The sequence below is a fragment of the Streptomyces sp. NPDC097595 genome, assembly GCF_044761525.1.
GTDB classification, from domain to species: domain Bacteria; phylum Actinomycetota; class Actinomycetes; order Streptomycetales; family Streptomycetaceae; genus Streptomyces; species Streptomyces drozdowiczii_A.
On the sequence record NZ_JBIWCN010000010.1, the window covers coordinates 215873 to 272552 of the forward strand.

A 56680-nucleotide genomic window follows, 5' to 3' on the forward strand; every position below is an offset into this window, starting at 1 on the left:
GCCGCGGCGGCGATGATCAGGGTCGTACGCCCGCGCGGGCGCCGCTTCACGACGGCGGCGGGCTCTGCCGCGGGCTCGGGACGCTCCCCCACCTCGGCCGCATCGACGGGCGGCTCGGGCTGCCCGTCGGAAATGCTGTCTTTCGGATGCAAAATGGGTCCCCCCACGAGACCTTGAAGCACGGATTCCGTTATCCGCGCACACAACTGACCCACAGGTTCCGGGTGGGGTTGTGCGGCCGAGGATTACAGTTCCGTATATGCCGAAGAAGCTCGTGATCAAGGTGACCGCAGGTGCCGACTCCGCCGAGCGCTGCTCGCAGGCGTTCACGGTGGCGGCGGTGGCCGTCGCCAGCGGGGTCGAGGTTTCGCTCTGGCTGACCGGGGAATCGGCGTGGTTCGCCCTGCCGGGCCGCGCCGCCGAGTTCGAACTGCCGCACGCCGCACCGCTGCCGGACCTGATCGAGTCCATCCAGGCCGGCGGCCGGATCACCCTGTGCACGCAGTGCGCGGCCCGGCGCGACATCACCGAGGAGGACGTCCTGGAGGGCGTGCGGATCGCCGGGGCGCAGGTCTTCGTCAGCGAGATCATGGCCGACGGCGTACAGGCGCTCGTCTACTGAGCGGCCCGCTCAGCCGCGCCGCTTCCGGCCGTCCAGCTCGTCCCACCACGCGTCCGACTCCGGGTCGCCGGTGGCGCCACCGCCTTTGCGTGGCCGAGTGTCACCGGGCGGCGGCTGCGGCGGCGGCTGCTGCTCCTGCCCGCCGGGCTCGTCCCACCAGCGGTCCTCCGGCCCCTTGCGGTTGCCGACCATCGCCGCGACGGGCGGGATCACCATCGCGACCACACACATCGCGATGGCGGCGGGCATCGACCAGAGCCTCACGAAGGCCCAGGCCGAGACGAAGAGGACGAGGCATACGCCCATCAGTACGAAGTAGGCGCGCCGGCGTCGGCGGTACATGAGTCCAGCGTAGGCCCGATCGGCCCGCTCGGCCGGTCCGGAGCAAACCCGCACTTCGCGCGGGCAGCACGAAGGGCCGTACCCGTGCCAGGCAAGCGTCCAAACCCCCTGGGGTACGGCCCTTCGGCCGGTCATCGGCTGTCGCCGACGGTCGTGCTAGACGGCGATGGCCACCTCGGCCAGGCCACCGGTCTGCGCGACCACCGTGCGGTCGGCGGTGCCGCCGGGGACGAGGGCGCGAACGGTCCAGGTGCCCTCGGCCGCGTAGAAGCGGAACTGGCCGGTCGCCGAGGTCGGGACCTCGGCGGTGAACTCGCCGGTCGAGTCCAGCAGGCGGACGTAGCCGGTGACGGGCTCGCCGTCGCGGGTCACGCTGCCCTGGATGGTGGTCTCACCGGGCTTGATGGTCGAAGCGTCGGGGCCGCCGGCCTTTGCTCCACACATGGTTCAGTCCTTCTGCTCGGGGGAACGTGCTGATCCGGGTCGTACGGATTACTTGTTGGCGCCGAGCTCGATCGGCACGCCGACGAGGGAGCCGTACTCGGTCCACGAACCGTCGTAGTTCTTGACGTTCTCCTGGCCGAGCAGCTGGTGCAGCACGAACCAGGTGAGCGCGGAGCGCTCGCCGATGCGGCAGTACGCGATGGTGTCCTTCGACAGGTCGACCTGCTCGCCCTCGTAGAGCGCCTTGAGCTCTTCGTCGGACTTGAAGGTGCCGTCGTCGTTGGCGTTCTTCGACCACGGGATGTTGCGGGCGCTCGGCACGTGGCCGGGGCGCTGCGACTGCTCCTGCGGGAGGTGCGCCGGGGCGAGCAGCTTGCCGCTGAACTCGTCGGGCGACCGCACGTCGACCAGGTTCTGGGTGCCGATGGCCTTCACGACGTCGTCGCGGTAGGCGCGGATCGACTCGTCCTGCGGCTGGGCCTGGTACTGCGTGGCCGGGCGGGACGGCACCTGGTCGCCGTCCACGAGGTCGCGGGAGTCGAGCTCCCACTTCTTGCGGCCGCCGTCGAGCAGGCGGACGTCCTGGTGGCCGTAGAGCTTGAAGTACCAGAAGGCGTAGGACGCGAACCAGTTGTTGTTGCCGCCGTAGAGGACGACCGTGGTGTCGTTGGCGATGCCCTTCGCGGACAGCAGCGCCTCAAAACCGGCCTGGTCGATGAAGTCGCGGCGGACCGGGTCCTGGAGGTCCTTGGTCCAGTCGATCCGGATCGCGTTCTTGATGTGGTTCTTCTCGTACGCGGAGGTGTCCTCGTCGACCTCGACGATGGCGACCTGCGGGTCGTCGATGTGGGCCTCGACCCAGTCGGCGTCTACCAGGACGTCACTGCGGCTCATTGTGTTTCTCCTCCGGGGCAGTCTGCGGCGAGATGGTGCACGGGTCGTGCGTGATGCGGATGTGCGGGGCGCGGGCCCGTATCCACGGGCGGCATGCGCGAGGGCCCCGACGTGCGGTCGAAGGGCCTGGGAATGCGGGAAACCGGGCGTCCCGCTCAGACAGTGCGACAGAGCATGGCGGCGACGCGGCACAGGTCCACTGCCCGCCGCTTCGTGAGATCCGCCTGGCCACCCTGAGGGAGGCCGCCCATAGAGCACTGCATGGGACCGATCGTAGGGAGGTACGGGCGGACATGTCACCGCCGTGTCGCATAGTGAGACAGGATCGTCCGCAATGCGGAACGCCCGCCGCTACGACACAGGTCCGGCACCGCCGCGCGAGGCGTCGGAGTGCTCGGCCATCTGCGGACCGGACCGGTCCGTCTCACTATGTGGCTGGGGCGGCCATCCCTACCCGCTCGCGGGCCCGGTCATCCCGCCAGGCGCACATCGGTGCCGGTCACCGAGATCTCCAGACCGTCCTCGGTCGGCTGGATCTTCTCCAGCTTCAGGCCGTTCGGCAGCCCGCCGACCTCGCGCTCGAAGTCGGTCTTCTCGCGGACCAGCTTCTCCAGGCCGGGAATGCCTTCACCCGGCACCTTGTCCGCGTGGACGCGGACGGTGCGGCCGTCGAGCAGCGTGACGGTGGACAGGACGCTGCGCGAGATCGGGCGCCCCAGCACGTTGACCGTCCCGGTCACCTTCACCTTGTTCTTGCCGCCGTACTCGACCTTGACGCCGTCGCTGGCGGCCTTGGTGAGGTCCTCGTACGAGATGACGGCCGCCCCGGTGGCGCGGTCGGCGACGGCGCCGGAGAAGCCGTCGGTCAGCCGCACGTCGTCCAGTTCGGCGTTCATGGTGGAGATCCGCAGCGTGCGTCCCCCGGCGCGGGTCTCGATGCCGGTGATCTTCACGTCGACCTCGTCCAGCTCCGAGCCGGCGAGCTGGGTGAGGAACGGGAAGCCCTTGACGGAGATGTCGGTGGAGTCGATCCGCGCGCCCGGGATCTCCACCCGGTCCTCGGCCTGCGATTCGGCGATGTTCACCGCCACCCGGTCCACGGCCACGAACAACGCCGCCAGGATCACCAGGGCGATGACCCATATTCGCAGTGCACGCATGCCTGTCCTTCCCCCCACCCCTGCCGTCCGTACGGCGTGATCGACGTGCGAAAGCCCCCCAACGGTTCCCCGTGGAGGGCTTCGCCATGCGGAGCGAGCGGTACGGATTCGAGCGGTACGGGACTACGTCAGTACGCGGCCCAGCACATAGACGGCCGGCGCCGCCGCGGTCAGCGGCAGGGCCACACCCGCCGTCATGTGCACGAAGCGTGACGGGTAGTCATAGCTCGCGACCCGCAGTCCGACCAGCGCGCAGACCCCGGCGGCGAGGCCGAGCAGCGCACCCTTCGCACCCAGGTCCGTGACGGCCCCCGCCACCGCTCCCGCCCCCGCCGCGACGGCCAGCGCGGCCACCACGGACACCGGCGCGGGCAGCGGCAGCGCCCGTACGAGCACGGCGGCGGCGACCGCGACCGCGCCCACCGTCACGGCGTCCGGTACGGCCGCGAGATGGCCGGCCGCCAGCACCGCGAGGGCGGCCGAGGCGACGGTGGCCATGAGGCCCTGCATCCGCTCGTCCGCGCCCGCCCGGCTGCGCAGCTGGAGGACCACGGTGAGCAGCACCCAGACGCCCAGCGTGCCGATGATCGCGGCCGGACCGTTCTCCCGGCCCGCCGCGAGGAGCGCCACATCGGCGACCAGGCCGCCGGCGAAGGCCAGCGCGATGCCCTGCCGGGCCGGCCACATGCCGTTCAGCCGGAACCAGCCCGCCGCCGTCACCGCCTGGAGCAGCACCAGCGGGACGGCCAGCGCGTACGAGCCGACCGCCGCGCCGAGCGCGAGGAGCAGCCCGAGCACCGCGGTGATCGCGGCCGGCTGGATTCCCGGCGCGATGATCGGGGAGCGCCCCTCGGCCCGGGCGCGCTGCGCGTCGGTGATCCGGGCGTTCCCGAGGGTGGTGGGCGCGCTGTACCCGTCGTCGCCGGGGCCGGCGGGAGCGGCGGGGACCGGGGCGGGCGCGGGCGGCGCGGGCTCGGCGTGGACCTCGGGCGGCAGCGGGTAGGAGCCGGTGCCGACGGGGGCGGCGTGCGCCCCGTGCTGCGCGGGCCCGTCCGTGCGCTGCACCGTCGGCTGGTACTGCGTGTCCCAGGTCTGCCCCTGCCAGGTCTGGGCGGCGCCCTGGTCCTGCTGCCCGGCCGAGGGGTCCGGGTACGCCTGCTGCGGATACCCCTGCTGCTGCGGGTAGCCGTAATGCTGCTGGTCCTGGCCGTACGCGTACTGCTGCTGCGGGTCCTGCCCGTACCCGTACTGCGGCTGCTGTTCCGGGCCCTGGTCGCCCTGGTAGTACGGATGCTGCTGATCGTTGCTCATGTGCTGGGGTTCACCCTCCTGCGAACGGCGGGAGCACCTCGACCGTGCCGCCCTCGGCAAGGCGTACGGTCTCATGGCTCCGGGTACCGACGGGATCGCCGTCGATGAGGAACGAGCACCTTCGCAGCACGCTGCTCAGCTCGCCGGGGTGCCGCTCGCGCACCGCGTCGAGCGCCTCCTTGAGGGTCGCGGCGGCGTACGGCTCCTCCGCGGTCCCGGCCGCGGCCTTGGCGGCCGCCCAGTAACGGATCGTTCCCGCGGGCATGGCGGCGCTCCTTTCGTTCCGTTCCTCCGGTGCCGGTTCGGGGGACACCGGCCCCCCATCATCGTTCACCGTCGCGCCACCCAGTCGGCGATGCGGGTGAGCAGGCTCTCGTCGGCCGCGTTCTCCGCGTGCCCCATGCCGCGCTCCAGCCACAGCTCCGCCGCGTCGCCCGCGGCGGCGGCGAGCATACGGGGGTGGTCGAGCGGGAAGTACGGGTCCCGGTCGCCGTGCACGATCAGCAGCGGGGCCGGGGCGATGAGGGCGGCGGCCTCCACCGGGGAGAGCGGGACCGGGTCCCACGCCTCGCGGTGGATGCGCGTGCGGAAGCCGTAGCGCCCGACGAGCCGTCCGGCGGGCCGGGTCACCATCCAGTGCAGGCGGCGCATCGGAGCCGTCCCCCGGTAGTACCAGCGCGCGGGGGCGCTCACGGACACCACCGCGTCCGCGTGCGCCCCCTTGCGCGCCCCTATGCGCCCCACGCGCTCCGCAACGTCCCGGTCCGCGCCGCCGTCCCCACCGGACGCCCCTGGGGACGCGTACAGCGCGCCGTGCCGCAGCACCACCGAGCCGCCCATCGAGAAGCCGACGGTCACCACACGCCGGTGTCCCAGCGAGCGCGCCCAGGCGACCGCCGCCGCCAGGTCCAGCACCTCGCGGTCGCCGACCGTGGAGAACCCGCCGGACCTGCCGTGACCCCGGAAGGAGAACGTCACCACCGCCGCGTACCGGGAGAACGCGCGCACCGCCCTCCGCACCGCCGGGCGGTCCGCCGAACCGGTGAATCCGTGCGCGACGACGATCGCCGTCTCCCCGCCGTCATCCCCCGTACACGGGTCGTACACCGCCTCGATCCAGGTCCCGTCATCCGCCCGCAACGCGGCCCGCAGGGGCACCCGCGTGACCGAGCGAACAGCGAAATCCGGAATTCTCCCCTCTGACACAGAACTCATGTGGGTTATTCTCCTGTGAAGAGGATCCGGGCAGAGCAGCCCCCGGATCCTTTTGTGCTTTCCGGACGTTGTTACGGCGACGTTTCGACAAGCTCAGCGAACCGTACGAAGCAGAGCCGCATACTCCCCCGGGCACCGCCCGGGAGTGCCCCTCTCGCAGGGAACGAGGAGGACCGATCTTCATGGGCGAGCCGACCACGCACCATCAACGACCGACGAACCGGGCAGGTGGGCGGCGATGAGCTCTCTGCTGCTCCTGACCAATGCCCTCCAGCCGTCGACGGAGGTGCTTCCCGCCCTCGGTCTCCTGCTCCACAGCGTGCGCGTCGCACCCGCCGAGGGCCCCGCGCTCGTGGACACCCCGGGGGCCGACGTCATCCTCGTGGACGGGCGCCGCGACCTCCCCCAGGTCCGCTCGCTCTGCCAGCTGCTGCGGTCCACCGGGCCCGGCTGTCCGCTGATCCTCGTCGTCACGGAGGGCGGCCTCGCGGCCGTCACCGCCGACTGGGGCATCGACGACGTCCTGCTGGACACCGCGGGCCCCGCCGAGGTCGAGGCGCGGCTGCGGCTGGCGACCGGCCGGCAGCAGATCACCGCGGACGACTCCCCGATGGAGATCCGCAACGGCGACCTCTCGGTCGACGAGGCGACGTACAGCGCGAAACTGAAGGGCCGGGTCCTCGACCTGACCTTCAAGGAATTCGAACTGCTCAAATATCTGGCGCAGCACCCGGGCCGGGTCTTCACCCGCGCCCAGCTGCTCCAGGAGGTCTGGGGCTACGACTACTTCGGCGGTACGCGCACGGTCGACGTGCACGTACGGCGGCTGCGCGCCAAGCTCGGCCCGGAGCACGAGTCACTGATCGGGACCGTACGGAACGTGGGCTACCGCTTCGTCGCGCCCGAGAAGGTCGAGCGGGCGGCCGAGGAGGCCAAGGCGGCCCAGCGGGGTGTCACCCGTTCGGAGCAGCCGGCCGTTGCCGAGGTCACGGAAGAAGCCCCGGTCCGGCCTGCCAAGAGGTAGTTCCATCCGCGTAGACTGCCGCGCGTGGCCAAGGTGACGCGGGACGATGTGGCGAGACTGGCGGGGACGTCGACCGCGGTGGTCAGTTACGTCATCAACAACGGACCCCGGCCGGTCGCCCCGGCCACGCGCGAGCGGGTGCTCGCCGCGATCAAGGAGCTGGGCTACCGGCCCGACCGGGTCGCCCAGGCCATGGCCTCGCGGCGGACCGATCTCATAGGGATGATCGTGCCGGACGCCCGGCAGCCGTTCTTCGCGGAGATGGCGCACGCGGTCGAACAGGCTGCCGCCGAGCGCGGGAAAATGGTCCTCGTCGGCAACTCCGACTACCGCGACGAGCGCGAGGTCCACTATCTGCGGGCCTTCCTCGGTATGCGGGTCTCCGGTCTCATCCTGGTCAGCCAGGGCCCCAGCGAGCGCGCGGCGGCGGAGATAGAGGCGTGGGACGCCCGGGTCGTGCTGCTCCACGAGCGGCCCGAGGCCATCGACGACGTCGCGGTCGTCACGGACGACATCGGCGGCGCCCAGCTCGCCACCCGCCACCTCCTCGAACACGGCAACGCCTACGTGGCCTGCCTCGGCGGCACGGAGGAGACCCCCTCGGTCGGCGACCCGGTCGCGGACCACGTCGAGGGGTGGCGGCGCGCGATGCACGAGTCGGGCCGCTCGACGGAGGGCCGGCTCTTCCAGGCCCCGTACAACCGCTACGACGCCTATCAGGTGGCGCTCGGCCTGCTCTCCGGGCCGGACAGGCCGCCGGCCATCTTCTGCGCGACGGACGACCAGGCGATCGGCGTGCTGCGGGCCGCCCGCGAACTGCGCATCGATGTGCCGGGCGAGCTGGCCGTCGCCGGCTTCGACGACGTCAAGGAGGCCGGGCTGACCGATCCGCCGCTCACCACGGTCTCCTCGGACCGCCCGGCGATGGCGCGGGCGGCGGTGGACCTGGTCCTCGACGACTCGCTGCGGGTGTCGGGGTCGCGGCGGGAGCGGCTGAAGCAGTTCCCCTCGGCGCTGGTGGTCCGCCGCTCGTGCGGCTGCGGAGAGCCGCCGGCGTCCGCCTGAGCCCCGGGCTCCCTCTCACGGGCCCGGGCTTTATATCGGGCATACGCGGTTCTGCCGGGCTTCTCAGGGCGCCCTCACGCTCCTCTCATCTTGGCCGGACAGGCTCATAGACATGACAGAGAGCCAGCGCCCGAGCGGCGAGTACCCGATGTACCCCTCGTACGGCAACGGCGAAGCGGCCTACCCGCCGCCGCCGTCATACCAGCCCGCCCAGCCGGTCTTCCCGGACCCGATGGGCCCCGGAGTCTCCGAGCCGCCCGCCCCCCGCCGCCGGGTCCGCAGGCCGGTCGCGCTCCTCGCCGCCGTGGCCATCGCGGCGGCGGTCATCGGCGGCGGCACCGCCACGGTGATCGGCAGGCTCGCCGACGACCCCGCCACCACGGCCGCCGGGGGCGGCGTCGTCCCGGGCACCACCGTTTCGCAGAGCGACAAGGGCACGGTGTCCGGGGTGGCCAAGGCCCTCTCGCCGACCATCGTGGAGATCGGCGCGACCTCGACGGCCGGCCAGTCAACCGGTTCGGGCGTGGTCATCACCTCGGACGGCGAGATCGTCACCAACAACCACGTCATCGCGGACGCGTCGCAGATCAAGGTCACCCTCAGCACCGGCAAGACGTACACCGCCGACGTCGTCGGCACCGACCCCGACAAGGACCTCGCGCTGATCAAGCTCCAGGGCGCGAGCGGCCTGAAGACGGCCACGCTCGGCGACTCCTCCCAGGTCGCCGTCGGCGACGAGGTCGTCGCGATCGGCTCGCCCGAGGGCCTGACCGGCACCGTCACCAGCGGCATCGTCTCCGCCCTCGACCGCGACGTCACGGTCGCCAAGGAGGGCGACAACGGCCAGAGCCAGGGTCAGGGTCAGGGTCAGGGCCAGGACCAGCAGGGCGGCGGGCGCCAGTGGCCCTTCGAGTTCGGCGGACAACAGTTCAACGGCGACACCGGCGAGTCCACCACCACGTACAAGGCCCTCCAGACCGACGCCTCGCTCAACCCGGGCAACTCCGGCGGTGCGCTGATCAACATGAACGGCGAGATCATCGGCATCAACTCCGCGATGTACTCGGCGAGCTCCGCAGCCGGACAGGGCAGCTCCAGTGCGGGCAGCGTCGGCCTCGGCTTCGCCATCCCGGTGAACACCCTGAAGGCCGACCTCGACACCCTGCGGGCCGGGAACGGCTCCTGACCGTACGGGGCTGAGAAACTGGGGCCGCCCGCGCGCTCCGGCCCGTACGACCGAGAAGAGGATTAGACAGCGATGAGCCCCGCCGAAGACGATCCGCAGCGCATCCTGATCGTCGACGACGAGCCCGCCGTGCGCGAGGCCCTGCAACGCAGCCTCGCCTTCGAGGGATACGGCACCGAGGTCGCCGTCGACGGCCTCGACGCCCTCGCCAAGGCGGAGTCGTACGCCCCCGACCTCATCGTCCTGGACATCCAGATGCCCCGCATGGACGGCCTGACCGCAGCCCGCCGCATCCGCGCCACGGGCACCACCACGCCGATCCTGATGCTCACGGCCCGGGACACCGTCGGCGACCGCGTCACCGGACTCGACGCGGGCGCCGACGACTACCTGGTCAAGCCGTTCGAGCTGGACGAGCTTTTCGCCCGCATCCGCGCGCTGCTGCGCCGCAGCTCGTACGCGACGGCCTCGGGCGGTCCGGTCCCCGACGACAACGTGCTCTCCTTCGCCGATCTGCGCATGGACCTCTCGACCCGCGAGGTCATGCGCGGCAACCGGCGCGTGGAGCTGACCCGTACCGAATTCACGCTCCTGGAGATGTTCCTCGCGCACCCGCGCCAGGTGCTGACCCGCGAGCAGATCCTCAAGGCCGTGTGGGGCTTCGACTTCGAGCCGAGCTCCAACTCCCTGGACGTGTACGTGATGTACCTCCGCCGCAAGACGGAGGCCGGCGGCGAACCGCGCCTCGTCCACACCGTGCGCGGTGTGGGGTACGCGCTCCGCTCCGGCGGGGGCGACGGATGACGGGCCCGCTCCGACGCGTCCGCGCGCTGCCGCTCCGCTCCCGGCTGGCCCTGCTGGTCGCGACGGCGGTCGCGGTGGCGGTGGCGGCGGTGGCGGTGGCGTGCTGGTTCGTGACGCGGGAGCAGTTGGAGGACCGGCAGGACGAGGCGTTGCGGGGCACCACGGTCGACGAGCGCTATCTGAATCAGCTGTACGACTACTGCCAGGGCACCGGCCAGATTCAGCCCCGTCCCTACTCCGGCCTCACGGTCCAGCTGGTCGGTCCCCAGGGCACGGTCTGTCTCGCCCCCGATTCATCGAGACTGCCGGTGAGTGTGGACGACCTCGCGGTGGTGAACCGCCAGGAGCCCAGCGCACTGCACACGGTGACCGACGCGGACGGCGTGAAGATGCGCGTCTACACCGCACCCGTGAAGGGGCCCACGGCCCTCGCCGTCTCGATCGCCCGTCCCCTCAGCGAGATCGACGACCCCCTGTCCACCCTCGCCTGGGTCCTCCTCCTCGTCGGCGGCATCGGCGTCATCGGCGCAGGCGCCGCCGGCCTCTGGGTCGCCCGGTCCGGCCTGCGCCCCGTCGACGAGCTCACCGAGGCCGTCGAGCACGTGGCCAGGACCGAGGACCTGACCGTCCGTATCCCCGTCGAGGGCGAGGACGAGATCGCCCGGCTGTCCCGGTCGTTCAACTCGATGACCGCGTCCCTGGCGACCTCCCGCGACCGGCAGGCCCAGCTCATCGCGGACGCGGGCCACGAGCTGCGTACCCCGCTCACCTCGCTGCGAACCAACATCGAGCTGCTGGCCCGCAGCGACGACACCGGGCGGGCGATCCCGCCGGACGACCGCAGGGCCCTGATGTCCTCGGTGAAGGCGCAGATGACGGAGCTGGCCGCGCTCATCGGCGACCTCCAGGAGCTGGCCCGCCCGGACGCCGCCCAGCCGGGCCCGCTCCAGGTGGTGGCCCTGCACGACATCGCCCGGGCCGCCCTCCGCCGGGCCCGGCTGCGCGGTCCGGAGCTGACGATCACGGAGGACCTGGCCCCCTGGTACGTACGCGCCGAACCCGCCGCCCTCGAACGGGCGATCGTCAACGTCCTGGACAACGCGGTGAAGTTCAGCCCGGCGCACGGCACGATCGACGTGGTGCTGCACCGGGGCCGGCTCACGGTCCGGGACCACGGCCCCGGCATCCCCGCCGACGAACTCCCCCACGTCTTCGAACGCTTCTGGCGCTCCCCGTCCGCCCGCCAGCTCCCGGGCTCGGGCCTCGGCCTGTCGATCGTGGCCCGTACGGTCCAGCAGTCGGGCGGCACCATCTCGCTCACCCCGGCCGAGGGCGGCGGCACGGAGGCCGTGATCAACCTTCCGGGGGCCCCGCAGCCGCCGCCGGAGTAGCCACGCACATCCCCCAGGGCGCCTGCCGGTTCGTGACCGCTCACGAACCGGCAGGCGCCTTTCGCTGTCCGCCGCGCTTCCCGTACGAGCCCTGCGCACAGGGTTGACCGCTCCTGGGCGCGCGCCTACAGTCCCGAATGCGATCTACGGATGCGTACATCGTCTACATATGAAGATTGACCATGGAGGGGAGCCCCGAGTTGTCGACGTTCGACGGCGTGCTGTTCTTTCCGGTGACACCGTTCACCTCTTCCGGCGAGGTCGATCCGCAGGCACTCGCGGAACACGTCCGCGCCGGACTCGACGCGGGTCCGGGCGGCGTCTTCGTCGCGTGCGGCACCGGCGAGTTCCACGCCCTGGAACCCGAGGAGTACGCGCAGGTGGTGCGTACCGCCGTCGAGACCGTCGACGGCCGGGTGCCGGTCTACGCGGGGACCGGCGGGGCCCTCCCGCTGGCCCGGCGGTTCGCCAGGGCCGCGAAGGAGGCCGGCGCGGACGGGCTGCTGCTGCTTCCGCCGTACCTGGTCCAGGGGCCGCCCGCCGGGCTCGTCGCGTACACCAGGGCGGTCGCGGAGGAGACGGACCTGCCGCTGATCGTCTACAACCGTGGAACCGCCCGCTTCGACACCGCGTCCGCCGTCGAAGTGGCGCTGCTGCCCCAGGTGGTGGGCTTCAAGGACGGCCACGGCGATCTGGAGCAGCTCGCCCGCAGCGTCGTCGCGGTCCGCTCGGCCCTGCGGGACGAGGGCGGAACGAAGCCCTTCCAGTTCTTCAACGGCATGCCGACCGCCGAGGCCACCGTGCCCGTGTACCGGGGCATCGGCGTCGAGCTGTACTCCTCCGCGGTGTTCTGCTTCGCCCCGGAGATCTCCCTCGCGTACTACCGGGCCGTGACCAAGGGCGACGACGCGCTGGTCGAGCGGTTCCAGACGGTGTTCTTCCACCCGCTGATCGCGCTGCGCGACCGGGTCCCCGGCTATGCCGTCTCCCTCGTCAAGGCGGCCGTGCGACAGCGCGGGCTCGACGTCGGCGGGGTCAGGCCGCCGCTCACCGACCCGGCCCCCGAGCACCTGGAGGAGCTGCGGCGCATCACCGAGGCCGGGCTCGCGCTGTGCGCGGAGGTGGCCGCCCGATGAGCGACCGCGTCCTCATCACCTCGGTGACCGTGACCCCGGTCGCCTTCCACGACCAGGCGCTGCTCAACGCCGTGGGCGTGCACGAGCCGTACGCGCTGCGCGCCGTCATCGAGATCGCCACCGACCAGGGCATCTCCGGGCTCGGCGAGACATACGCGGACGAGGGGCACCTGCGGCGCCTCGCCGCCGCCGCTCAGGCGGTGACCGGCATGGACGTGTACGCGCTCCACGCGATGCACGCCGAGGTGGCCCGGGTGCTCGGCGGCGACACCGGCAGCGACGGCCACGGGCTGACCGGCATGATCACCACCAGCTCCACGGTGGACCGGGTGTTCTCGCCCCTGGAGGTCGCCTGCCTGGACATCCAGGGCAAGGCCGCCGGGCGCCCGGTCTCCGACCTGCTCGGGGGCGCGGTGCGCGACTCCGTACCGTTCAGCGCCTACCTGTTCTACAAGTGGGACGGGCACCCCGGCGCGGCGCCGGACGATTACCCCGAGGCCCTCGACAGCTCCGGGATCGTCGCCCAGGCGCAGCGCATGGTCGGCGAGTACGGCTTCTCGGCCATCAAGCTCAAGGGCGGGGTGCTGCCCCCCGGGCAGGAGGTCGAGTCGGTCCTCGCCCTGCGCGAGGCGTTCCCGGACACCCCGCTCCGGCTCGACCCCAACGCCGCGTGGACCGTGGACACATCGATCGAGGTCGCGCGCCGGCTCGACGGCGTACTGGAGTATCTGGAGGACCCCACGCCCGGGCTCGACGGGATGGCCCGTGTCGCCCGCGAGGCGAGCATGCCCCTCGCGACGAACATGTGCGTCGTCGCCTTCGACGAGCTCGCCCCTTCGGTCGCCCGGGACTCGGTCCAGGTCGTGCTCTCCGACCATCACTACTGGGGCGGGCTGCACCGCTCGAAGCTCCTGTCGGGCATCTGCGACACCTTCGGCATGGGGCTTTCCATGCACTCCAACTCCCACCTGGGCATCAGCCTCGCCGCGATGACCCACCTGGCCGCCGCCACCCCGAACCTCACGTACGCCTGCGACACGCACTGGCCCTGGAAGTCCGAGGAGGTCGTGCAGGACGGGGCGCTCTCGTTCGCCGACGGCGCGGTGCGGGTGCCGACGGGCCCGGGGCTGGGCGTCGAACTGGACCGGGACGCGCTCGCCCGGCTGCACGAGCAGTACCTGCGGTGCGGTCTGCGCAACCGGGACGACACCGGCTACATGCGGCGCGTCGACCCGGACTACCGGGCCGTGTCGCCCCGCTGGTAGACGCACTCCTCACCTCGTCACCGCCATCGATGAGAACGCCGAAGGAGATTTCCACGATGAATGACCGGAACGCGCGCGGCACCACCGGGCGCAGGCTCACCAGGACCGCGCTGGCCGCCGTCCTGGTGGCGGGCGCGGGCCTGCCCGCCGGGCACGCCTTCGCCCAGGACGGCGGGAGCGCTCCCGCCACCACCCCCTTCGCCCTGAACGCCACGGCGCACGGCCCGGGCGCCGGGGCCAGGCTCACCGGCGACCACCAGGGCTTCTCCGTGGAGTCCGCGGACTTCGCCCACGGCTACCTGACGAAGGAGCGGATGGCGGACCGGCTGCGGACCCTGGGCGACGACGGGGTGATCCGGCTGGGCGGCTACTCGATGGACCTGGTGTGGCCGGCGTTCGGCAAGTGGAGCGGATCGGCGGCGCCGAAGGAGGCGATCGGTGGCACGGTCGACCAGTCGGACCTGGACGCGCTCAAGAAGCTGGTGCGCGCCTCCGGCTGGAAGGTCACGCTGGGCGTCCCGCTGAAGGCGGTCATCGACCAGTCCCTGCTCAAGGACCCGTCGAAGGACCCGGCCCCGCAGGTCACCCTCGACCAGGTCGTCGCCGAGGTGAAGGCGGCGCACGAGACGCTCGGGGACGACCTGCTGTCCGTGGAGATCGGCAACGAGTTCGACAACGTCACCACCATGACCGGCGGCGACATGTGGGAGACGGTCAAGCGGTACGAGGCGGCCATCCACACCGCCCTGCCGCACGCGGGCATCAAGGTGCTGGGCCCGTCGGCCAACACGGCGGCGACCAACACGAGGCTGGACGAGTTCACCGCGGCCGCGGCGGCGGACACCACCGTGAAACCGGAGAAGATCCTCTCCGAGCTCTCCTCCCACCTGTATCCGGGAAGCCACTGCGGCTCGTCGAGCATGCCGCTCGCGCAGGTGCTCGCCCCGGAGACGTACACGAAGACGCAGGCCAAGCTGGACGGCATCAAGGCGATCGGGGCCCGGTTCGGCGACCGGATACCGATGACGCTCAACGAGTCCAACAGCGCCTCGTGCAGCGGGCAGCCGGGGGTCAGCAACGCGTACGCGACCGCGCTGTGGTCGCTCGACTACCTGATGCAGACCGCCCGGAGCGGTGTCAACCGGGTCGAGTTCCACACCAACACCGGCGGGATCTGCGGGGACTTCAAGCCGCGTGACTCGGCCGACTACCCGATCTCGTACCGCTATTACGGGGCGTTCTGCGCGAAGGACCAGGCGGAGTTGGACGCCGGCGGGCTCTCCGCGAACCCGCTGTACTACGGCCTGTGGGCGTTCCGCCAGGTGCCGGAGGGCAGGTTCGTGGACCTCGGACTCACCGACGCGGACCTGGGCGGGCTGCGGGCGTACGGCGTCCAGGGGCGTGACGGGAAGCTCACGCTGGTCCTGATCAACGTCCAGGACCCGGCGGCGGCCGGCAGTACCGCGGACGAGGTCACGGTCGCCCTCCCGTCCTCGTACCGCACGGGCCGCGCGACGACGCTGCGCACCTCCGCGCCGGACGGGCTCGCCTCGGTGGACGCCTCCGCCGTGCGCCTCGGGGACCGTACGGTCTCGCCGGCCGGCAAGCCCTCCGGGCACCTTCGGACGGCCTCCGTGGAGGTCGGCCACCGGAGCACCACGGTCGAGGTGGCGCCGGGCACGGCCCGGATCGTGACGCTCTCGCGGTAGCCGCTAGCGGATTCCCTGCCGCCGCAGCACCCGGGCCAGCTCCTCCGCATGCCGCAGGACGGTCTCGCCGACCCGGGCCAGCTCCTCATCGGTCGCCCGCGCCACCGGGATCGAGCAGCTGATGGCGTCGGTGGCGGGGATCCGGTACGGGACGGAGGCCGCGACACAGCACAGGCCCGGGGTGTTCTGCTCGCGCTCGACGGACCACCCGCGCTCCCGGGCCTCCTCCAGCTCGGCCAGCAGTTCGGCCCGCCCGGTCACGGTGTTCTCGGTCAGCGGGTCCTGCTCGACGTCCGCCATCAGTGCCTCGACCTCGGGGCCGGTCAGCTCGGCGAGCAGGGCCTTGCCCAGCGCCGTCGCGTGGGCCGGGAGCTGGCGCCCCACCCGGGAGGTGAGCCGGTGCGAGTCGGTGGCCTCCCGGCTGGCCAGGTAGATGACGTGCGGGAGGTCGAGCCGGGCGTAGTGGGTCGTGTAGCCCACCTCCTCGCGCACCCGCTCGATCTGACGGATCGCCGGCGGCAGCGCCGGGTCCCGGTCCAGATAGGCGGTGCCGCACAGCAGGGCGCGCGGTCCGATGCCGAAGGACAGATCGCCCTCGGGGCTCTCCACCCACTTCAGGGCGCTGAGGGTGCGGAGCAGGGCGTACAGGCTGGAGCGGGGGTATCCCGTGGCCTCCTGCAACTGCCCCAGGCTGAGCCGGCCGGGCGAGGCCGCCAGCGCTTCCATGATCAGGACCGCGCGCTCGGCCGACTTGACCAGGCCGCGTCCGGACTCGTCGGTCTCGCTCGCGGACGGGGTGGCCTTTTGTCCAACCAATGAAAACCCTCCCAAGTCATTGACCGCCATCATACGGCGGGCTAGCCTCCCGCCTGATCAAAGTCCACGAATGAAATCACTGTCTACATATGCAGACATGAGTTTCGGCGAACAATCCCTCTCTTCCGCTCACCGCCCACCGCCGGCCGGCACGAGCCGATCGGGCAACTAGGAGTTCACATGGCTGCGTTGGACTGGGTCGCACTCGGCGGCTATTTCGTCGTGATGCTGCTGATCGGCTTGTGGTCGCACAAGCGCATCAGCAACGTCAGCGACTACTTCACCGGCGGAGGCCGGATGCCCTGGTGGCTCTCCGGCATCTCGCACCACATGTCCGGGTACAGCGCCGCCGTGTTCGTCGCCTACGCCGCGGTGGCCTACAGCTACGGCATCACCGTCTACGTCTGGGCGTTCATCCCGCTGGCGGTGGGCACCGGCCTCGGCGCCGTCGTCTTCGCCCCCCGCTGGAACCGGCTCCGCAAGCGGTACGGGGTCGCCTCACCCCTGGAGTACCTCGCCACCCGGTACAACGTCCCCACCCAGCAGGCCCTCGCCTGGAGCGGCACCCTGCTCAAGGTCTTCGACGTGGCGGCCAAGTGGGCCTCGGTGGCGATCCTGCTCAATGTGTTCACCGGCATGAACATGAACACCGGCATCGTGCTGACCGGCGTCGTCACCCTGCTGTACTGCACCGTGGGCGGCCTCTGGGCCGACGCCCTCACCGACTTCGGGCAGTTCATCATCCAGGGCATCGCCGCCATCGCCATGGTCGTGGTCGTCCTCGGCAAGCTGGGCGGGATCTCCGGCCTGGGGACGCTCTGGGACGACCTCCCCGCGCACCACACCGAGCCGCTGGTCGGCCCGTACACCGCGACCTTCCTCACCGCCTACATCATCATCAAGATCTTCGAGTACAACGGCGGCATGTGGAACCTGGCCCAGCGCTACATGGCCACCGAGAACGCCAGGGACGCCCGCCGCTCCGCCGGCCTCTCCGCGGTGCTCTACCTGATCTGGCCGGCCTTCCTGCTCTTCCCGTCCGTCGCCGCGCCCGTCCTGCTCCCGCACGTCGCGGACCCCCAGCAGGTCTACGCGCTCATGAGCGAGAAGTTCCTGCCGGCGGGACTGGTCGGGCTCACGCTCGCCGGGATGTTCTCGCACACCATGGCCATGGCCTCCTCGGACGCCAACGCGATCTCCGCGGTCGTGACCCGCGACATGATGCCCGCCCTCTCCCGCAGGGCGCGCGGGATGAGCGAGCGGTCCGCGCTGCTGGCCGCCCGGATCGTCACGGTCGCCTTCATCACGCTCAGCATGCTCGTGGCCATCGAGGCCGACCACTTCGGCGGTGTGCTCGGCATCATCGTGGCCCTCGTCGCGGCGGTCATGGGACCGATCTCCATCCCGCTGCTGCTCGGACTGCTCACCCCCTTCCGGAAGTTCGGACCCCGCGCCGCGCTGATCTCCTGGGCCGGCGGGCTCATCGGGTACTGGATCGTCAAGTACGGCATCGACAGCACCGACCAGACCACGGTCGTCCTCACCCCCCTGGTCACCTCGCTGGTCCTCTTCCTCGCCATCGGCCTCCTCAGCCCCGAGCCCAATCCGGAGGCCGACGCGCTCGTCGAGGCGGTGTCCACCGACGGCGACGACGACAGCGGCACCGGGGCTCTGCTCGGGGCCGTCCCGGCGCCCGCGTCGGAGCCGCAGCCCGCGGCCCGGGCCGAGGACTGAGGCTCCCGGCCGGCCGCACCCCACTCCCCCGTACGAGAGAGGCAGGGCCATGACGCATCCCCCCGCTCCACCGCGCGACGGCAACCACCGCGCCCGTCACCGGGTCCGTGCCGCCGCCTGCGCCCTGGCCCTCGCCGCGGTCGCGCTGGGCACGGGCCCGGGGGTCGGGCACGCCGGTACGCCGCCCGCCTCCGCACCGGCCGTCCCGGGCGCCCGGAACGGCCGTGTGCCCGGCCACTACGTCGGGCTCAGCATCGAGTGGTCCCTGATCGAGCGGTACATGGGGGAGAAGAGCCGCCCGGCGTTCGTCGCGCTGCTGCGCAACCTCGGCACCGGCATCCTGCGCATCGGCGGCTCCTCCCAGGACATCACGCCATTCGACGCCACCGCGCCGAACACCGACCGGGTGATCACACCGGAGGACCTGCGCGACATCCGCGACACCCTGGAAGCCGCCGACGCCGGCCGCCCGCACGGCTCCCGGCCCGCCTGGGGCGTCGTCCTCGGCACGGCCATGGCACCGCCCGGCGAGACGCGGCCCTTCGTGAGCCCGGACCACACCCGCGCGTTCCTCAATCAAGGTGTCGCGCCGGTGTTCGCGGGGAAGGCCGCCCGGTTCGTCGCCGGCATCGAGCTCGGCAACGAGCCCGACCTCTCGTACGGCTCGCACCTCGACCGCTACCTCGCGGACCTCACCACCTACACCGACCCCTCCGTCACCGGCCGCTTCCCGCTCGTCGCGCCGAACACCAGCGAGGACATCCTCCCGTGGACGGACGTCGCCCAGCAGACCGTACCCACCCGGTACTTCTGGAACTGGCCGCAGATCCTGGACACCACGGCGGACCGGGCCAAGGACAACGCCGGCCCGTTCGGCGCGTGGGCGAGCGACCACTTCTATCCGCTGGCCCGCACCTGTGTGAACAAGCCCTACCGCTGCCCGAGCGCGGACGCCCTGCTCTCCGACACCCACATGGACTCCCTGGACCACCAGGTCTACGTACACGCCCGCGAGGCAACGGCACACGGGCTCGGCTACCGGCTGGAGGAGACGAACACCGCGGCGAACCGGGGCGCCGACGGCGTCAGCAACACCGCCGCCGCTGCCGCCTACGCCCTGGACCTGATGTTCCACACGGCCTGCCCGCAACCGCCGGACGCACCGGGGGCCAACACCGGCTGTGCCGCAGGTACGGGCGCCACGGGCGTCAACTTCCACAATGCCGAGGTACGCGCCTTCTACGCCCCCGAGGAGGGCAACGCGTACTACAACGCCGTGAACTACGACCCCACCCCGGCCGCCGGCTCCCCCACGGCGGCGCCCCTCTACTACGCCATGCTGCTGTTCGGCCGCTTCGCCCAGGGCGGCCGCGACCTGCACCCCGTACAGCCGGTCGTTCAGGGCGCCGAGCCCTCACGGCTCAAGGCGTGGCAGCTGACCGGCCGCGACGGTGAGCGCCGGATCTTCCTGATCAACAAGAGCGCCCATCCCGCCACGGCCACGCTCGACGCGTCCACGCCCCGGGCCCGGATCGACCGGATGACCCCGTACGACCCGACCGGCGCCGGACGCGGCCTCGACGCGCCGGAGGTGCGCATCGACGGACGGGCGGTGTCGGCCGACGGTTCATGGGCAGGATTCCGCCCGTCATACGCGAAGGCCGTCGGGCACCACCTCACCACCACCCTGCGCCCGGGCGAGGCGGCGGTGATCACACTGCGGCGATGAGACCGCGATCCCGGCCGAGGAACAGCGCGCCCCCCCACACACGCTCCCCCCACCACCAGCAGGAGGACATCCATGGTGCGACGCACCCACGCACTGCTGCTCGGCCTCGCCACCGCCGCCGCGGTCGCCGTGGTCCCCGGCACCGCCGTACAGCAGACGACGGCCCAGGCGGCCGTACGCAAGCAGATCGACACCGACTACACCCTGCTGCGCCGCAGCCCCGCCTCGTACGTCATCGGCACCGCCTACCGGGGCTGGACCGTCGACGTGCACGGCGAGGCGGACGGCGGCTACCGGTGGGGGCGGGTCTTCGGGACCATCAACACCTGTCTGTGGACGTACGCCGGTGCCGTCTCGGGCGACGGCGCGACCACCGACAGCTGCGGCGCCGCCACCACCCTGCCGACCTCGGCGTTCACCAACGGCCAGATCGGCGGCGGCACGTCGGACGGCGCCTCGGTGGCCACCGTGGCGGGCGCCGGCTGCGCGACATGGGACGGCACGCACATCACCGCGTACGGCAACGTCAGCCCCTGGGACGTGCCGGCGAAGCCGAGCACAGCGGTCAACAGCCAGGTGGCGATGGGCCAGACGGTGCTGTGGCGCTATGTGTCGCGGGACGGCAACTACGTCATGGTCCGCGATCCGCGCGGCGGCTCCACGGACGGGGTCGGACTGCAGAGCTGGTTCTTCGTCCCGCGCGGCTGCCTGCCGACCACGCTTCCCTGACGGTCCCCGTACGAAACGACGGAGGCGCGGTTCCGGGCTGCTGCCCGGGACCGCGCCTCCGTCGTCACAGGGCGCCTACTGCACGACCGTGATCCGGTCCGTCGCCGGCGGGGCCAGCGGGGAGGAGGACGTGGAGTGCGCGGCCAGGTAGGCGTTGAACAGGTCCAGGTCGGAGGCGCCGACCAGCTTGTTGGTGCCCTCGCCGAGCGCCGCGAAGCCGTCGCCGCCGCCCGCCAGGAACTCGTTCATCGCGACGCGGTACGTCTTGCCCGGGTCGATCGCCTCACCATTCAGCTTGATCGTGTCCGTGACGACGCGGTCCGCGCCCGACTTGGTCATGTCCAGCGTGTAGGTGAGGCCCTTGGAGACCTGGAGGATCTTCGGGCTGGCCTCGTTGGAGCCGCTGACCTGCTGCTGGAGCGCGGAGACGAGCTGCGCGCCGGTCAGGTCCACGACGTTCATCATGTTGGTGAACGGCTGCACGGTGAACGCCTCGCCGTACGTGACGACGCCGTCGCCCTCGCTGCCGGACGCCTTGTACACCAGGTCCGCGCGGATGCCGCCCGGGTTCATGAAGGCGACGACCGCCCCGCCCTTGTCCGCCGGGGCCAGGCCCTCCAGCTGCGCGTCGGCGATCAGATTGCCGAGCGGCTTCTCCGGGGCGGTGGAGCCGCGCCCGTTGATGTCGGCGGAGATGTAGCCCTGCGGCCGGTTCGAGATCGGGGCCGCGAGCGTGTTCCAGCGGGCGATCAGGTCCGTCATGTCCTTGGCGGGCTTCTGGTCGCGGCTGACGAGGTGGTTCGCGGAGACCGGGTTCGACGGCGTGGAACCGTGGTGCTTCGAGCCGTGCTTGCCGCTGCCCTTCACCGCCGTGCGCACGATGTCGCCGGTGCGGCGGTCGTACGTCAGCGTCGTGTCCGTGTACAGCCGGCCGAAGGAGGCCGCCGACGTGACCAGGCGCGGGTTGCCCGCGGGGTCCGGGATGGTGCAGACGTACGCCTGGTGGGTGTGGCCCGTGACCAGGGCGTCCACCTTCGGCGTGATGCCCTTGGCGATGTCCGTGATCGGCCCGGAGATGCCGTCACCGGCGCCCGGGCTGTCGCAGTCGTAGTTGTACGAGGCGGAGGCGGGCAGGCCGCCCTCGTGGATGAGCGCGACGATCGACTTCACGCCCTGGCGGTCCAGCTCCTTGGCGTACTTGTTGATCGTCTCGACCTCGTCGTGGAACTTGAGCCCCTTGACGCCGTTGGCCGTCACGATGTTCGGCGTGCCCTCCAGGGTCACCCCGATGAACCCGATCTTGACGCCGTTCTTTTTCCATACGGTGTACGGCTTGAGGATGGGCTTCCCGGTCTTCTCACTCGTCACATTGGCCGCGAGGTACGGGAAGTCGGCGCCCGGGAACTTCTTGCCCTTCTCGTAGCACCCCTCGACCGGGTGGCAGCCGCCGTTCTGAAGGCGCGCCAGCTCGGTCGCGCCCTCGTCGAACTCGTGGTTGCCGACGCTCGTCACATCGAGGTCGATCTTGTTCAGCGCCTCGATGGTCGGCTCGTCGTGGAAGAGCCCCGACAGCAGCGGGCTCGCGCCGACCATGTCGCCGCCGGCCGCGGTGATCGAGTACGGGTGGCCCTTGCGGGCGGTACGCAGCGAGGAGGCGAGGTACTCCACGCCGCCGGCCGGAATCGCCTTCGTCGTACCGTCGGCCTGCGTCTCGGTGACCGTGCCGGCCGAACCGGCCGGCGGCTCCAGGTTGCCGTGCAGGTCGTTGAAGGACAGCAGCTGTACGTCGACGGTCCGGGCCGGAGTGTGGTGCCCGTGGCCGTGGTCGCCGCCGTGGCCGCGCCCGTGCGCGTCGGCCGGCATGGCCGCGACGAGCGCGCCCACGGTGGCGAGACCGGCCGCGGCGGCGAGCACCCGCCGTGACGCCCGGTTCTTCTGCGGTGTCGCTGACATCGGTCCCCTTGTGAGTTCAGCGGGTGAAGTACGAGCCGCAGCCTAGAGTCAACGCGCGTAGCGCGACAGGTGTACGGGGTTACGAAGTGGTTGCCAACCGGTGCGCGCCCGCGGCGCTTACGCTCGTACGCATGACGACTGACGCACCCCTCCCCGCCCCCGGACGCGAGATCCAGACGCTCGACACCCTCTCCCCCGACCAGGCCGCGGCCGTGCTCGACCTGCTCGCCGAGGCCGCGCGGGCCGACGGCCGGCAGGCCGTGTCGGAGCAGGGCCGTCTGCAGCTGCGGGGCGGACAGCGGGCAGGCGTACGGCACTTCCTGCTGTCCGCCGGAGGGGTGCTCGCCGGATACGCCCAACTGGAGGACACCGACCCCGTGGAGGCACCGGCCGCCGAGCTGGTCGTGCACCCCGCGCAGCGGGGCCACGGTCACGGCCGCGCGCTCGGGGCCGCCCTGCTCGCCGCCACCGGGAAGCGGCTGCGGGTCTGGGCGCACGGCGGGAAGGCGGCGGCGCGCCATCTCGCCCAGGTCCTCGGCCTCTCCCTGTTCCGGGAACTGCGCCAGCTGCGCCGCCCGTTGAACCCGCTCAACCTCGCCGAGCCGGTCCTCCCGCCGGGCGTCACCGTGCGCACCTTCGTCCCGGGCGAGGACGACGCCGCCTGGCTCGCGGTGAACAGCGCGGCCTTCGCCCACCACCCGGAGCAGGGCTCCCTGACCCAGCGCGACCTGGACGACCGCAAGGCCGAGCCCTGGTTCGACCCGAAGGGCTTCTTCCTGGCCGAGCGCGAGGACGGCGCGGGCGCCACGGAGCTGATCGGCTTCCACTGGACGAAGGTGCACGCCGAGGAGCAGCTCGGCGAGGTGTACGTGGTCGGCATCCGGCCCGACGCGCAGGGCGGCGGCCTCGGCAAGGCGCTCACCGCGATCGGGCTGCGCCACCTGGCGGCGGAGGGCCTGCCGACCGCGATGCTCTACGTCGACGCGGACAACCCGGCGGCGCTCGCCGTGTACGAGCGGATGGGCTTCACGACGCACGAGGTGGACCTGATGTACCGCACGGAGTCCTGACTGCCCCTCAACTCGCCCGGGGGCGGCGCCGCTTGACGCCGCCCCTTCTTTGCGGCACCCTTTCACTACTCAATTAGTGAAAGGGTGAAGATGGCAGAGTCCGCGGCAGTCGAGTTCCGCATCGACCGGCGCAGCGGCGTCGCCACCTACCTCCAGATCGTCCAGCAGACGAAACAGGCCCTGCGCCTGGGCCTGCTGGAGCCGGGCGACCGGCTGCCCACCGCCCGGGAGGTGGTCGAGGCGACCGCGATCAACCCGAACACCGTGCTCAAGGCGTACCGCGAGCTGGAACGCGAAGGGCTCGTCGAGGGCCGCCGCGGCCTCGGCACCTTCGTCACCGGAACGCTCGGGGGCGCGGCGGCCGCCGACGACTCCCCGCTGCGCGCCGAACTCGCCGCCTGGGCGGGCAGGGCGCGGGCGGCCGGACTCGAACGCGACGACGTGAGCGCGCTCTTCACCGCCGTACTGGACAGCACATTCGAGGGGGACCAGGACCGATGACAGGCACCGCGCTGGAGGCCGAGGGGCTCGGCATGAGGTACAGGGGCCGCGGGGGCGGCTGGGCGCTGCGGGACTGCACGTTCCGGCTGCCGGCCGGCGCCGTCTGCGCGCTCGTCGGGCCCAACGGCGCCGGCAAGTCGACCCTGCTCGCCCTGGCGGCGGGTTTCCTGCGGCCGGCCGAGGGAACGCTGCGAGTCCTGGGCTCGACGCCCGGCGAGACGCGTGCCCGGATGGCCTACGTGGCCCAGGACAAGCCGCTCTACCCGCAGTTGACGGTCTCCGAAACCCTGCGGGCGGGCGCGGAGCTGAACCCGGACGGCTGGGACGGGGACGCGGCGGCGCGCATCGCCGAACCGCTGCCGCCGGACGCGAAGGTCCGCTCCCTCTCCGGCGGCGGGCGCACCCGGCTCGCCCTCGCCCTCGCCCTGGGCAAGCGGGCCGAACTCCTGCTCCTGGACGAGCCGATGGCCGACCTCGACCCCCTCGCCCGCCACCAGCTGATGGGCGTCCTGATGGCCGAGGCCGCCGAGCGCCGGACGACCATCGTGATGTCCTCGCACATCCTCACCGAGCTGGAGGGCGCCTGCGACCACCTCCTCCTGATCGACGGCGGCCACGTCCGCCTCGGCGGCGAGACGGACGACCTCATCGCCGCCCACGCCGTACTCACGGGCCCGGTCCGCGACCTGGCCCCGCACACGGTGGTCGAATCCCGCACCACGGGCCGCACCCGGACCGCCCTGGTCCGCCCGGAGGGCCCGGTCGACCCGACCTGGGACCGCTCCGCCCCGTCCCTGGAGGAACTGTTGCTCGCGCACCTGCGCTCACCGGAAGCCCCCTCGCTGCTCACCCCGAGCGCGTCGGTCCCCGAGGCGGTGGTGGCATGAGCGCGCTCACCCTGCGGGGCCCGGAACGGGTAGTCACGCGGATGCAGCGCCGAACCCTGTGGGCGGGCGGCGTGCTCATGGTCCTGGGCATCGCCGCAGTGGTCGGGCTCCGGATCTGGGTCTCCTCCTCGCCCGAGAACTGCGCCGACCACGACACCACGCGCTGCGGCGACAGCACCTACCTGCCCACCTACGCCCGCTCCGCGACCCAGGTCTACCTGTCGGGCGGGGGCTCCGTCCTCCTGGCGCTCTCCCTGCTCACCGGGGTCTTCGTCGCGGGCCCGCTGATCGCCCGCGAACTGGAGAGCGGCACGTTCCGCTTCGCCTGGGCCCAGACGGTGTCGCCCGCTCGCTGGCTCGCGGCCCGGCTCGCCGTCCCCGCCCTCCTGGCGACCGCCGGCACGACCGTGCTGGTACTCGTCTACCGATGGGGCCGGTCCGGCGTCCTCGGTAACGCGCCGACCGAGCTCGTCTGGTCCGCGAACGGCGTCTACCCCGCCCTCGGCCCGGTCGCCCTCGCCTACGCCCTGCTCGCCGTGGCCGTCGGGGCCCTGTGCGCCGTCCTCGTACGCCGCACACTCCCGGCGATGGCCCTTACGGCCATCGTCCTGGGCACGGTCATGTACGGCTTCGGCAAGCGCCGCTACGAGCTCTGGCCCACGACCCGCGGCATCGGGAACACCCCCTGGCCCGGCAACAGCGCCTGGCCCATCGAATCGGGCATGCTCACCTCCTCCGGCAAGGAGCTGTACTGGAAGGACTGCTTCAAGCGGACCGACCCGGGCCCGGACTGCCTGCGGGACCAGGGCGGCGTCACCGGCTTCGTCGACTACCACCCCGTCTCCCATTTCTGGCCCCTCCAGCTCGTGGAGACCGGCATCCTCCTGGCCCTCGCCGCAGTCGCCACCGTCCTCGCCTTCCGGGTGCTGCGGCGCTACCACGCCTGAGCCGATCCCAAACCCGCCCGGGGCCCCGGCCCCGGGCGGGAGCCCCCACACACGGCCACCCACCGCTTCCCGCACGTCATGTCGTCGTAACCACGCATTCAGACGGCCTTGCGACCCTCGCAGGATGCAGCCAGCTGTGCCGTCCCCCCGCAACGGGCGAAATACCGGCAGAACGCGCCCCGACCGCGCCGTTCTCGCGATCTCGTCCGCCTCCGACGCGCCCCCGGAGCACTCCGGGCGGAACAATGGATCCATGAGCCAGCAGCCCAGCTCCGAGGTCCCGGTCCAGCCCGCCGCCCAGCCGTCCGTCGGCGCCCTCGCCGCACACCGGCCGCACGCCGTCGCCCCCTCCGGGGCGAGCACGGCCCTGTCCACCGCAGCCGATTTCGACCCCGACATCGACGCCGACGCCGACGCCTACGAACCCGAGGTGGACGGCGACGAGCTGCCGCAGGGCCGCTTCCTGGACCGCGAACGCAGCTGGCTCGCGTTCAACGAACGCGTCCTCGAACTGGCCGAGGACCCCACCACGCCCCTCCTGGAGCGCGCCAACTTCCTGGCGATCTTCGCGTCGAACCTGGACGAGTTCTTCATGGTCCGGGTCGCCGGCCTGAAGCGCCGCATCGCGACCGGGGTCGCCACCCGGTCCGCGTCCGGCCTCCAGCCCCGCGAGGTGCTGGACCTGATCTGGACCCGCTCGCGCGAGCTCATGGCCCGGCACGCCGCCTGCTACCAGCAGGACGTCGCCCCGGCACTCTCCGACGAGGGCATCCAGCTGATCCGCTGGCCGGAGCTGACCGACAAGGAGCAGGCCCGCCTGTTCACCTTCTTCCGGCAGCGCGTCTTCCCCGTCCTCACCCCCCTCGCCGTGGACCCGGCCCACCCCTTCCCGTACATCTCCGGCCTGTCGCTGAACCTCGCCGTCGTCGTACGCAATCCCGTCAGCGGCCACCGCCACTTCGCCCGGGTCAAGGTGCCCCCGCTGCTGACCCGCTTCCTGGAGGCGTCGCCGCAGCGCTACGTCCCCATAGAGGACGTCATCGCGGCCCACCTGGAGGAGCTGTTCCCGGGGATGGAGGTGCTGGCGCACCACATGTTCCGGGTCACCAGGAACGAGGACCTGGAGGTCGAGGAGGACGACGCCGAGAACCTTCTCAAGGCCCTGGAGAAGGAGCTCATGCGGCGCCGCTTCGGCCCGCCCGTCCGCCTGGAGGTCGAGGAGTCCATCGACCCGTACGTACTGGACCTGCTGGTCCGCGAGCTGAAGGTGTCCGACGCCGAGGTCTACCCGCTGCCGGGCCCCCTCGACCTCACCGGCCTCTTCGGCATAGCGTCGCTGGACCGGCCCGAGCTGAAGTACCCCAAGTTCATCGCCGGCACCCACCGCGACCTCGCCGAGGTCGAGTCCGCGTCCGCGCCGGACATCTTCGCCGCCGTACGCGAGCGGGACGTGCTGCTGCACCACCCGTACGACTCCTTCTCCACCTCCGTCCAGGCGTTCCTGGAACAGGCGGCCGGCGACCCGGACGTCCTCGCGATCAAGCAGACGCTGTACCGGACGTCGGGCGACTCACCGATAGTGGACGCCCTCATCGACGCCGCCGAATCCGGCAAACAGGTCCTCGTCCTGGTCGAGATCAAGGCCCGCTTCGACGAGCAGGCCAACATCAAGTGGGCGCGCAAGCTGGAGGAGGCGGGCTGCCACGTCGTCTACGGGCTCGTCGGCCTGAAGACCCACTGCAAGCTCTCCCTCGTCGTCCGCCAGGAGGGCGACACCCTGCGCCGCTACTCGCACGTCGGCACCGGCAACTACCACCCGAAGACGGCCCGGCTCTACGAGGACCTCGGCCTGCTCACCGCGGACCCGCAGGTCGGCGCCGACCTGTCCGACCTCTTCAACCGGCTCTCCGGCTACTCCCGCCGCGAGACCTACCGCCGCCTCCTCGTCGCCCCCAAGTCGCTGCGCGACGGCCTGGTCGCCCGCATCACCAAGGAAGTCACGCACCACCGCGCGGGCCGCCCCGCCTACGTACGGATCAAGGTCAACTCGATGGTGGACGAGGCGGTCATCGACGCCTGCTACCGGGCCGCCCAGGCCGGCGTCCCCGTCGACATCTGGGTACGCGGCATCTGCGCGATCCGCCCCGGCGTCACCGGCCTCTCCGAGAACATACGGGTCCGCTCGGTCCTCGGCCGCTTCCTCGAACACTCCCGGGTCTTCGCCTTCGGCAACGGCGGCGAACCCGAGGTCTGGTTCGGCAGCGCCGACATGATGCACCGCAACCTCGACCGCCGCATCGAGGCCCTGGTCCGGGTCACCGACCCCGCCCACCGCGCCGCGCTCAGCCGCCTCCTGGAGACCGGCATGGCCGACACCACCTCCTCCTGGCACCTGGGCCCCGACGGCAACTGGACCCGGCACTCCGTGGACGCGGACGGCAAACCCCTGCGGCACGTACAGGAAATGCTCATTGACGCCCGGAGGCGCCGGCGTGCGACGCCCTGACCAGCACACCCAGGCCGCGGCCCCGGCCCACGCCCCCGGCATCACCGACGTGAACGCCGGGGCCGTCCTCGGCCCCTATCTGCGCACCCAGGCCGCGGACTTCCTGCGCAGCCTGCGCCTGCACCGCGAGAACACCGCCCCCACGGACGCCGGAACGCGCGCCGCCGAACAGGCCGCCACGGCGCTGCGCCGCTCCTCCCGCCGGATCGGCGCCACCCTGCGCACCTTCCGCACCGCGCTCGACCCGCTCTGGGCGGAGCAGCTGCGCGCCGAGCTGTCCTGGCTCTCCGGCACCCTCGCCCGCGAACACGCGTACGCGGACCGGCTGACCCGGCTCCTGGAAGCCCTGCACGGCCTCTCCGGGGACCCCGTCCTCCCGGCAGCCCGCACCGGCGACGCCACGGGATCCGGCCGCCCCGTCCTCGGCGTCGGCGCCGCCCGGGCCGGCGCCCTGCTGGAACGGCAGCTCACCCTCGCCCGGACCCGCGCCCACTCCGCCGCCCTCCAGGCCCTCGGCTCCGCCCGCTTCCACGCGGTGGCCGACGCGGTCGCGCTGCTCGCCTCCGAGGTCCCGCTCTCGCCCGCCGCGGCCGGCCCCGCCGGTGAGCTGCTCGCCGAGCCCGCGGACCGGGCGGAGCAGCGGCTGCTCGGGGCCGTCGCCGCGCTGCCCTCCGACGAGTCGGCGGAGCCGTACAACGAGGCGCACGACGCGCCCTGGCACCAGACCCGCCTGCTCCTCCGGCTGCACCGCTACGCCCACGAGGTGGTGCACGGCGCCCCCGACCCGGTCCTGGCCGCCCCGGGCCGCGCCCTCGACCTGCACCGGGACGCGGCGGAGGCGGCCGGCGCGGCGGCCACGGCCGCCCGCACCCCGCGCATCGCCCCGGCGACCGCGTACGCCCTGGGCGTGCTCCACGCCGACCAGCGCCACGAGGTGGAGGCGGCGCGCGCGGTGTTCCGCGGGAGCTGGCCCTACGCGACGACGGGGGCGGCGCGGTCGTGAGCGGCACGGTGCGGGCGGCGGGCTGCGTCCTGTGGCGCCGGCCGCCCGCACCCGCCGGGGGCGTGGAGCTGTGCCTCGTACACCGGCCGCGTTACGACGACTGGTCCTTCCCCAAGGGCAAGCTGAAGCGCGGCGAGTCCCCGCGGGAGGCGGCGGCTCGCGAGGTCCTGGAGGAGACGGGCCACCACTGTGTGCCGGGGGCCGTGCTGCCCATGGTCCGGTACGTCGCGCACGGCCGCCCGAAGGAGGTCACGTACTGGTCCGCCGAGGCCACGACGGGCACCTTCACCCCGAACCACGAGGTGGACGCGGTGCTGTGGCTGCCGCCGAAGGCGGCCCGGGAGCGCCTGACGCAGCCACGCGACCGGGAAGTGCTGGAAGCGGCACTGAGGACACTGCCGCAGAATCCCAGCCCGTCCGGCGTTTGAGGACGGAACCGACGCCCGCGACCGGGCCGCACACGCGTGTTTCGCCGCCCCGGGGTCCCGGAACCCCATCGCCCTTCACGGTTCACCCCCCGTTCACTCACCCCCGTAAACCACGTCACCTGTTCTGCCTAATTTCAGACCTACCGGGTGCAGCGATCAGCCACTGCACCGCCCGCGTCGCACGCCGCCCGCAAGCAGCCGCGGCGGCTTCTGGAAGGAACACCCGAAAGTGAAGCTTCAGCGCAAGAACCGGCTTCGTGCCACCGCGCTCGGTGCCCTCGCCGTCTCCGGCGCCCTGGTCCTCACGGCGTGCGGTTCGGACGACAACAGCGGCGACACCTCCGCCACCGGCGGCGCCAAGACGAAGGCCGCGTCCAACGTCAAGTGCGACGGCGCCAAGGGCCAGCTGCGCGCCTCCGGCTCCTCCGCGCAGAAGAACGCCATGGACCTCTGGGTCAAGGAGTACATGGCCGCCTGCTCCGGCGTGGAGATCAACTACAACTCCTCCTCGTCCGGCGAGGGCATCGTCGCCTTCAACCAGGGCACCGTCGGCTTCGCCGGCTCCGACTCGGCGCTGAAGCCCGAGGAGGTCGCCGACTCCAAGAAGATCTGCAAGACCGGCCAGGGCATCAACCTCCCGATGGTCGGCGGCCCGATCGCCGTCGGCTTCCACCTCGAAGGCGTCGACAGCCTGACCCTGGACGCCCCCACCCTCGCCAAGATCTTCGACACGAAGATCAAGAAGTGGAACGACGAGGCGATCGCCAAGCTCAACCCCGACGCCAAGCTGCCGGACAAGGCGATCCAGCCCTTCCACCGCTCCGAGGACTCCGGCACCACGCAGAACCTCGGCAAGTACCTCGGCGCCGCGGCCCCGAAGGACTGGAAGTACGAGGCCGAGAAGAAGTGGCCCGCCCCCGGCGGCCAGGCCGCGTCCGGCTCCTCCGGCGTCGCCTCCTCGGTCAAGCAGGTCGACGGCGCCATCGGCTACTTCGAGCTCTCCTACGCCACCTCGCAGCAGATCTCCACGGTCGACATCGACACCGGCGGCTCCGCCCCGGTCAAGGCGTCCTCCGAGAACGCCTCCAAGGCCATCGCCGCCGCCAAGGTCAAGGGCACCGGCAAGGACCTGGCGCTCGACCTCGACTACACCACCAAGGAGGACGGCGCCTACCCGCTGGTCCTCGTCACGTACGAGGTCGTCTGCGACACCGGCAACAAGGCCGACACCCTCGGCACCGTCAAGTCCTTCCTGACCTACACCGCCTCGGCGGACGGCCAGAAGCTCCTCACCGAGGCCGGCTACGCGCCGATCCCCGAGGAGATCAACGCCAAGGTCCGCGAGACCGTCGCCGGCCTCTCGTAACCAGCCGTACGACACCCAGCGCAACCGGCGGCCGGTCCGGAACACCCCTCCGGACCGGCCCGCCACCGCCCCTCCGGTGCACCGCCGCCAGGGGAGCCCCGGCTCCCCCACACAGACCGGAAAGACCATGGCTTCCACCACGCAACAGATACAAACCCCGCCGGGCAGGCGATCCCGCCCCCGGTCCACGGGCCGCGCCGGCGACCGGATCTTCCTCGGCCTCTCCCGCGGCTCCGGCATCCTGCTCCTGGTGATCATGGCGTCGATCGCCGTGTTCCTCACCTACCGCGCCGCGATCGCCATCTCGAAGGACGAGGGCAACTTCCTCACCACCTTCGACTGGAACCCGGCCGGCGACCCGCCCGTCTTCGGCATCGCCGTCCTGCTCTTCGGGACCGTCGTCAGCTCCGTCATCGCGATGGCCATCGCGGTCCCGGTCGCCGTCGGCATCGCCCTGTTCATCTCGCACTACGCCCCGCGCAAGCTGGCCGGCCCCGTCGCGTACGTCATCGACCTGCTCGCCGCCGTCCCCAGCATCGTCTACGGCATCTGGGGCGCCCTCGTCCTCGTGCCGTACCTGGAGGGGCTCAACCTCTGGCTCGACCAGTTCTTCGGCTGGACCTACGTCTTCGAGAAGACCGAGATCGGCGTCGCCCGCTCCCTCTTCACCGTCGGCATCCTGCTCGCGATCATGATCCTGCCGATCGTGACCAGCGTCAGCCGCGAGGTCTTCCGCCAGGTCCCCCGGATGAACGAGGAGGCCGCGCTCGCCCTCGGTGCCACGCGCTGGGAGGTCATCCGCCTCTCGGTCCTGCCGTTCGGCCGCTCCGGCGTCATCTCCGCCTCGATGCTGGGCCTCGGCCGCGCGCTCGGCGAGACGATGGCCGTCGCCACCGTCCTGTCGCCGAACTTCCTGATCTCGCTGCACGTGCTCAACCCGGGCGGCGGGACGTTCGCCCAGAACATCGCGGCGAAGTTCGGCGAGGCCGACGCGTTCGGGCGGGACGCCCTGATCGCCTCCGGCCTGGTCCTCTTCGTCCTCACCCTGCTGGTCAACGGCGCGGCCCGGCTCATCATCGCCCGCCGCAAGGAGTACTCGGGGGCCAACGCATGAGCCACGCCACCACCACCCCCGGCGTCCAGGACCTCCCGACGCCCACACCGGCCGCCCCGAAGGGCAGCCTCAGCAGCCGGTCCCTGCCGCGCCTCGCCCCGCTCGGCTTCGCCGTCGTCGCGATCGCCCTCGGCGTCGGTCTGAGCCTCGCCGCCGGCTGGCAGAGCCGAGTGCAGTGGGGCCTGATCTCCGCGCTGCTCTTCCTGGCCATCTCGTACGTCGCCACCAGCGTGGTCGAGAACCGGCGCCAGGCCCGCGACCGCCTCGCCACCAGCCTGGTCTGGGTGTGCTTCCTGATCGCCGTCGTCCCGCTGGCCTCACTGCTCTGGACGACCGTCAGCCGAGGCTCGGAACGCCTGGACGGCTACTTCCTGACCCACTCGATGGCCGGGGTCCTCGGCCCCGAGGCCAGCGGCGGCGTCTACCACGCGCTGATCGGCACCCTGGAACAGGTCGGCATCGCCACCCTGATCTCCGCCCCGCTCGGCCTGCTCACCGCCGTCTACCTGGTGGAGTACGGCAAGGGCGCGCTGGCCAAGGCCGTGACCTTCTTCGTCGACGTCATGACCGGCATCCCGTCGATCGTGGCCGGTCTCTTCATCCTCTCGATCATGCTCATCGCGGGCCTGGAACCGTCCGGCCTGATGGGCGCGCTCGCCCTGACGATCCTGATGATCCCGGTCGTCGTCCGCTCCACCGAGGAGATGCTCAAGCTCGTCCCGAACGAGCTCCGCGAGGCATCGCTCGCCCTCGGCATCCCGAAGTGGCGCACGATCCTGAAGGTGGTCCTGCCGACCGCGATCGGCGGCATCGCGACGGGCGTCATGCTCGCCGTCGCCCGCATCGCCGGCGAGACCGCCCCGATCATCCTGCTGGTCTTCGGCAGTCAGCTGATCAACACCAACCCCTTCGAAGGCGCCCAGTCGTCACTGCCCTTCTACATCTACGAGCAGTACAAGATCGGGGAGGCCGCGTCCTACGACCGCGCCTGGGCAGCGGCCCTGGTCCTGATCGCCTTCGTCATGATCCTCAACCTGGTGGCCCGCGGCATCGCCCGCTGGAAGGCCCCGAAGACCGGCCGCTGAGGCCACCGAAAGCAGTGATTCAGATGGCCAAGCGCATCGACGTCAGCGGACTGTCGGCCTACTACGGCAGCCACAAGGCGATAGACGACATCTCCATGACCATCGAGCCCCGCTCGGTGACCGCCTTCATCGGCCCCTCCGGCTGCGGCAAGTCCACCTTCCTGCGCACCCTGAACCGTATGCACGAGGTCACCCCCGGCGGCCGCGTCGAGGGCAAGGTGCTCCTGGACGACGAGAACCTGTACGGGACGAATGTCGACCCGGTGACCGTACGGCGTACGGTCGGCATGGTCTTCCAGCGCCCGAACCCCTTCCCCACCATGTCGATCTTCGACAACGTGGCGGCGGGCCTGCGCCTCAACGGCTCGTACCGCAAGAGCGCCCTCAACGACATCGTGGAGAAGTCGCTGCGCGGCGCGAACCTGTGGAACGAGGTCAAGGACCGGCTGAACAAGCCCGGCTCCGGCCTCTCCGGCGGCCAGCAGCAGCGCCTGTGCATCGCCCGCGCGATCGCCGTCGAGCCGGACGTGCTGCTGATGGACGAGCCGTGCTCCGCCCTCGACCCGATCTCCACCCTCGCCATCGAGGACCTGGTCGGCGAGCTCAAGGAGCGGTTCACGATCGTCATCGTCACGCACAACATGCAGCAGGCCGCCCGCGTCTCGGACCGCACCGCGTTCTTCAACCTGGCGGCGGTCGGCAAGCCCGGCAAGCTCATCGAGATCGACGAGACGGAGCGCATCTTCTCCAACCCGTCGGTCCAGGCCACCGAGGACTACATCTCCGGCCGCTTCGGCTGATCCGCCCGGCCCTCCCGTACGGCCTTGGGGTGCTGCATGGCGGTGCCACCACAAGGCGAAAAGGGTCCGCCCCGCACTCCCGAGGGAGTGCGGGGCGGACCCACGTAAAGCAGCCGGCGTCAGCCGAACATCAGGTAGACGACCCCGTAACTCGCGGCAGCGACCAGCGCCGCGGCCGGCATCGTGATGAACCAGCCGAGGATGATGTTCTTCGCGACACCCCACCGCACCGCGTTCACCCGCTTCGTGGCGCCCACACCCATGATCGCCGAGGTGATCACATGGGTGGTCGAGATCGGCGCGTGGAAGAGGAACGCCGAACCGAACATGATCGACGCACCCGTCGTCTCGGCGGCGAAGCCCTGCGGCGGGTCCAGCTCGATGATCTTCCGGCCGAGCGTACGCATGATGCGCCAGCCGCCCGCGTACGTACCGAGCGACAGCATCAGCGCGCAGACCAGCTTCACCCAGACCGGGATCGGATCGCTCGGGGACTCGACGTCGGCGATGACCAGGGCCATCACCACGATGCCCATCGTCTTCTGCGCGTCCTGGAGACCGTGCCCGAGCGCCATGCCCGCGGCCGAGACCGTCTGCGCGATGCGGAAACCGCGCTTGGCCTTGTGCGGGTTGGACTTCCGGAACATCCACATGATGGCGACCATCACCAGATAACCGACCACCAGGCCGATCACCGGCGACAGGAACATCGGGATGACGATCTTGTCGAGCACCCCGTCCCAGTGCACCATCGTCCCGCCGGCCAGCGCCGCGCCGACCATCCCGCCGAACAGCGCGTGCGAGGACGACGAGGGAAGGCCGAAGTACCAGGTGACCAGGTTCCAGATGACGGCACCGACGAGCGCGGCGAAGAGGATGCCCATCCCCTTGTTGCCCTCGGGCGTCGCGATCAGGCCCTCACTGACGGTCTTGGCGACCCCGCTGCCGAGGAACGCGCCCGCGAGGTTCATCACGGCCGCCATCGCCAGCGCCGCACGCGGCGTCAGCGCACGGGTCGAGACCGACGTGGCGATCGCGTTCGCCGAGTCGTGGAAGCCGTTGGTATAGGTGAAGCCGAGCGCGACGCCGATGGTCACGATCAGTACGAAGGTGTCCACGTGGTTCAGGACTCCTTGACCGCGATGGTCTCCACCGTGTTCGCGACGTGCTCGAACGCGTCGGCAGCCTCTTCCAGCACGTCCACGATCTGCTTCAGCTTCAGCACCTCTATGGCGTCGTACTTGCCGTTGAAGAGGTGGGCGAGCAGCTTGCGGTGGATCTGGTCGGCCTGGTTCTCCAGGCGGTTGACCTCGATCCAGTACTCGGTGAGGTTGTCCATCGTGCGCAGACCGGGCATGGCCTCGGCGGTCAGTTCGGCCGCCCGCGCCAGCACCTCGATCTGCTGCTCCACACCCTTGGGAAGCGTCTCGATCTGATACAGCACGACCAGATCGACGGCCTCCTCCATGAAGTCCATGATGTCGTCGAGCGACGACGCGAGGTTGTAAATGTCCTCACGGTCGAACGGCGTAATGAAGGAGGAGTTCAGCTGGTGGAAGATCGCGTGGGTGGCATCGTCCCCCGCGTGCTCCGCTGCCCGCATGCGCTCCGCGATCTCGGCCCGGGAGGACGAATCCGCCCCGAGCAGTTCCATCAGGAGTTTCGAGCCCGTGACGATGTTGTCCGCGGATGCGGAGAACATGTCGTAGAAGCTCGTCTCCCTGGGGGTCAGACGAAAGCGCACGTGGGGTCCTCGGGGTGCTTTGGATTCGGTCAGGCTGATGCTAGGCGCATCATCCGGCCACGGCTAACCGGCATTCTTCAGTGTCGCCCATCGGGCACAGTGATCAGCACGGGCCCCAGGTCACGTTTCAGCTGAATTCGTTAGGATATACCCACCAGGGGTATTCAAAGCGGCAGGGCAAAGGAAAAACGGGAGGCAGCAATGACCACCACCGAGGCCATGGGGACCGGGCCCGACGCGGTGCCCGGCGCGGCTCCCGTGGAAGCGATCGTGACCGACCACGACCGCGGCATACACGGCTACCACCACCAGAAGACCGAACACCTCAAGCGCCTGCGCCGCATCGAGGGCCAGATCCGCGGCCTCCAGCGCATGGTGGACGAGGACGTCTACTGCATCGACATACTCACCCAGGTCTCGGCGTCCACCAAGGCGCTCCAGTCCTTCGCGCTCCAGCTCCTGGAGGAGCACCTGCGCCACTGCGTCGCCGACGCGGCACTCAAGGGCGGCGACGAGGTCGACGCGAAGGTCGAGGAGGCCACCAAGGCCATCGCCCGCCTGCTGCGCACCTGATCCCTGGTGATCCCGTCAGCCCCGGTGATCGCCCTGCCGGGGGACGGTGGCGGTGCGGTCGGTGACTGTGCTCCCGTCCGTTCCCACCTTCACGTCGAGCACCTCGTCGATACGGTCCGCACTGAGCCGTTCCCCGATCGCCGCCGAAGCCGCGATCATCAGTTCCCCGCACAGCTCGATCTCGGCGAGCGCCACATGGTCCGATACGGTCGGGCTGAGCGTCACCACGTCACTCACCTCTCACTGCCGTCACCGGCTTCCTAGAGTAGAGAGCCCGACACGCACCGCGCATGGCACGGACGGACCATTTCGCCCCCACCCATGCGGAGACCGTGCGACTCATCTCACGCCCGCCCCTGCTCGATCTCGCCGGTGTAGATGTCCCGGTCGTGCGGCAGCCGTACGGTGACGGGCACGCCGAACCCGTAGAGCAGCGTCGTGGAGACGACCTCCGCCGCCGGGCCCTCGTTGGCGAAGCTGAACCGGTGGCGCACCTTGCGCAGCCGCCCCTGCTCGTCCAGATACGCGTCGAACGGCACGGCCCGCGTGCGGAACCCTTTCGCCGCCGCCACCAGCGCCGCCCGCGCACCGGGCGCCGCCAGCCGGGCCGCCCGGCCGATGTCCGCGGTGCCCCGGTAGTGCCGCACGGCCACCCCGGCCACATCCGTCTCGCCCACGTACGTCACGGCCCCCGCGCCCCGCAGCAGCTCGGCGGCGGCCAGCGGATCGGTCACCCCGCCGGTGACCAGATTGCCGTCCTCCAGGGCCGTCGTGTCGATCCGCACCCACTTGTCGGCGGGCACCCCCGCGCCCCGGTTCATCATGTACAGCGCACCCGGCGCCAGCAGCTCCGTGATCGGCCGGTGCTCCTCCTCGCCCGCCGCGTCGGGCGGCAGCACCACCTTCAGCCGGCCCGAACCGGCCCGGAAGTCGTACGCCCCCGAGCCCCGGATCGTGACCCGGGTGCCACCGGCGGCCGTCTCCATCGACGTACTCACCTCGGCGCTCGCGACCCCGTCCCCGGCGAGCACCGCCGCCGCCCGCCGCACCACCTCGACGCCGCCGTCCCGGGCGTCCGCGGCCGCCGCGGCACGGTCGACGCCGCCGCCACCGGCACACCCGGCGGCCGCCGCCGTCACGCCCACCGCGACGAGGGCGCGCACGACGCGCACCCCGCCTCCGGACCTGTGCTGCTGCACCACCATCGCCTGCCCATCCCGAACCGCTTGCCCGAGGTCGTGTCCGCCTCGCATAACGACGGCCCGTGCCCCCTGTAACGTCCACGCCCCCGATTGGCGCCCTCAGCGCGGTGCGAGCGCCCCCTCACGGTTGACGGACCCCTCCCGGCCGGGGCGCCCTGCCCAGTACCGTGTTCGCGTGTACGACCAACACACCGCCGACGTCCCGCCGGCCCGCCCCGCCCATGAGCCCACCACCGTCGAACGCGGCTCCTTCTGCACCGCCCGCTGCGCCTGCGGCTGGTCCGGCCCCGCCCGCCGCTCCCGCGACCGGGCCCGCGCGGACGCCGAGGACCACCGCACCACGGCCTGAGCACCGGCCCTCCCCCTCTCGGGCCTTTCCTTCGGGTCAGGCCCTCTCCCCCACATCGGAGGTCCGATGACCCTGCCGAACCGGCGCACGCTCCTCGCGGCGGGCGCCGCCGTCCTCACCGGCGCCACCGCCACCGCGTGCGAGGGCACCGACACGACGGACCCGGCCCCCGGCGACACCACGACCTCCTCCGGGCCCGCGTCGTCGTCCCCCGCCCCCTCGGCGTCCAAACCCTCCAAGCCCTCCGGCCCGGCGGACTGGTCCGCGCTCGCCAAGAGCCTCGACGGGCCGCTGATCCGCCCCGGCGACAGCGCGTACCCGACCGCCCGTCAGCTCTACAACACCCGCTTCGACGGCCAGAAACCGGCCGGGATCGCCTACGTCCGGCACGAGGACGACATCCGCGAGTGCCTCGCCTTCGCCCGCCGCGCCTCCGTGCCGGTCGCGATCCGCAGCGGCGGCCACTCGTACGCCGGCTGGTCGAGCGGCAACGGCCGCCTGGTGATTGACGTCGCGTCACTCAACCGCGTCGAGTCGGACGGCACGATCGGCGCCGGCGCCAAGCTCCTCGACGTCTACGAGGGCCTGGCCGCGCACGGCGTGACGATCCCCGGCGGCTCCTGCCCCACGGTCGGCATCTCCGGTCTCACCCTCGGCGGCGGCCACGGCGTCGCCGCCCGCGCCTACGGCCTGACCTGCGACAGCCTCACCGCCGCCACCCTCGTCACGGCCGACGGCCGCACCGTGACCGCCGACGCCAAACGCGACCCCGACCTCTTCTGGGCGCTGCGCGGCGCGGGCAACGGCAACTTCGGCGTCGTCACGAGCCTCCGCTTCCGTACGCACTCCGCCCCTCGCACGGTCACCGCGTACATGTCCTGGCCCTGGTCGCGCGCCCGGGACGTCGTCACCGCCTGGCAGGAGTGGGGCCCGGCCCAGCCCGACGAGATCTGGTCCGCCGCGCACCTCGACGCCGGGCCGGGCGGCAGCAACCCGACGGTCTCGGTCTCCGCCTTCAGCCTCGGCACGTACGGGGACCTCCAGAACGCCGTCGACCGCCTCGCCGACCGCATCGGCGCCTCCGCCACGTCGGTCTCGCTGCGCCGCCGCGACTACCGCGAGGCGATGCTCGTGTACGCGGGCTGCTCGGGCCTCACGGACGCGCAGTGCCACCTCCCGGGGACCACGCCGGGCCGCACCCCGCAGGGCGCCCTCCAGCGCGAGACGTACGCCGCCGCCTCGGACTTCTACGACCGCTCACTGCCTCCGGCGGGCGTTGCGGCCCTGCTCGCAGCGGTCCAGGCGTTCACCCGGCTCGCCCCGGGCCAGGGCGGCGGCGGCTCGGTCGCGCTGACCGCGCTGGGCGGAGCGGTGAACCGGGTGGCCCCGGGGGCCACCGCGTTCGTCCACCGCCGCTCCCGGATGCTCGCCCAGTACATCGGGGCCTGGCGGCCCGGGGCCCCGGGAACCGCCCAGCAGAAGTGGCTGAAAGACACCCATGCGGCGATGCGCCCGTACGCCTCCGGAGCGGCGTACCAGAACTACACGGACCCGTCCCTGACCAACTGGCGCACCGCGTACTACGGCTCGGGGGCGGGGCGCCTGGCCCAGGTGAAGAAGCGGTACGACCCGGAGGGGCTGTTCACGTACGCGCAGGGGGTGTGAGGAGCGGAGAGCTCCACATACACGTGTGCCCCGGGCCGCCCTTGCGGGCTCCGGGGCACATGCGCGAGGGGGACGGGCGGCTCTCAGGCCGCGAGGCCCTTCTCGCCGTCGGAGCCGCCGCCGCGCGAACCGGGGCGCGGCTCGGGGATCCCGAGCGCGTCGTCGCGGCCGGAGTCCACCGCCCGGGGGCGGCGCGAGCGGACGAGGGGGCCGAGGCGGGCGGACCGGGAGACGGCCGCCACGAGGGGCGTCAGCATCATCATCGCCAGGGGCGCGAGGAGCAGCGCGACGGCCGTACCGAGGGCGAAGCCGCCGACGACGTCGGTCGGGTAGTGAACGCCCATGTAGACCCGGCAGAAGCCTTCCAGCAGGGCGAGCCCGATGGCCGCGATGCCGAACTTCCGGTGGGCGACGAAGAGCCCGACGCCGAGGGCCATCGCCATCGTGGCGTGGTCGCTGACGAACGAGAAGTCGTTCTTCCCGTCGACCAGGACGTCGAGCCCGGAGTGGTCCTTGAAGGGCCGCGGCCGCTCCACGAAGCCACGGATCGGGATGTTGATCAGCAGCGCGATACCGGCCGCGAGCGGGGCCCAGACGAGCCCGGCCACCGCCGACACGGAGTCCTCGGCCGTGCCGCGCCGGCGGACGCTCCACCAGCACCACAGGACCACGAGGACCATGCCGAACATGATCCCGTACTCTCCGACGAACTCCATGACCCGGTCGAACCAGGTGGGAGCGGACTTGGCGAGCCCGTTGATGTCGTAGAGCAGGCTGACGTCGGGGTTCGACCCATCCAGTGCGAGTCCAGCCATCTGCTGCGGCCCCTTGCCTTGTCTGCTGCTGCGGCACACGTCCCTGTGCGCCGCGATTCACGAACCCCCGTGTTATTCGGTTCGTCCACGTCGATCACTCACGCGCCCAGCCAGAGAACGACGCACCCCGTGCGTACGTTCCACTCTCCACCGAATGATCACCATGACGTTATCGAAGAGTGACACATCGTCGCAGCTCAGGGCCCGGGCTTCACGGAGGGTTCCGGCCACCGGCACGCGCACCTCAGGCGGCCGGCCGCGCGGTCGGCAACGCCGCGGCCCCGTCCTTGGTCACGCGAGTGGCACCGAAGTAGTCGGGCGTGTCGATCTTGTCGAACCGAATGACCGCACCAGTGTACGGAGCATTGATCATGTACCCGCCCCCGACGTAGAGGCCGACGTGATGAATGGCACGGGAATTGGTCAGATCGTCGGAGAAGAACACGAGATCGCCGGGAAGCAGCTCATCGCGTGCCGGATGCGGCCCGGCGTTGTACTGATCGTTCGCAACGCGGGGCAGCTCGATGTCCACGGTCCGGTACGCGGCCTGGGTCAGCCCGGAACAGTCGAACCGCCCGCCCTGCTCGGGCGTACCGTTGCCGCCCCACAGGTACTTGGTACCGAGCTTCTTCTGAGCGAAGTAGATGGCCCCCGCCGCCTGCTGGGAGGGCTGCACCCGGCCGACGGGCCGGGCGAAGCTCTTCTCCAGTGAACGGATGATCTTGACGTAGTTCCTGGTCTCGGCGATGTCGGGCACGCCGCCGGACTTGATCACGCGGTACGCCCCCGCGTTGTAGGCGGCGAGCATGTTGTCGGTGGGGTCACCGGGGACCTTCTTCACGTACCCGGCGAGCTCGCAGTCGTACGAAGCGGCGGAGGGGATCGCGTCGGCCGGGTCCCACACGTCCCGGTCCCCGTCCCCGTCCCCGTCGATCCCGTGCCCCGCCCAGGTCCCGGGAATGAACTGCGCGATGCCCTGCGCGGCGGCGGAGCTCTCGGCGCGGGGGTTCCAGCCGCTCTCCTGGTAGAGCTGGGCGGCGAGCAGGGCCGGGTTGATGGCGGAGCACAGATTCCCCCACTTCTGCACCAGCCCCTGATACTTGGCCGGCACAGCCCCCTTGGCCAACGCCACGGCCCCCCCACCGGCCCCCCCGACGAGCCCGGCAGCAGCGGAGTAGGTCCCCACAACAAGCAACGCCACAAAACACAGGGCCCCCCCGACCCCGACCCCCATGGCCACCCAGAATCTACGCACCCGTCAACCATCCCCCATCAGGGCATGGTTCGGGAGCGTTTTCGAGGGTGTGTACGAGTCACGCCGGGGTAGCGCGGGGGCGCTCAGGGAGCGCCAACCGACCAGAAATCGTCGCGGACGTTTGGGGCCGGTACCGGCTCACCCACATGTTCGTCCCCGCCTGCACGCGGAGTGGGCTTGGAAACCGAGGACCGATCCACGCAGGGCGTGGCAACCTCAAAGAATGCCTGCCCACGCCCCCCGATGAGCAACCTCACTCGGAATCGGTCCGGCGTCTCAAAGTATGTTGCCGGGCTCTGCGCGCTGGCGTTTACGCCGACCTGGCGATAGCCAGCCTTCTGCCACTGCCGTTCAACAACCCCCAGAAAGCTTCCTCGGCGATCCTCGGAGATCACCGTGGTAACCGCCCTTCTTCGCGAAACGTCACAACTCCCCTCAGTCGATTCCCCATGGACCCACTCCACCGGAGGTTTAATTCCAGAGAACGTCTCGTCGAGGATCCTGTCAGCTCGATCGGCAGCCTCTTGCATGTTCAACCCACCGCTCCTCTCGCCATCCTGCGAAACGCCAGGCTCATCTGCCGCACAACTTGAGACCAACACCACAGCAGCTACTGCGACAGCTACTCGCACTCTCACCTCGGACGCTCCCGCTCGATTTCGTCTGACTTCCCGGCAACGATTCTCGCGATATTGTCCGCAGAAACTTGGTCTTTCGCCGGGTCGAAATAGTTGGAGTGTGCCTCCCCGGGCCTGTGCCCCGACTCGAATGGACCAGGACCTTCGCTCACGGAAAACCGGGTTGCCCCGAAATCCCGGTGCGCGGGATCGGTGCCGAACCAGACGTCACTTTCCTCGCTCTGTGCGTCTTGCGCCGCAAAACCCATAGCACCGCCGGCCACACCTCCAGCTACACCACCAACTGCCGCCCCAACAGGTCCTCCACTCAGCCCGAGCGAAAACCCCGCCGACGCGCCCCCGACGATCCCAGCACCCAATCCACTCGCCTCCCGATCGTTGGGCAACTTCGTGACGGGGTCATTCTCGGCGGCGCCCACGAATACGTGCCCTCTCCCCACCCCCAGTTCATCCGCAGATCGTGCACCGGTCCCCGGGCTTCCAACCAAGACCACGTCGTCAGCCCCAGGGATCCCGCCCTTCTCCTGCGCCGCCATACCCACTGTCAGCGAACCGTACGAGTGTCCGATCGCGGTGACATGAGGGTCTGAATTCTGATTTGTTGCCGAAATACCGGCCATGAACTGATTGTAGGCAGCCGCACCGGTCTCTGCGTTCGACTTACCCGCCACACCCAAGGGGGCATCCATCGATGCTTGCGGCGCGTCGTAACCAAGCCACACAATTGATGCCACCGACGCGTCAGGGTCCATCTCCTTGGCGCCAATGGCGGTGTCACGCGCCCGCTTGAGGTCCCCCCTAGCAAAATCCTCGTCCAACGACGTATTCAACCCCGGCACATACGCCGCCACATTCCGCGCCGTATCCGGGTTCCCGTACGACACGATCGCCCGCCCGTTCCCCTCGTCCCCGATGCCCAGGAGGTACATCGGCGGCTGGCCGCCCGCGTCCAGTTGGCGCTGGATCTCCCGCAACCCCGCCAACCGCACCCCCGACACCTCGTCATCCCGCCCCTCCAACTTGCCGATCAGGAGCTGGAGGTTGTCGCGGTTCGCCGTGTCGCGGATCAGGGACGGGATGCCGTCCAAGTTGCCGATCCGGTCCGGGTACACCGCGAGGTACTCCTCGCGCTGTTCGTCCGTCAGGTGTGCCCACCACTCCCGCACCGCCGCAGGCGCCGCGTCACGCGGGATGCGGGAGTCGAGGTACCCGCGCGCCGCCTCCCGGACCGCCGCCGCGTCCCCCGCCGCGTCGGTCCACGTACGGTCCGGGACCTTCAGGCCCTCCTCCGCCCGGAGCCGCCGCAGGATCCTCGTGAAGCGCCAGTCGATCCGGGCAGCCGCCCGCACCGCCCCCGTGACCCGGTCCGAGATGTCCCGCGCCGCCGCGGCATGGGTGTCCGGGGCAACCAGCCCCGAGGACGGCAGCAGCCCGGGCATACCGGTCACCAAAGCCGTGCCACCGGGCACCCGATCACCGTCGAACAGGCCCCCGGGCCCAGGCGGATACGACACCGACCCATCCGCGTGCACGGTGAACTTCAGCGACTCCGCCTCCTCCAGCGCCCGCCGCAGCACCCCCTGCTGCACCCGCATCTCGTGCGCGAGGCTGTTCAACGCGGTACGGATCAACCCGCACTCGGTGTACACGTACTGCAAGTTCCGGCTCATCCGCCGCAACCGCCCCACCGCCGCCTCGGCCGCCGCCCCGCGCTGGGACTCGCGCAGCCCGACGAGCAACTGCTTCTCGATCCGGTCGCGCCCGGCATCCGCACGGTTGCTCGCCCTGCCCCAGCCGTCCGCCGCGCTCTCCAGCTCGCCGCACTTGAGGTCGCGTAACTGAGCCCACGTCAACGTGGAGGACAGCGCGGTCACCGCTCGACCCCGTGGGTCAGACGCGCGACGGGCGAGAACGACGACCGCACGGACTCGTTCGTCTCACCCTGCGCCCGCGCGACAGCGCGCAGGCTGCCCGCGAGCGCCCCGCACTCATGGCGGGCGGACTCGACACGGCGTACCCACGACTCCCGCACCGCACCCAGCTCGGCCAGCGCGTTCAGACCGACGGTCCCGGCGATCACCCCCTCGTGCGCCGTCGCAAGTTCCCCGCGTACGGGCCCGAGATGCGCCCCCATCCCCTCCGCACCCCCGGCCGCCCGCAACCACGCACCACCGCTGTGCCGCAGCTCACCCCCGGCGGCAGAGCCGCCACCCGCGCCAGAGCCGCCCCCGCCGGCGGAACCGGCACCCGCAAGATCGACCAGCCTCAGCCGCGCACCACTCATCGTCCACCCCGTTCTTGATCACGAAGATCGTGGAGCGGCACTGTGCCAAACCCGGCAACCGCGACACGCCGGACACACAGCGGCTGGGGAGCGGGCACACCCCCGCTCCCCGGCCCTGCCAACGCCCCACCCCCGCCCAGGGATCACCCGAACGGTGGACCGGCGCTAACGCCCGTACGCCCTCAGGTCCTCCTCGCCCAGCCGTCGCAACGCGGCCGCCGCCCGGTCCTCCGGCGATGTGCCGTCCTCGGGGATGCGCCAGATGATCTGGCGTACGTGCCCGTTGTCGGCGTCGTACACGAGGCTGATCGTCGTCTCGTCCGGGTCCCGGAAGGCCGTCCCGGCCCAGTCGAGCCGGACGCTCCAAAGGGCGAGGAGGTCCGGCCGGCCCCGCAGCCCGTCGGCGATCAGCCGGGCGGCCCGCCGGGCCGGCCACATCCAGCTCTCGTCACCCTCCGCACGGGCCACCTCCGCGTCGTACGCGGCCGCGTCGAAGCGGAGTTCGGACAGTTCACGTGTGCCACCCGGCGGAACGGGGCACCGCCAGCCGGACCAGACGACCTGATCCCCGTCCCGCCGGACAGTGACGTACAGAGCCCCGCAACAACCCTCTGCGCAGTACGCCTCGGCAAGCCGCACCTCGCGCGGTTCGTCCGTGGCCCGCAGGGTGCCGGGGAACAGCAGCTCCTCGGGGGAGTTGGCGGGACCCCGGCCGAAGTAGTCCGGGACCAGCGGACGCCCGTCGACAAGGACGCGCACCTCGACGGTGGCCGGATCGTCGGGATCACGCTCATGGATCGCGATACGCAACCGCGCGAACGGCGCCTCCGCCGCCCCCAGCACCCGCGCCCGCGTACGCCGCACCCACGCGACCCGCCACCGCACACCGGGCTCGTCACCGGCACCCGCGTCCGGCACCGCACGCCACTCCGGCCGCCCCAGGACGGCCGTCAGCTCCGACAGCGCCGCCTCGCGCCGCCCGGGCCCCCAGTCGTGCAGCACGGCGGGCCCCGTGCTCAGCTCCTGAACGGCGGACAGGAGAAGCGCATGGTGGTCGAGCGTGCGGGGAAGGAGCCCGGCGCCCCGCGCGAACGCTTCGTACGCGCGAGGGGCGTCCGGGTAGGAGAGGATCTCGGGCCGGTAGTCGCGAAGGGTGGTCATGAGGAACAGCAGCCGCCCGGTCCGGGCGATCAGTTCGGCGCCCTCGGGGGCCGGAAGGCCGGGGACCTCCGCCAGCAGATCGGCCGGCCCGGACGCCTCCGCCACCCGCCGCGCCACCTCGGGCGCCAGATCCCCCGGCAACGCGACCAGCCGTTGCCGTACGGCGGTACGGTCCCCGGCTTCGAGGGCGGCGATCAGCGGCCCGAAGGTCACGGGCTCGCGGTGGTTGCGGAGTTCGAGCAGCGCACCAGCCGGCCGGTCCAGGGCGTCGAGCGCATGGACGACGGGGTACACGAGGGTGCGCAGCAGGCCGAGGGTCCGGAGGTACGGCACATCCTGCGGCTCGCCCAGCTCGGCGAGGAGGGCGAGCCCGGTGGAGACGGCCGAACAGCTGGTCCCCGTACGCACGAGCACCCGCGCCAACGCCCGTGCCCGTTCCTCGTTCTCCACCGGCATCCCGGCGACGAGGAGACGCAGGGTGCGGTGCCTGACGGGCGGGTCCAGGGCATCGAGCCGCCGGTGCGCCTCTTCCGCCGCCTCGACGGGATCGGGGGCGACCAGCAAGGGCCCGAGGAGACGGGTCAGCTCGTCCCTGGTCCGAGTGAAATCCCGGCGGGCCCGGTTGGACGGGACACGGCGGGGTACGGGCGGCGCCGCGTCCGCCAGGCACCACGGCCCCTCGGGCTCGGCCTGCTCGACACGCAGCGCGCACGCGTACAGGGAGGAGGGCCGGGGAGTGAGCGCTCCGCGCTCTTCCGGGGCGCTCAACGGGCGGGGTGGTTCTCGATTCCATAGGTCATGGCGCGGAGTGTGGCAGAGCCCCGCCGCACCACGCCATCGCTTTTCCACCGGGCGCGGTTCACGCGTGCTTACCCCGCCCAGCCGGAAGAATGCGCCCCCATGAGCTCATCGTCCCCCTCCCCCAGCTTCTGGCACCGGCCCATGGTGGCGCGCAGCGCCGACGAACAGCACCGCGCCTCGACGATGCTGGAACTCTTCTTCGACCTCTGCTTCGTCGCCGCCGTCGCCCAGGCGGCCTCCGCCTTCGAGCACGAACTCGCCGCAGGCCGCATCGGCCACGCCGTGCTCGGCTACGCGATGGTGTTCTTCGCGATCTGGTGGGCGTGGATGAACTTCACCTGGTTCGCCTCCGCGTACGACACCGACGACGTCCCGTACCGGCTGCTGACGCTCGTACAGATCACCGGCGCGCTCGTCCTCGCGGCGGGCGCGCCCGAGGCGCTGGAGCACGAGGACTTCACCGTCATCACCTGGGGCTACGTGATCATGCGGCTCGCCATGGTCACGCAGTGGCTGCGCGCATCCCGCTCGGACCCGGAGCGGCGCCGCACCTGCCTGGGGTACGCCGCCGGGATCCTGCTGGTGCAGATCGGCTGGGTCGTACGCCTCGCCCTGCCCGAGGACACCGGCCTGGTGACCTTCGCGGTCCTCGTCCTCGCGGAAATCGCCGTTCCCGCACTGGCGGAACGTAAAACCACCACCACCTGGCACCCGCACCACATCGCCGAGCGGTACGGCCTGTTCACGCTGATCGTGCTCGGCGAGTCCATCACCGCCGCCACCGGGGCCGTACGCGCCGCACTGGACACGCACGCGGCGCTCGGCGACCTCGCCGCACTGGTCGCGGGCGGTCTCCTGACGGTGTTCGCCCTGTGGTGGCTGTACTTCGCGCAGAGCGCACCCCGGCTGCTGACCAGCCTTCGTACCGCGCTGCTGTGGGGGTACGGGCACTACCTCGTCTTCGCGTCAGCGGCCGCGGTCGGCGCCGGGCTCGCCCTCAACGTCGCGCACACCGCGGGCCACGGCCACATCTCCGACCGCACGGCGGCGGCCGTCTACACCGTCCCGGTCGCCGTGTTCATCACCCTCGTCTGGCTGCTGCACCACCGCACCGCGGGACTTCGCCGCGCGGCCGACGTGCTCCACCCGGTGGCGGTGCTCGCGGTCCTGGCGGCCACCTACGCCCCGTCCCCCATCCTGACCACGGGCATCATCACCGCACTGCTCATCGCGGCGACCCTGCTCCTGGCCGCCCGGGACGCGGACAGCGCCACCGAGCCCGCGCACTGACCTCAGCGGCCGGCCCGCACCGCCTGACCGGGCAGGGCGATCCCCTGCGCATGGGCGGTCCTCCCCGGCCGCAGGGTCCACGGCACCGGAGGCGTGGACGTCAGCCAGCCCTCCGCGACGAGGGTGTGCACGATGACCCCGCGCAGCTCCCGCCCGAGCTTCTTCCACCGCAACCCCTTGCACAGCTGGCTGTACGAGGGCCCGTGGCCGTGCTCCGCCCGGAACTCGACGGTGAACAGCGCCGCCTCGCGCCCACAGTCCGGGTGGGCGTCCCGCCACGCCTCGTACGCGTCGAGTGCCGCCCGGGGCGCGGGCAGTGGGGACGGCCCGGACATGAACGCCGGAGCGACCCGCGCGAAGGGGAGGCGGCAGAGCCCGCACGCCTCGACCGCCTCGATGTGCCGCAGCAGTGCGGGGCTGACGCCGGACTTCCAGGCCGCCCAGCTCTCCGGAGTGGGCTCGGCGGCGGCCGCCGTCTCACGGGCCACCCGCCGTTCCTCCTCCTCCCGCGCGATTGCGGCGAGCTCCTCCGGGGTACGGAACCGGCCGGCGAGGTGCCTCACCGACGCGCCGAGCCGGTAGCTCTGCCCGGACACCTCGGCGAGGAACCCCTTCTCCAGGAGCACGGGCACCGCCCCGTAACAAACGACGGGCAGCTCGGCGGGCGCCCGGCCGACCAGCTCGTCGGAGCAGTGGGCCGCCAGGAACAGCGCGGCCAACCGGACCCCCGACGCCCCCTTCCGTACCGGCTTGGCCAGCCTCGTACGCATGGACCAGCCCGACACCCGCGACCGCGCGTCCTTGCCCAGGTGCAGTGCGCGACCGGGCCCCGGGGCCAGTTCCGGCGCCACGATCGCGTACGGCACATCCGGCTCCCCGCCGATGAGCTGCCCGGGCACCTCCCACCCCGCCGCCGTCAGCTCGGCCAGGGCGCCCTCCGGGTCCTCGAGCCGCAACGACCGCAGGTCGGTCCCCGTCAGGTTGCCGGCGCCCGTCCGCGCGGCCCGGATGCCCACGACGACCGCGAGAAGCCGCGCGTCGGCGGAGTCCAACGGCAGGCCGGCCACGTACGAGAGGAGCGCGCGGGCACCCTCCCCCTGGCGTGGTGTGAGCAGGAAGGGCGGCGGCGAGGCGGCGGCACCGTCTCCGGCGGAAGCGGTCGTCACGGGCGGCACGGCGGACACGACAGGCTTGGGCACATCACATCTAACGGTGATCGGACCGCCGAAGTCACGCGCTGACGTGCTTTTCCCGCACGGACACCAGGTCATGCGTGAGCCGAAGCCCTCCTTCGAGTGACGTCAGCCGGACGTCAGGCAGGCGTTAGCAGAACATGAGCGGCACGCGGGAGGCTTCCCATGTCAGACGGTCCGGAGGGGGAGCGGTTCGCCGCAGATTCCGGGCCCTGTCTGCACCGATCCGACCAATCGACCGCCACACACTTCGGGGAATCCCATGCGTACGAACCGCAAGCGCACCGCCGTCCTCGGCGCCGCCGCCACCGCCGCCCTCGCCCTCGCCCTCACCGCCTGCGGCGGGGACGGGAGCGGCACGAAGGCGGCCGGCCCGGCCGACAACTCCGCCTCGGCCGAGGCCACCGTGGCCGCGAAGGATACCGCGGGCGACGCCGCCCAGGACCAGGGCAGCACGGCGGGCGACGGGGCGAAGTCGGGTGGCGGCTCCACGGACGCGGTCACCTCCAGCACCGGCAAGTCCAAGGGGGGCGCCACCAGGACGAGCGCGGCCGCCGGCGACACCAGCGACTCCTACGCGTACAAGCACCCCTGCAAGAACAGCGACCTGTCGGTGCGTGTGTACGCCCGCGAGGGTTCGGCCACCCAGCACGTGATCGAGGTCAACAACACCGGCAAGAACTCCTGCGGCCTGAGCTACTACCCGCGCGTCAGCCTGGGCGCGGCGAACGCCTCGGACCACAGCGGCGACATCATCCCGCTGGTCCCGGGCGGCCTCGGCGGCGCACCGGCGTACCCCGTGAAGCCGAAGACCGCCGCCATCGCGGTGGTCGACCTCAACCCGGGCGGCGGGAACGGCGTGACCTGGGTGGACGAGCTGAACGTGCTCGCCGACGGAGACCACATGGCCAACGCCGAGCAGCTCAACTTCCCGCTCGGCCCCGACGTGAAGGTCGGCACCCCGAAGCTGGGCCTGTACGAGCGCACGGTCGCCGACGCGGTGGCCTCGATGAAGCAGGCGAACACGAAGCCCTGACCCGTACCGGGCCATGGTGACGGTGCCCTCGGACGGACCACGACGGTCTGTCCGAGGGCACCGTTACGATCCGGGGCATGCCGGCTTTCCGCGATTTCAATTTCAAGCTGCTCGTCATCGAACAGCTCATGTACACCGACGAGACGCTCACCCCGGCGTTCCGCATAGCCGACTGCCTCAAGGCCAAGGGCATCGACCTGGACCCGCAGAGCTACGCCTACGAGAACGACCTCGCCTTCACCGTCCTGGACGAGGCCCGCGCCCACTTCGAGGCCCTGGAGATCAGCACGGAGCTGCTGGCCACCGTGGAGACGCTGACCGTCGACGGCGGCCTGGAGGTCTACCAGGAGTGCGCGCCGGTCTGGGACGGGGAGGACGACCTCTTCGACGTGGGCTCGCTCGAAGACCTGGGCCTGCTGCCGAACCTGCGGCTGATCGAGGGCGTGGACGACTGCGGCATCGGCATGTCGTTCGACACGGACGTCCTCGCGAGCCGGGGCATCGCCACCGACTGACGGGCCGATGCCCCGTCAGGGACGTACCCCGCGCGGTCCGTACGTGTCCGGCGCACGCGCGGCGGGAATGATCAATCGCATGAAAGAGGACAACAGGGACACCGCAAGCGGCACACCGGGCGAGATCCTGCACTGGAACCTGTTCATAGGCGGCCACCTCAGCGCCTCCGTACCCGTACGCCTGGTGGAACGAACGGGCGCCGGACAACTGGTGTGGATGAAATCGGGCACCCCGATGTGGCACACCGCCCTCCCGCGCGGCGTCTCCCACCTGCGCGACATCGACCCGCACGAACGCCCGGCCGAGGGCTTCCCCGTGGTCGAGGGCCGCTGGCCGATGGGCGACGCCCTCTTCTACCAGCCCACGGGGGCGGCCCACTCGGTGCTGTGGCTCTTCGGCCGCAGACACAAGTTCCGCGGCTGGTACGTCAACCTCGAACGGCGCGTGCATCACGGCGCGGACATCGACATCGCCGACCACGAGCTGGACATCAACGTCGCCCCGGACCGGACGTGGAACTGGAAGGACGAGCAGTCCTTCGCCGAGAAGACCGGCCACCCCGCGTACTGGACGGCCGAGGAAGCGCTCGCAATCCGGTCCGAAGGAGCGACAGTCGCACAGCTCGCCGAGGCCGGAACCTTTCCCTTCGACGGCTCCTGGTGCGATTTCCGGCCACCGTCGTACTGGAAAACCCCGTCGCGTCCACCGACTCCACGCCACCCTCTGCTGCGCCCGATGGGCGCCCCGGCCTCGCCCCCTCCGCCCTGAAGTGCGTGATTCGACCACCGGGGGACATCTCGGCCAGCCTGGCGCGATAACGATCATTGCCCGACGTCACTCTCCGTGATACACAGAGTGACCATACGCATTTCGCCCACACACCGATTCGATCCGCAGGTCAGGGCGGTCAGACCGGTCAAATGTGCGAGATCCGGGTAAAGAGAGCCGTGAAGCCGTCGTACGAATCCCGTTTCATCAGCGAAGATAGAGAGTGACCCGTGCCATGCGGTACGGGCGGTGAACTACCCAACTGGGGCGGTGACTTACATGATCCTGGCAGCTGAAAAGGGCGACATCACCACCATCATCGGCGGAATCGCCCCGAACTGGGGGCCGTTCGGGACCCTGGGCAACGAGGCCCGCGTGATGATCGAGGTGGTGATGGCGATCGCCATCCTGCTGTGCCTCGGCATCGCGATCTGGGGGGCGGCCAAGCAGCGGATCGGCGCGACGGCTCTGCGCGACACGTTCAGCGCGGAACAGGGCAAGGGGCTGATCGTGGCCGGCCTGACCGGTGTGTTCATCATCGGATCGCTCGGCACCCTGTTCACCATTGTGTACGGGATGGCCGTCTGACCGGGCGTCACCCCTGAACCGGGGTCCGGCCGCCCCACCCCTCCCATCCGTCCGTCGTGCCCACCGGCAGAGGTTGCGTACCCCTGATGTCGAGTCACCACACCGCGTCCGCGCGGAGAGCAGCACGGCTACCGTCGTACTACGACGTGGTTCAAGCAACGGTTGAGGGGGCGTACGCGGCATGAGTCTCGGCGACGAGGACGGCTACGGCAACGACGCGGGACGCACGAGCGACGCCTACAGCACGATCGGCGGCACCCGCCAGACCCGCACCCGCCTGCCCGACGGCCCCACCGGCGACCCCTACGGCCCCCGCCGCCCGGCCCGAAACTCCCGCTCCCTCATCACGTTCGCCGGCGTGGTGATCCTCCTCCTGGGCGCCATCGCCTTCGCCAACATGGGCGGCGACAAGGACGGCTCAAGCGGCAAGCCCGGCACGACCTCCGGCGACAAGGCGGGCGCCGCCCCGACCGCACCCACGGGCACGAAGCCGGTAACAGGCAAGACCGGCACAATCCCCACAGGCTTCGCCCACGACCAACAGGGCGCGGAGAGCGCAGCCTCCAACTTTGCGGTGGCCCTGGGGTCTGTCGAGATGTTCAAGAAGGGCAGTCGGCACGCGATCGTGGATGGCGTCTACACACCTGCCGCAGCAGCCAAGCTCAAGGGTCCGCAGGACGCCGCCTACTCCCCGGGGTTTCTGGACAAGCTGGGTCTGGATGCCGATGGGAACGCGCCGCAAGACAGCTTGTTCGTCTCCCGAACCGTGCCGGTGGGCACCAAAGTGGAATCCTTCGATGGTGACACTGCCAAGGTTTCGGTCTGGTACATGGGCCTGATTGGTATGTCAGGTCCGGGGTCCACCGATCCGGTACGCACCTCGTGGAAGACCTGGACAGTTGAACTCACGTGGGTGAGCAACGACTGGAAGGCCGTCAACGACTCGCAGAAGGACGGGCCGGCTCCCGTGCCCGGGGACGTAGCCGCCTCCAGCTCTGACGAGATCAGCAAGGCTGTGGAGGAGTACGGAGGGTTCACCTATGCCCGCTAATCTTCGACGCCAGCTCGCAGCCGTCACCGCCGCGATCGCAACTCTGCAAGCCTCCGTTGTCGTCTTCTCCGCGAACGCCATCGCCGCTCCCGACCCTTCTCCTTCGAAGAGTCCGGTCAACAAGGCTTGCGACCTCCTCATCGGCCCCGCCAAGCAGTACTGCGAGGACGGCGACGCCAGCTCGTCCAGGTCCACCCCACCCTCCAGCACCGACCCCGCACTAGACCCGCTCACCTCGCTCGGCCGCGGCTGTGCCGACGCCGCCGCGTGGATCGTGGGCAAGCTCAGCGACGCAGTCAAGGGCACCGCCAACGTCGACTTCACGAACACCCGCTTCCTCCAGCAGTACGCCATCGTCTTCGCCGCCTCCACCGTCCTCACCCTCGTCCTCTGGCTCCTCGCCGTAGCCAAGCGAGCCATCCGCGGCGTCCCCCTCACCACCGCCATCTCCGAAGCCATCGGCTTCCTCTGGCTCACCGTCCTCGCCTCCGCCTTCACCCCCCTCATCCTCTACACCATCGTCTCCGCCACCGACGGCGTCACCGAAGTCATCGCCTCCTCCTCCGGCGGCCAGACCGACGTCTTCTTCGGATCCTTCGCCCAAGCCCTCAAGAAGGACTCCGACATCGGCGGCGGCCCGATCATGCTGATCGTCGTCTCCCTCGTCTCCATCCTCGCCGCCGGCATCCTCTGGCTCGAACTCGTCATCCGCGCCGCCCTGCTCTACGTCGGCGCCCTCCTGGGAACCGCCGTCTACGCCGGACTCGTCGACAAGAACATGTGGGGACACGTACGCCGCTGGGCAGGCATCATGATCGCGGTGATCATGGTCAAACCCGTCATCGTCGTCGTACTCGGCCTCGCCGGCGCCCTCTCCTCGGACGACGGCCCCGACGCCTTCTCCGCCGTCGTCTCCGGCCTCGCCATCATCCTGCTGGCCATCTTCGCCTCCGCCATGATCTACCGCTTCGTCCCCGGCTTCGGCGACGAGATCCAAGGCGCCCGCACCAACCGCAAACAGGCCACCGACGGCTCCCAGGCCGCCGCCATGATCAGCTCCCCCGCCGCCCTCGTCTCCCAGGGCATCAAGACCCACAGCAGCCGCGGCGGCCAGAGCGGCGGCGACACCAGCGGCGCCGGCCGCCCCGCCAACCCGGTCAGCGGCGGAGTCGCCGCCCACAGCTCCCGTAACCCCGGAGGCGGAACCGGCGGCGGAGCCACCCCCTCCGCCGCACCCCCGCCCCGCAGCAGCTCTCCGACCGCCGGCACCCCCCACAGCAGCCGCGGCACCCGCGGCGGACCAGGCAGCACAGGTAACAACCGCACAGGAGGTGGCGGGCGTTGAGCACACAGTCCCATCCGATCGCGCCCCGCCGTACGTATCTCATCGGCCGCGCCCGGCCGAACGCGATCGTCGGCAAGAACCGTGAGACGGGCGAAATCGCCCTGATCATCGCCGGCGCGTTCCTCGGCATGATGAGCGGCCTGCTCGTCCCCGTCCTCTCCCTGCGCATCGTGCTGCTCACCGGCTTCCCGCTGCTCGCCATTGCCATGGTCTACGTCCCGTACCGGCACCGGACCTTCTACAAGTGGTTCGAGATCAACCGCAGCTACAAGCGCTCCCTCCGCCGCGGCACCACCTACCGCTCCACCGCCATGGAAGCCGGCACCCGCGCCGACGGCCGCGAGATCGAGATCGGCCCACCCCCCGGCATCGGCCGCATCAACTGGCTCTCCGCCCCCTTCGGCCCCGACGAGATCGCCGTCCTCCTCCACGCCGACCGCCGCACCGTCACCGCCGCCATCGAGATCGAGGGCCCCGGCGTCGGCCTGCGCGACAGCGAGGACCAGGAAGCCCTCGTCGACCGCTTCGGCACCCTCCTCAAGCACGTCGCCAACGGAGACGGCTTCGTCACCCGCCTCCAGATGCTCGCCCGCACCCTCCCCGCCGACCCCGACGCCCACGCCAAGGACGTCGCCCAGCGCGGCGACAAGGCATCCCCCCACTGGCTCCAGGACTCCTACGACCAGCTCCAGTCCATGGTCTCCACCTCCAGCGAGCAGCACCGCGCCTACCTCGTCGCCTGCATGCACTTCAACCGCGAGCTCTCCGCCGAGGCCCACGCCATGGCCCGCGCCGCCCGCCCGCACTCCGGCCGCAAGCTGGACCGCGACGCCGGCCTCGCCGTCGTCATGGCCCGCGAGCTCACCGACATCTGCGCCCGCCTCGCCGAGGCCGACATCCGGGTCCGCCAGCCCCTCGGCCAGAGCCGACTGGCCTCCCTCGTGCACTCCATGTACGACCCCGACCACCCCATCGACCACATCCAGGCCATGACGAAGCGCAACGCCTGGCCCGCCGAGCTCGACGCCGTCGAACCGACATACCTCCAGGCCAAGACCCGCGAATCGTCCACCCGCGCCCCCTGGTGCCACTCCACCGCCTGGGTGAAGGAGTGGCCGATGACCCCCGTCGGCGTCAACTTCCTGGCCCCCCTCCTCGTCCACACCCCCGACGTCATCCGCACAGTCGCCGTCTGCATGGACCTGGAACCCACCGAGATCGCCATCGAGCGCATGCTCACCGAGAAGACCAACGACGACGCCGAGGCCAGCCGCCAGGCCAAGATGAACCGCACCGTCGACCCCCGCGACATCGCCGCCCACGGCCGGCTCGACCAGCGGGGTGAAGACCTCGCCAGCGGCGCCGCCGGCGTCAACATCGTGGGGTACATCACCGTGTCGTCCCGCTCCCCCGAAGCCCTCGCCCGCGACAAGCGGACCATCCGCGCCTCGGCCGGAAAGTCGTACCTGAAGCTCGAATGGTGCGACCGCGAACACCACCGCGCCTTCGTCAACACCCTGCCGTTCGCCACCGGCATCCGCCGCTAACCGCCAGCCCGCGACACCGAGAGGGAGGTCAGTCACGCCATGCGAGATCCGCTGTCCGCGTTGTCGGACGCCTTTACCGCCTTCCTCTTCGGGAAGGTGGAGACCACCCGGCTGCCCGTCCGCACCTCGACCGGCCAGGCCCAGGCCGTCTACCTGCCCACCGCCGCCCCCGGCCTCGGCGACTCCGGCGTGATCATCGGCCGCGAGGTCTACTCCGGCAAGGGCTACATCTACGACCCCTTCCAGCTGTACGGACAACAGCTCCCCGCCCCGCACTGGCTGGTCCTCGGCGAGTCCGGTAACGGCAAGTCCGCGCTGGAGAAGACGTACGTGCTCCGCCAGCTCCGCTTCCGCGACCGCCAGGTCGTCGTCCTCGACGCCCAGGGCGAGGACGGCGTCGGCGAGTGGAACCTCATCGCGCAGGAGCTGGGCCTCACCCCCATCCGCCTCGACCCCACCTCCGCACTCAACGGCGGCATCCGGCTCAACCCGCTCGACCCGGCCATCACCACCACCGGCCAGCTCGCCCTGCTGCGCACCATCATCGAAGTCGCCATGGGCCACGGCCTCGACGAACGCTCCGGCTTCGCCCTCAAGGTCGCCCACGCCTACGTCAACGCCAC

56 protein-coding genes (2 of these 56 cut by a window edge) are annotated in these 56680 nt (G+C 71.1%); 35 read left to right on the forward strand and 21 right to left on the reverse strand.

Annotated features, from left to right (window positions below; genetic code table 11):
• On the reverse strand, positions 1-152 hold the beginning of the coding sequence (locus ACIQZN_RS18175; protein ID WP_403994325.1) for a hypothetical protein. It extends 682 nt beyond the left edge of the window; the window shows 152 of its 834 coding nt (coding positions 1-152); it begins with the start codon at positions 150-152; its stop codon lies off the left edge, out of view.
• Between the two features lie 107 nt (positions 153-259).
• On the opposite strand from ACIQZN_RS18175, the gene ACIQZN_RS18180 reads away from it, so the two are divergent.
• Positions 260-622, forward strand: a complete 363-nt coding sequence (locus tag ACIQZN_RS18180) for a DsrE family protein (RefSeq protein WP_018101651.1) — start codon at positions 260-262, stop codon at positions 620-622.
• A 9-nt stretch (positions 623-631) separates the two neighbouring features.
• Here ACIQZN_RS18180 and ACIQZN_RS18185 read toward each other — a convergent pair whose 3' ends face one another.
• The 8 genes from ACIQZN_RS18185 to ACIQZN_RS18220 all read right to left on the reverse strand — a co-directional run bounded on the left by ACIQZN_RS18185 (position 632) and on the right by ACIQZN_RS18220 (position 5988).
• Entirely contained in the window at positions 632-964 is a 333-nt protein-coding gene (locus ACIQZN_RS18185) for a DUF3099 domain-containing protein (protein WP_403994328.1), read from the reverse strand.
• Positions 965-1120: 156 nt separating this feature from the next.
• Positions 1121-1408: a DUF1416 domain-containing protein gene (locus ACIQZN_RS18190; RefSeq protein WP_018101653.1), complete on the reverse strand. Its 288-nt coding sequence runs from the start codon at positions 1406-1408 to the stop codon at positions 1121-1123.
• A gap of 48 nt (positions 1409-1456) precedes the next feature.
• A complete protein-coding gene (locus tag ACIQZN_RS18195) occupies positions 1457-2302 on the reverse strand; it encodes a sulfurtransferase (RefSeq protein WP_403994331.1) in 846 nt (281 codons plus the stop codon).
• A 155-nt stretch (positions 2303-2457) separates the two neighbouring features.
• Entirely contained in the window at positions 2458-2565 is a 108-nt protein-coding gene (locus tag ACIQZN_RS18200; RefSeq protein ID WP_403994334.1) for a putative leader peptide, read from the reverse strand.
• A gap of 207 nt (positions 2566-2772) precedes the next feature.
• Positions 2773-3462: a DUF2993 domain-containing protein gene (locus ACIQZN_RS18205; protein ID WP_403994337.1), complete on the reverse strand. Its 690-nt coding sequence runs from the start codon at positions 3460-3462 to the stop codon at positions 2773-2775.
• Positions 3463-3585: 123 nt separating this feature from the next.
• Positions 3586-4773: a hypothetical protein gene (locus ACIQZN_RS18210; RefSeq protein WP_403994340.1), complete on the reverse strand. Its 1188-nt coding sequence runs from the start codon at positions 4771-4773 to the stop codon at positions 3586-3588.
• A gap of 10 nt (positions 4774-4783) precedes the next feature.
• Positions 4784-5038, reverse strand: coding sequence for a MoaD/ThiS family protein (locus ACIQZN_RS18215; protein WP_018101657.1), 255 nt, complete (start codon positions 5036-5038; stop codon positions 4784-4786).
• A 65-nt stretch (positions 5039-5103) separates the two neighbouring features.
• Positions 5104-5988, reverse strand: a complete 885-nt coding sequence (locus ACIQZN_RS18220; RefSeq protein WP_403994343.1) for an alpha/beta fold hydrolase — start codon at positions 5986-5988, stop codon at positions 5104-5106.
• 238 nt (positions 5989-6226) lie between these two features.
• On the opposite strand from ACIQZN_RS18220, the gene ACIQZN_RS18225 reads away from it, so the two are divergent.
• The 8 genes from ACIQZN_RS18225 to ACIQZN_RS18260 all read left to right on the forward strand — a co-directional run bounded on the left by ACIQZN_RS18225 (position 6227) and on the right by ACIQZN_RS18260 (position 15568).
• Positions 6227-7012 (forward strand): response regulator transcription factor, encoded by a 786-nt coding sequence (locus ACIQZN_RS18225; RefSeq protein WP_265542746.1) that lies wholly within the window; start codon positions 6227-6229, stop codon positions 7010-7012.
• A gap of 24 nt (positions 7013-7036) precedes the next feature.
• Entirely contained in the window at positions 7037-8077 is a 1041-nt protein-coding gene (locus ACIQZN_RS18230; protein WP_403994347.1) for a LacI family DNA-binding transcriptional regulator, read from the forward strand.
• A gap of 112 nt (positions 8078-8189) precedes the next feature.
• Positions 8190-9263 (forward strand): S1C family serine protease, encoded by a 1074-nt coding sequence (locus ACIQZN_RS18235; RefSeq protein WP_403994350.1) that lies wholly within the window; start codon positions 8190-8192, stop codon positions 9261-9263.
• 72 nt (positions 9264-9335) lie between these two features.
• On the forward strand, positions 9336-10067 hold the full coding sequence (locus ACIQZN_RS18240) for a response regulator (RefSeq protein WP_391268778.1): 732 nt from the start codon (positions 9336-9338) through the stop codon (positions 10065-10067).
• A complete protein-coding gene (locus ACIQZN_RS18245; protein ID WP_403994354.1) occupies positions 10064-11458 on the forward strand; it encodes a sensor histidine kinase in 1395 nt (464 codons plus the stop codon). The genes ACIQZN_RS18240 and ACIQZN_RS18245 overlap by 4 nt, the downstream gene beginning before the upstream one ends.
• Positions 11459-11640: 182 nt before the next feature.
• Positions 11641-12594, forward strand: a complete 954-nt coding sequence (locus tag ACIQZN_RS18250) for a 5-dehydro-4-deoxyglucarate dehydratase (RefSeq protein WP_403994357.1) — start codon at positions 11641-11643, stop codon at positions 12592-12594.
• Positions 12591-13859: a glucarate dehydratase family protein gene (locus ACIQZN_RS18255; protein WP_403994360.1), complete on the forward strand. Its 1269-nt coding sequence runs from the start codon at positions 12591-12593 to the stop codon at positions 13857-13859. Before ACIQZN_RS18250 ends, ACIQZN_RS18255 begins: the two co-directional genes overlap by 4 nt.
• Before the next feature lie 56 nt (positions 13860-13915).
• The gene (locus ACIQZN_RS18260; protein ID WP_403994363.1) at positions 13916-15568 is read left to right on the forward strand and encodes a hypothetical protein; all 1653 of its coding nucleotides are present in this window, start codon (positions 13916-13918) and stop codon (positions 15566-15568) included.
• Between the two features lie 3 nt (positions 15569-15571).
• Here ACIQZN_RS18260 and ACIQZN_RS18265 read toward each other — a convergent pair whose 3' ends face one another.
• Positions 15572-16384 (reverse strand): IclR family transcriptional regulator, encoded by an 813-nt coding sequence (locus tag ACIQZN_RS18265; RefSeq protein WP_403994366.1) that lies wholly within the window; start codon positions 16382-16384, stop codon positions 15572-15574.
• Between the two features lie 180 nt (positions 16385-16564).
• On the opposite strand from ACIQZN_RS18265, the gene ACIQZN_RS18270 reads away from it, so the two are divergent.
• The 3 genes from ACIQZN_RS18270 (at position 16565) to ACIQZN_RS18280 (ending at position 20576) form a co-directional block, all read left to right on the forward strand.
• The gene (locus ACIQZN_RS18270; protein ID WP_403994369.1) at positions 16565-18118 is read left to right on the forward strand and encodes a sodium:solute symporter family protein; all 1554 of its coding nucleotides are present in this window, start codon (positions 16565-16567) and stop codon (positions 18116-18118) included.
• A 49-nt stretch (positions 18119-18167) separates the two neighbouring features.
• Complete coding sequence (locus ACIQZN_RS18275; RefSeq protein WP_403994372.1) at positions 18168-19847, forward strand: hypothetical protein; 1680 nt, start codon at positions 18168-18170, stop codon at positions 19845-19847.
• Between the two features lie 72 nt (positions 19848-19919).
• Complete coding sequence (locus ACIQZN_RS18280; protein ID WP_403994375.1) at positions 19920-20576, forward strand: hypothetical protein; 657 nt, start codon at positions 19920-19922, stop codon at positions 20574-20576.
• Positions 20577-20651: 75 nt separating this feature from the next.
• On the opposite strand, the gene ACIQZN_RS18285 is transcribed toward ACIQZN_RS18280, so the two are convergent.
• Complete coding sequence (locus ACIQZN_RS18285) at positions 20652-22529, reverse strand: bifunctional metallophosphatase/5'-nucleotidase (RefSeq protein WP_403994378.1); 1878 nt, start codon at positions 22527-22529, stop codon at positions 20652-20654.
• 131 nt (positions 22530-22660) lie between these two features.
• Between ACIQZN_RS18285 and mshD the strand changes: the two genes are divergently transcribed.
• From mshD to pstB, 11 genes are all read left to right on the forward strand, one after another.
• The gene (gene mshD, locus ACIQZN_RS18290) at positions 22661-23599 is read left to right on the forward strand and encodes a mycothiol synthase (protein WP_403994381.1); all 939 of its coding nucleotides are present in this window, start codon (positions 22661-22663) and stop codon (positions 23597-23599) included.
• Between the two features lie 90 nt (positions 23600-23689).
• Positions 23690-24100: a GntR family transcriptional regulator gene (locus ACIQZN_RS18295; protein ID WP_403994384.1), complete on the forward strand. Its 411-nt coding sequence runs from the start codon at positions 23690-23692 to the stop codon at positions 24098-24100.
• On the forward strand, positions 24097-24987 hold the full coding sequence (locus tag ACIQZN_RS18300; protein WP_403994387.1) for an ABC transporter ATP-binding protein: 891 nt from the start codon (positions 24097-24099) through the stop codon (positions 24985-24987). Before ACIQZN_RS18295 ends, ACIQZN_RS18300 begins: the two co-directional genes overlap by 4 nt.
• Positions 24984-25934, forward strand: a complete 951-nt coding sequence (locus ACIQZN_RS18305) for an ABC transporter permease (protein ID WP_403994390.1) — start codon at positions 24984-24986, stop codon at positions 25932-25934. Before ACIQZN_RS18300 ends, ACIQZN_RS18305 begins: the two co-directional genes overlap by 4 nt.
• Before the next feature lie 253 nt (positions 25935-26187).
• Positions 26188-28440, forward strand: coding sequence for an RNA degradosome polyphosphate kinase (locus ACIQZN_RS18310; RefSeq protein WP_403994393.1), 2253 nt, complete (start codon positions 26188-26190; stop codon positions 28438-28440).
• Entirely contained in the window at positions 28406-29443 is a 1038-nt protein-coding gene (locus ACIQZN_RS18315) for a CHAD domain-containing protein (protein ID WP_403994396.1), read from the forward strand. Before ACIQZN_RS18310 ends, ACIQZN_RS18315 begins: the two co-directional genes overlap by 35 nt.
• Positions 29440-29871 carry an NUDIX hydrolase gene (locus tag ACIQZN_RS18320; RefSeq protein ID WP_403994399.1) on the forward strand — a complete coding sequence of 144 codons (432 nt, stop codon included), beginning with the start codon at positions 29440-29442 and terminating at the stop codon, positions 29869-29871. Before ACIQZN_RS18315 ends, ACIQZN_RS18320 begins: the two co-directional genes overlap by 4 nt.
• Positions 29872-30100: 229 nt before the next feature.
• Positions 30101-31237 carry a phosphate ABC transporter substrate-binding protein PstS gene (pstS, locus tag ACIQZN_RS18325; RefSeq protein WP_403994402.1) on the forward strand — a complete coding sequence of 379 codons (1137 nt, stop codon included), beginning with the start codon at positions 30101-30103 and terminating at the stop codon, positions 31235-31237.
• A gap of 127 nt (positions 31238-31364) precedes the next feature.
• A complete protein-coding gene (gene pstC / locus ACIQZN_RS18330; protein ID WP_403994405.1) occupies positions 31365-32351 on the forward strand; it encodes a phosphate ABC transporter permease subunit PstC in 987 nt (328 codons plus the stop codon).
• A complete protein-coding gene (gene pstA / locus ACIQZN_RS18335) occupies positions 32348-33436 on the forward strand; it encodes a phosphate ABC transporter permease PstA (RefSeq protein ID WP_403994408.1) in 1089 nt (362 codons plus the stop codon). The genes pstC and pstA overlap by 4 nt, the downstream gene beginning before the upstream one ends.
• Before the next feature lie 23 nt (positions 33437-33459).
• Positions 33460-34236 (forward strand): phosphate ABC transporter ATP-binding protein PstB, encoded by a 777-nt coding sequence (gene pstB / locus ACIQZN_RS18340; protein WP_143625604.1) that lies wholly within the window; start codon positions 33460-33462, stop codon positions 34234-34236.
• A 119-nt stretch (positions 34237-34355) separates the two neighbouring features.
• Here the strand turns inward: pstB and ACIQZN_RS18345 are convergent, their stop codons facing one another.
• Positions 34356-35354, reverse strand: a complete 999-nt coding sequence (locus tag ACIQZN_RS18345; protein WP_403994412.1) for an anion permease — start codon at positions 35352-35354, stop codon at positions 34356-34358.
• A gap of 5 nt (positions 35355-35359) precedes the next feature.
• Complete coding sequence (locus ACIQZN_RS18350) at positions 35360-35980, reverse strand: DUF47 domain-containing protein (RefSeq protein WP_026171331.1); 621 nt, start codon at positions 35978-35980, stop codon at positions 35360-35362.
• 201 nt (positions 35981-36181) lie between these two features.
• Here ACIQZN_RS18350 and ACIQZN_RS18355 point away from each other — a divergent pair, with 201 nt between their 5' ends.
• Entirely contained in the window at positions 36182-36553 is a 372-nt protein-coding gene (locus ACIQZN_RS18355) for a metal-sensing transcriptional repressor (RefSeq protein ID WP_391268793.1), read from the forward strand.
• Positions 36554-36568: 15 nt separating this feature from the next.
• Here ACIQZN_RS18355 and ACIQZN_RS18360 read toward each other — a convergent pair whose 3' ends face one another.
• Positions 36569-36781, reverse strand: a complete 213-nt coding sequence (locus ACIQZN_RS18360; RefSeq protein WP_403994416.1) for a hypothetical protein — start codon at positions 36779-36781, stop codon at positions 36569-36571.
• Positions 36782-36897: 116 nt separating this feature from the next.
• Complete coding sequence (locus ACIQZN_RS18365; RefSeq protein ID WP_403994419.1) at positions 36898-37758, reverse strand: hypothetical protein; 861 nt, start codon at positions 37756-37758, stop codon at positions 36898-36900.
• Between the two features lie 172 nt (positions 37759-37930).
• Here ACIQZN_RS18365 and ACIQZN_RS18370 point away from each other — a divergent pair, with 172 nt between their 5' ends.
• Complete coding sequence (locus tag ACIQZN_RS18370; protein WP_403994422.1) at positions 37931-38104, forward strand: hypothetical protein; 174 nt, start codon at positions 37931-37933, stop codon at positions 38102-38104.
• 66 nt (positions 38105-38170) lie between these two features.
• Positions 38171-39769 (forward strand): FAD-binding oxidoreductase, encoded by a 1599-nt coding sequence (locus tag ACIQZN_RS18375; RefSeq protein WP_403994424.1) that lies wholly within the window; start codon positions 38171-38173, stop codon positions 39767-39769.
• 83 nt (positions 39770-39852) lie between these two features.
• On the opposite strand, the gene ACIQZN_RS18380 is transcribed toward ACIQZN_RS18375, so the two are convergent.
• The 5 genes from ACIQZN_RS18380 to ACIQZN_RS18400 all read right to left on the reverse strand — a co-directional run bounded on the left by ACIQZN_RS18380 (position 39853) and on the right by ACIQZN_RS18400 (position 46690).
• Positions 39853-40584, reverse strand: a complete 732-nt coding sequence (locus ACIQZN_RS18380) for a phosphatase PAP2 family protein (protein ID WP_403994426.1) — start codon at positions 40582-40584, stop codon at positions 39853-39855.
• A gap of 244 nt (positions 40585-40828) precedes the next feature.
• Positions 40829-41839, reverse strand: coding sequence for an NlpC/P60 family protein (locus tag ACIQZN_RS18385; RefSeq protein ID WP_403994428.1), 1011 nt, complete (start codon positions 41837-41839; stop codon positions 40829-40831).
• A gap of 634 nt (positions 41840-42473) precedes the next feature.
• Positions 42474-44351 carry an alpha/beta hydrolase gene (locus ACIQZN_RS18390; protein ID WP_403994430.1) on the reverse strand — a complete coding sequence of 626 codons (1878 nt, stop codon included), beginning with the start codon at positions 44349-44351 and terminating at the stop codon, positions 42474-42476.
• On the reverse strand, positions 44348-44611 hold the full coding sequence (locus ACIQZN_RS18395) for a hypothetical protein (RefSeq protein WP_403994432.1): 264 nt from the start codon (positions 44609-44611) through the stop codon (positions 44348-44350). Before ACIQZN_RS18395 ends, ACIQZN_RS18390 begins: the two co-directional genes overlap by 4 nt.
• Before the next feature lie 315 nt (positions 44612-44926).
• On the reverse strand, positions 44927-46690 hold the full coding sequence (locus tag ACIQZN_RS18400) for a hypothetical protein (RefSeq protein ID WP_403994434.1): 1764 nt from the start codon (positions 46688-46690) through the stop codon (positions 44927-44929).
• Between the two features lie 132 nt (positions 46691-46822).
• Here ACIQZN_RS18400 and ACIQZN_RS18405 point away from each other — a divergent pair, with 132 nt between their 5' ends.
• On the forward strand, positions 46823-48013 hold the full coding sequence (locus tag ACIQZN_RS18405) for a low temperature requirement protein A (RefSeq protein WP_403994437.1): 1191 nt from the start codon (positions 46823-46825) through the stop codon (positions 48011-48013).
• A gap of 2 nt (positions 48014-48015) precedes the next feature.
• Here ACIQZN_RS18405 and ACIQZN_RS18410 read toward each other — a convergent pair whose 3' ends face one another.
• On the reverse strand, positions 48016-49179 hold the full coding sequence (locus ACIQZN_RS18410) for a hypothetical protein (RefSeq protein WP_403994440.1): 1164 nt from the start codon (positions 49177-49179) through the stop codon (positions 48016-48018).
• 289 nt (positions 49180-49468) lie between these two features.
• On the opposite strand from ACIQZN_RS18410, the gene ACIQZN_RS18415 reads away from it, so the two are divergent.
• The 8 genes from ACIQZN_RS18415 to ACIQZN_RS18450 form a co-directional block, all read left to right on the forward strand.
• Complete coding sequence (locus ACIQZN_RS18415) at positions 49469-50242, forward strand: DUF4232 domain-containing protein (protein ID WP_403994443.1); 774 nt, start codon at positions 49469-49471, stop codon at positions 50240-50242.
• 77 nt (positions 50243-50319) lie between these two features.
• Positions 50320-50757 (forward strand): DUF6892 domain-containing protein, encoded by a 438-nt coding sequence (locus ACIQZN_RS18420; protein ID WP_403994446.1) that lies wholly within the window; start codon positions 50320-50322, stop codon positions 50755-50757.
• 79 nt (positions 50758-50836) lie between these two features.
• Positions 50837-51526: a DUF402 domain-containing protein gene (locus ACIQZN_RS18425; protein ID WP_403994449.1), complete on the forward strand. Its 690-nt coding sequence runs from the start codon at positions 50837-50839 to the stop codon at positions 51524-51526.
• 279 nt (positions 51527-51805) lie between these two features.
• The gene (locus ACIQZN_RS18430) at positions 51806-52114 is read left to right on the forward strand and encodes a hypothetical protein (RefSeq protein WP_024493027.1); all 309 of its coding nucleotides are present in this window, start codon (positions 51806-51808) and stop codon (positions 52112-52114) included.
• 181 nt (positions 52115-52295) lie between these two features.
• Positions 52296-53165: a hypothetical protein gene (locus ACIQZN_RS18435; protein WP_403994452.1), complete on the forward strand. Its 870-nt coding sequence runs from the start codon at positions 52296-52298 to the stop codon at positions 53163-53165.
• The gene (locus tag ACIQZN_RS18440) at positions 53155-54510 is read left to right on the forward strand and encodes a hypothetical protein (RefSeq protein WP_403994455.1); all 1356 of its coding nucleotides are present in this window, start codon (positions 53155-53157) and stop codon (positions 54508-54510) included. The genes ACIQZN_RS18435 and ACIQZN_RS18440 overlap by 11 nt, the downstream gene beginning before the upstream one ends.
• The gene (locus ACIQZN_RS18445; RefSeq protein ID WP_403994458.1) at positions 54507-56057 is read left to right on the forward strand and encodes an SCO6880 family protein; all 1551 of its coding nucleotides are present in this window, start codon (positions 54507-54509) and stop codon (positions 56055-56057) included. Before ACIQZN_RS18440 ends, ACIQZN_RS18445 begins: the two co-directional genes overlap by 4 nt.
• A 39-nt stretch (positions 56058-56096) precedes the next feature.
• Positions 56097-56680, forward strand: the start of a protein-coding gene (locus ACIQZN_RS18450; protein ID WP_026171334.1) for an ATP-binding protein. 835 nt of this gene lie beyond the right edge of the window; the window shows 584 of its 1419 coding nt (coding positions 1-584); its start codon is at positions 56097-56099; its stop codon lies beyond the right edge, outside the window.

Coding starts and splice junctions, on each gene's coding strand:
- pstB (WP_143625604.1), top strand. CDS start 33,460: ATGGCCAAGCGCATCGACGTCAGCGGACTGTCGGCCTACTACGGCAGC.
- ACIQZN_RS18300 (WP_403994387.1), top strand. CDS start 24,097: ATGACAGGCACCGCGCTGGAGGCCGAGGGGCTCGGCATGAGGTACAGG.
- ACIQZN_RS18250 (WP_403994357.1), top strand. CDS start 11,641: ATGGAGGGGAGCCCCGAGTTGTCGACGTTCGACGGCGTGCTGTTCTTT.
- ACIQZN_RS18375 (WP_403994424.1), top strand. CDS start 38,171: ATGACCCTGCCGAACCGGCGCACGCTCCTCGCGGCGGGCGCCGCCGTC.
- ACIQZN_RS18270 (WP_403994369.1), top strand. CDS start 16,565: ATGGCTGCGTTGGACTGGGTCGCACTCGGCGGCTATTTCGTCGTGATG.
- ACIQZN_RS18305 (WP_403994390.1), top strand. CDS start 24,984: ATGAGCGCGCTCACCCTGCGGGGCCCGGAACGGGTAGTCACGCGGATG.
- ACIQZN_RS18380 (WP_403994426.1), bottom strand. CDS start 40,584: ATGGCTGGACTCGCACTGGATGGGTCGAACCCCGACGTCAGCCTGCTC.
- ACIQZN_RS18425 (WP_403994449.1), top strand. CDS start 50,837: ATGAAAGAGGACAACAGGGACACCGCAAGCGGCACACCGGGCGAGATC.
- ACIQZN_RS18295 (WP_403994384.1), top strand. CDS start 23,690: ATGGCAGAGTCCGCGGCAGTCGAGTTCCGCATCGACCGGCGCAGCGGC.
- ACIQZN_RS18260 (WP_403994363.1), top strand. CDS start 13,916: ATGAATGACCGGAACGCGCGCGGCACCACCGGGCGCAGGCTCACCAGG.
- ACIQZN_RS18180 (WP_018101651.1), top strand. CDS start 260: ATGCCGAAGAAGCTCGTGATCAAGGTGACCGCAGGTGCCGACTCCGCC.
- ACIQZN_RS18195 (WP_403994331.1), bottom strand. CDS start 2,302: ATGAGCCGCAGTGACGTCCTGGTAGACGCCGACTGGGTCGAGGCCCAC.
- pstC (WP_403994405.1), top strand. CDS start 31,365: ATGGCTTCCACCACGCAACAGATACAAACCCCGCCGGGCAGGCGATCC.
- ACIQZN_RS18240 (WP_391268778.1), top strand. CDS start 9,336: ATGAGCCCCGCCGAAGACGATCCGCAGCGCATCCTGATCGTCGACGAC.
- ACIQZN_RS18355 (WP_391268793.1), top strand. CDS start 36,182: ATGACCACCACCGAGGCCATGGGGACCGGGCCCGACGCGGTGCCCGGC.
- mshD (WP_403994381.1), top strand. CDS start 22,661: ATGACGACTGACGCACCCCTCCCCGCCCCCGGACGCGAGATCCAGACG.
- ACIQZN_RS18235 (WP_403994350.1), top strand. CDS start 8,190: ATGACAGAGAGCCAGCGCCCGAGCGGCGAGTACCCGATGTACCCCTCG.
- ACIQZN_RS18215 (WP_018101657.1), bottom strand. CDS start 5,038: ATGCCCGCGGGAACGATCCGTTACTGGGCGGCCGCCAAGGCCGCGGCC.
- ACIQZN_RS18210 (WP_403994340.1), bottom strand. CDS start 4,773: ATGAGCAACGATCAGCAGCATCCGTACTACCAGGGCGACCAGGGCCCG.
- ACIQZN_RS18285 (WP_403994378.1), bottom strand. CDS start 22,529: ATGTCAGCGACACCGCAGAAGAACCGGGCGTCACGGCGGGTGCTCGCC.
- ACIQZN_RS18190 (WP_018101653.1), bottom strand. CDS start 1,408: ATGTGTGGAGCAAAGGCCGGCGGCCCCGACGCTTCGACCATCAAGCCC.
- ACIQZN_RS18225 (WP_265542746.1), top strand. CDS start 6,227: ATGAGCTCTCTGCTGCTCCTGACCAATGCCCTCCAGCCGTCGACGGAG.
- ACIQZN_RS18200 (WP_403994334.1), bottom strand. CDS start 2,565: ATGCAGTGCTCTATGGGCGGCCTCCCTCAGGGTGGCCAGGCGGATCTC.
- ACIQZN_RS18440 (WP_403994455.1), top strand. CDS start 53,155: ATGCCCGCTAATCTTCGACGCCAGCTCGCAGCCGTCACCGCCGCGATC.
- ACIQZN_RS18405 (WP_403994437.1), top strand. CDS start 46,823: ATGAGCTCATCGTCCCCCTCCCCCAGCTTCTGGCACCGGCCCATGGTG.
- ACIQZN_RS18220 (WP_403994343.1), bottom strand. CDS start 5,988: ATGAGTTCTGTGTCAGAGGGGAGAATTCCGGATTTCGCTGTTCGCTCG.
- ACIQZN_RS18420 (WP_403994446.1), top strand. CDS start 50,320: ATGCCGGCTTTCCGCGATTTCAATTTCAAGCTGCTCGTCATCGAACAG.
- ACIQZN_RS18275 (WP_403994372.1), top strand. CDS start 18,168: ATGACGCATCCCCCCGCTCCACCGCGCGACGGCAACCACCGCGCCCGT.
- ACIQZN_RS18280 (WP_403994375.1), top strand. CDS start 19,920: ATGGTGCGACGCACCCACGCACTGCTGCTCGGCCTCGCCACCGCCGCC.
- ACIQZN_RS18430 (WP_024493027.1), top strand. CDS start 51,806: ATGATCCTGGCAGCTGAAAAGGGCGACATCACCACCATCATCGGCGGA.
- pstA (WP_403994408.1), top strand. CDS start 32,348: ATGAGCCACGCCACCACCACCCCCGGCGTCCAGGACCTCCCGACGCCC.
- ACIQZN_RS18185 (WP_403994328.1), bottom strand. CDS start 964: ATGTACCGCCGACGCCGGCGCGCCTACTTCGTACTGATGGGCGTATGC.
- ACIQZN_RS18395 (WP_403994432.1), bottom strand. CDS start 44,611: ATGGGGGCGCATCTCGGGCCCGTACGCGGGGAACTTGCGACGGCGCAC.
- ACIQZN_RS18435 (WP_403994452.1), top strand. CDS start 52,296: ATGAGTCTCGGCGACGAGGACGGCTACGGCAACGACGCGGGACGCACG.
- ACIQZN_RS18205 (WP_403994337.1), bottom strand. CDS start 3,462: ATGCGTGCACTGCGAATATGGGTCATCGCCCTGGTGATCCTGGCGGCG.
- ACIQZN_RS18415 (WP_403994443.1), top strand. CDS start 49,469: ATGCGTACGAACCGCAAGCGCACCGCCGTCCTCGGCGCCGCCGCCACC.
- ACIQZN_RS18245 (WP_403994354.1), top strand. CDS start 10,064: ATGACGGGCCCGCTCCGACGCGTCCGCGCGCTGCCGCTCCGCTCCCGG.
- ACIQZN_RS18365 (WP_403994419.1), bottom strand. CDS start 37,758: ATGGTGGTGCAGCAGCACAGGTCCGGAGGCGGGGTGCGCGTCGTGCGC.
- ACIQZN_RS18255 (WP_403994360.1), top strand. CDS start 12,591: ATGAGCGACCGCGTCCTCATCACCTCGGTGACCGTGACCCCGGTCGCC.
- ACIQZN_RS18310 (WP_403994393.1), top strand. CDS start 26,188: ATGAGCCAGCAGCCCAGCTCCGAGGTCCCGGTCCAGCCCGCCGCCCAG.